Annotated in this window: 52 protein-coding genes and 2 tRNA genes (2 of these 54 running past the window's edge); 19 read left to right on the top strand and 35 right to left on the bottom strand. The window is 34.2% G+C overall.

Annotation, left to right across the window (positions count from 1 at the left end; translation table 11 throughout):
* Positions 1 to 244 carry the 5' end (the start) of an endonuclease III gene (gene nth / locus ABJF08_RS08865; RefSeq protein WP_348115789.1) on the bottom strand. 416 nt of this gene lie to the left of the window's left edge, so only the first 244 of its 660 coding nucleotides appear in the window; its start codon is at positions 242 to 244; the stop codon falls past the left edge of the window.
* A 37-nt stretch (positions 245 to 281) separates the two neighbouring features.
* Here nth and bcp point away from each other — a divergent pair, with 37 nt between their 5' ends.
* The gene (gene bcp, locus ABJF08_RS08860; protein ID WP_348115787.1) at positions 282 to 731 is read left to right on the top strand and encodes a thioredoxin-dependent thiol peroxidase; all 450 of its coding nucleotides are present in this window, start codon (positions 282 to 284) and stop codon (positions 729 to 731) included.
* 98 nt (positions 732 to 829) lie between these two features.
* On the opposite strand, the gene ABJF08_RS08855 is transcribed toward bcp, so the two are convergent.
* The gene (locus tag ABJF08_RS08855; protein ID WP_348115786.1) at positions 830 to 2,314 is read right to left on the bottom strand and encodes a TonB-dependent receptor; all 1,485 of its coding nucleotides are present in this window, start codon (positions 2,312 to 2,314) and stop codon (positions 830 to 832) included.
* An 81-nt stretch (positions 2,315 to 2,395) separates the two neighbouring features.
* Between ABJF08_RS08855 and ABJF08_RS08850 the strand changes: the two genes are divergently transcribed.
* Complete coding sequence (locus tag ABJF08_RS08850) at positions 2,396 to 3,166, top strand: MBL fold metallo-hydrolase (protein ID WP_348115784.1); 771 nt, start codon at positions 2,396 to 2,398, stop codon at positions 3,164 to 3,166.
* The gene (locus tag ABJF08_RS08845) at positions 3,163 to 3,678 is read left to right on the top strand and encodes a hypothetical protein (RefSeq protein ID WP_348115783.1); all 516 of its coding nucleotides are present in this window, start codon (positions 3,163 to 3,165) and stop codon (positions 3,676 to 3,678) included. Before ABJF08_RS08850 ends, ABJF08_RS08845 begins: the two co-directional genes overlap by 4 nt.
* Before the next feature lie 261 nt (positions 3,679 to 3,939).
* On the opposite strand, the gene ABJF08_RS08840 is transcribed toward ABJF08_RS08845, so the two are convergent.
* The 9 genes from ABJF08_RS08840 to ABJF08_RS08800 form a co-directional block, all read right to left on the bottom strand.
* Positions 3,940 to 5,265: a DEAD/DEAH box helicase gene (locus ABJF08_RS08840; RefSeq protein WP_348115782.1), complete on the bottom strand. Its 1,326-nt coding sequence runs from the start codon at positions 5,263 to 5,265 to the stop codon at positions 3,940 to 3,942.
* 31 nt (positions 5,266 to 5,296) lie between these two features.
* Positions 5,297 to 5,971: an alpha/beta hydrolase-fold protein gene (locus ABJF08_RS08835; RefSeq protein ID WP_348115781.1), complete on the bottom strand. Its 675-nt coding sequence runs from the start codon at positions 5,969 to 5,971 to the stop codon at positions 5,297 to 5,299.
* Between the two features lie 5 nt (positions 5,972 to 5,976).
* A complete protein-coding gene (locus ABJF08_RS08830; protein ID WP_348115780.1) occupies positions 5,977 to 6,339 on the bottom strand; it encodes a hypothetical protein in 363 nt (120 codons plus the stop codon).
* The gene (locus tag ABJF08_RS08825; RefSeq protein WP_348115779.1) at positions 6,332 to 7,582 is read right to left on the bottom strand and encodes a dihydroorotase; all 1,251 of its coding nucleotides are present in this window, start codon (positions 7,580 to 7,582) and stop codon (positions 6,332 to 6,334) included. The genes ABJF08_RS08830 and ABJF08_RS08825 overlap by 8 nt, the downstream gene beginning before the upstream one ends.
* On the bottom strand, positions 7,579 to 9,480 hold the full coding sequence (locus tag ABJF08_RS08820; RefSeq protein WP_348115778.1) for a BatA domain-containing protein: 1,902 nt from the start codon (positions 9,478 to 9,480) through the stop codon (positions 7,579 to 7,581). The genes ABJF08_RS08825 and ABJF08_RS08820 overlap by 4 nt, the downstream gene beginning before the upstream one ends.
* A 48-nt stretch (positions 9,481 to 9,528) precedes the next feature.
* A complete protein-coding gene (locus ABJF08_RS08815; RefSeq protein WP_348115777.1) occupies positions 9,529 to 10,731 on the bottom strand; it encodes a GAF domain-containing sensor histidine kinase in 1,203 nt (400 codons plus the stop codon).
* A gap of 73 nt (positions 10,732 to 10,804) precedes the next feature.
* The gene (locus tag ABJF08_RS08810) at positions 10,805 to 11,572 is read right to left on the bottom strand and encodes a TIGR02757 family protein (protein ID WP_348115776.1); all 768 of its coding nucleotides are present in this window, start codon (positions 11,570 to 11,572) and stop codon (positions 10,805 to 10,807) included.
* Entirely contained in the window at positions 11,573 to 12,232 is a 660-nt protein-coding gene (locus tag ABJF08_RS08805) for an ABC transporter ATP-binding protein (RefSeq protein ID WP_348115775.1), read from the bottom strand.
* Between the two features lie 20 nt (positions 12,233 to 12,252).
* Positions 12,253 to 14,706 carry a DUF5916 domain-containing protein gene (locus ABJF08_RS08800; RefSeq protein ID WP_348115774.1) on the bottom strand — a complete coding sequence of 818 codons (2,454 nt, stop codon included), beginning with the start codon at positions 14,704 to 14,706 and terminating at the stop codon, positions 12,253 to 12,255.
* Positions 14,707 to 14,819: 113 nt separating this feature from the next.
* Between ABJF08_RS08800 and msrA the strand changes: the two genes are divergently transcribed.
* A complete protein-coding gene (msrA, locus tag ABJF08_RS08795) occupies positions 14,820 to 15,347 on the top strand; it encodes a peptide-methionine (S)-S-oxide reductase MsrA (RefSeq protein WP_348115773.1) in 528 nt (175 codons plus the stop codon).
* Positions 15,348 to 15,377: 30 nt separating this feature from the next.
* Here msrA and ABJF08_RS08790 read toward each other — a convergent pair whose 3' ends face one another.
* From ABJF08_RS08790 to ABJF08_RS08780, 3 genes are all read right to left on the bottom strand, one after another.
* Positions 15,378 to 15,623 (bottom strand): hypothetical protein, encoded by a 246-nt coding sequence (locus tag ABJF08_RS08790; RefSeq protein ID WP_348115772.1) that lies wholly within the window; start codon positions 15,621 to 15,623, stop codon positions 15,378 to 15,380.
* Between the two features lie 109 nt (positions 15,624 to 15,732).
* A complete protein-coding gene (folE, locus tag ABJF08_RS08785) occupies positions 15,733 to 16,332 on the bottom strand; it encodes a GTP cyclohydrolase I FolE (RefSeq protein ID WP_104514974.1) in 600 nt (199 codons plus the stop codon).
* Between the two features lie 65 nt (positions 16,333 to 16,397).
* Entirely contained in the window at positions 16,398 to 17,285 is an 888-nt protein-coding gene (locus ABJF08_RS08780; RefSeq protein ID WP_348115771.1) for a phosphatase PAP2 family protein, read from the bottom strand.
* A 131-nt stretch (positions 17,286 to 17,416) separates the two neighbouring features.
* On the opposite strand from ABJF08_RS08780, the gene ABJF08_RS08775 reads away from it, so the two are divergent.
* Positions 17,417 to 17,490 (top strand) — tRNA-Arg (locus tag ABJF08_RS08775).
* Positions 17,491 to 17,628: 138 nt separating this feature from the next.
* Here ABJF08_RS08775 and ABJF08_RS08770 read toward each other — a convergent pair.
* The 3 genes from ABJF08_RS08770 to ABJF08_RS08760 form a co-directional block, all read right to left on the bottom strand.
* Positions 17,629 to 18,408 (bottom strand): chorismate synthase, encoded by a 780-nt coding sequence (locus ABJF08_RS08770; RefSeq protein WP_348115769.1) that lies wholly within the window; start codon positions 18,406 to 18,408, stop codon positions 17,629 to 17,631.
* 2 nt (positions 18,409 to 18,410) lie between these two features.
* Positions 18,411 to 18,875 (bottom strand): energy transducer TonB, encoded by a 465-nt coding sequence (locus ABJF08_RS08765; RefSeq protein ID WP_348115768.1) that lies wholly within the window; start codon positions 18,873 to 18,875, stop codon positions 18,411 to 18,413.
* 111 nt (positions 18,876 to 18,986) lie between these two features.
* Positions 18,987 to 19,757: a hypothetical protein gene (locus ABJF08_RS08760; RefSeq protein ID WP_348115767.1), complete on the bottom strand. Its 771-nt coding sequence runs from the start codon at positions 19,755 to 19,757 to the stop codon at positions 18,987 to 18,989.
* A 71-nt stretch (positions 19,758 to 19,828) separates the two neighbouring features.
* Between ABJF08_RS08760 and aroC the strand changes: the two genes are divergently transcribed.
* The 6 genes from aroC to ABJF08_RS08730 all read left to right on the top strand — a co-directional run bounded on the left by aroC (position 19,829) and on the right by ABJF08_RS08730 (position 26,447).
* Positions 19,829 to 20,893 (top strand): chorismate synthase, encoded by a 1,065-nt coding sequence (gene aroC / locus ABJF08_RS08755; RefSeq protein WP_348115766.1) that lies wholly within the window; start codon positions 19,829 to 19,831, stop codon positions 20,891 to 20,893.
* Position 20,894: 1 nt separating this feature from the next.
* Positions 20,895 to 21,407, top strand: a complete 513-nt coding sequence (locus ABJF08_RS08750) for a hypothetical protein (protein ID WP_348115765.1) — start codon at positions 20,895 to 20,897, stop codon at positions 21,405 to 21,407.
* A gap of 90 nt (positions 21,408 to 21,497) precedes the next feature.
* A complete protein-coding gene (locus ABJF08_RS08745; protein WP_348115764.1) occupies positions 21,498 to 22,826 on the top strand; it encodes a dicarboxylate/amino acid:cation symporter in 1,329 nt (442 codons plus the stop codon).
* Between the two features lie 103 nt (positions 22,827 to 22,929).
* Positions 22,930 to 24,465 carry a hypothetical protein gene (locus ABJF08_RS08740; RefSeq protein WP_348115763.1) on the top strand — a complete coding sequence of 512 codons (1,536 nt, stop codon included), beginning with the start codon at positions 22,930 to 22,932 and terminating at the stop codon, positions 24,463 to 24,465.
* 3 nt (positions 24,466 to 24,468) lie between these two features.
* The gene (locus ABJF08_RS08735) at positions 24,469 to 25,398 is read left to right on the top strand and encodes a hypothetical protein (RefSeq protein ID WP_348115762.1); all 930 of its coding nucleotides are present in this window, start codon (positions 24,469 to 24,471) and stop codon (positions 25,396 to 25,398) included.
* A 215-nt stretch (positions 25,399 to 25,613) separates the two neighbouring features.
* Entirely contained in the window at positions 25,614 to 26,447 is an 834-nt protein-coding gene (locus tag ABJF08_RS08730; protein ID WP_348115761.1) for an N-formylglutamate amidohydrolase, read from the top strand.
* An 84-nt stretch (positions 26,448 to 26,531) separates the two neighbouring features.
* Here the strand turns inward: ABJF08_RS08730 and ABJF08_RS08725 are convergent, their stop codons facing one another.
* A complete protein-coding gene (locus ABJF08_RS08725; protein WP_348115760.1) occupies positions 26,532 to 27,728 on the bottom strand; it encodes a hypothetical protein in 1,197 nt (398 codons plus the stop codon).
* 232 nt (positions 27,729 to 27,960) lie between these two features.
* On the opposite strand from ABJF08_RS08725, the gene ABJF08_RS08720 reads away from it, so the two are divergent.
* Complete coding sequence (locus tag ABJF08_RS08720) at positions 27,961 to 28,563, top strand: PhnA domain-containing protein (protein WP_348115759.1); 603 nt, start codon at positions 27,961 to 27,963, stop codon at positions 28,561 to 28,563.
* A gap of 4 nt (positions 28,564 to 28,567) precedes the next feature.
* Here ABJF08_RS08720 and ABJF08_RS08715 read toward each other — a convergent pair whose 3' ends face one another.
* Positions 28,568 to 29,101, bottom strand: coding sequence for a methylated-DNA--[protein]-cysteine S-methyltransferase (locus ABJF08_RS08715; RefSeq protein WP_348115758.1), 534 nt, complete (start codon positions 29,099 to 29,101; stop codon positions 28,568 to 28,570).
* Positions 29,094 to 30,335: an ABC transporter permease gene (locus ABJF08_RS08710; RefSeq protein WP_348115756.1), complete on the bottom strand. Its 1,242-nt coding sequence runs from the start codon at positions 30,333 to 30,335 to the stop codon at positions 29,094 to 29,096. Before ABJF08_RS08710 ends, ABJF08_RS08715 begins: the two co-directional genes overlap by 8 nt.
* A 123-nt stretch (positions 30,336 to 30,458) precedes the next feature.
* On the opposite strand from ABJF08_RS08710, the gene hisS reads away from it, so the two are divergent.
* Positions 30,459 to 31,829: a histidine--tRNA ligase gene (gene hisS, locus ABJF08_RS08705; RefSeq protein ID WP_348115755.1), complete on the top strand. Its 1,371-nt coding sequence runs from the start codon at positions 30,459 to 30,461 to the stop codon at positions 31,827 to 31,829.
* 78 nt (positions 31,830 to 31,907) lie between these two features.
* Here the strand turns inward: hisS and ABJF08_RS08700 are convergent, their stop codons facing one another.
* Positions 31,908 to 37,259 carry a LamG-like jellyroll fold domain-containing protein gene (locus ABJF08_RS08700; protein ID WP_348115754.1) on the bottom strand — a complete coding sequence of 1,784 codons (5,352 nt, stop codon included), beginning with the start codon at positions 37,257 to 37,259 and terminating at the stop codon, positions 31,908 to 31,910.
* 500 nt (positions 37,260 to 37,759) lie between these two features.
* Positions 37,760 to 37,833 (bottom strand) — tRNA-Met (locus tag ABJF08_RS08695).
* A gap of 148 nt (positions 37,834 to 37,981) precedes the next feature.
* Here ABJF08_RS08695 and ABJF08_RS08690 point away from each other — a divergent pair.
* Positions 37,982 to 38,371 (top strand): START-like domain-containing protein, encoded by a 390-nt coding sequence (locus ABJF08_RS08690; protein ID WP_348115753.1) that lies wholly within the window; start codon positions 37,982 to 37,984, stop codon positions 38,369 to 38,371.
* 49 nt (positions 38,372 to 38,420) lie between these two features.
* Positions 38,421 to 39,257, top strand: a complete 837-nt coding sequence (locus ABJF08_RS08685; protein WP_348115752.1) for an aminotransferase class IV — start codon at positions 38,421 to 38,423, stop codon at positions 39,255 to 39,257.
* Here ABJF08_RS08685 and ABJF08_RS08680 read toward each other — a convergent pair.
* From ABJF08_RS08680 to ABJF08_RS08660, 5 genes are all read right to left on the bottom strand, one after another.
* Positions 39,254 to 39,814 (bottom strand): YqgE/AlgH family protein, encoded by a 561-nt coding sequence (locus ABJF08_RS08680; protein WP_348115751.1) that lies wholly within the window; start codon positions 39,812 to 39,814, stop codon positions 39,254 to 39,256. The two genes, ABJF08_RS08685 and ABJF08_RS08680, sit on opposite strands and share 4 nt — an antisense overlap.
* A gap of 170 nt (positions 39,815 to 39,984) precedes the next feature.
* A complete protein-coding gene (locus ABJF08_RS08675) occupies positions 39,985 to 40,257 on the bottom strand; it encodes an HU family DNA-binding protein (RefSeq protein ID WP_348115750.1) in 273 nt (90 codons plus the stop codon).
* A gap of 153 nt (positions 40,258 to 40,410) precedes the next feature.
* The gene (gene fmt / locus ABJF08_RS08670) at positions 40,411 to 41,364 is read right to left on the bottom strand and encodes a methionyl-tRNA formyltransferase (protein WP_348115749.1); all 954 of its coding nucleotides are present in this window, start codon (positions 41,362 to 41,364) and stop codon (positions 40,411 to 40,413) included.
* Positions 41,357 to 43,246, bottom strand: coding sequence for an ATP-dependent DNA helicase RecQ (locus tag ABJF08_RS08665; protein WP_348115748.1), 1,890 nt, complete (start codon positions 43,244 to 43,246; stop codon positions 41,357 to 41,359). The genes fmt and ABJF08_RS08665 overlap by 8 nt, the downstream gene beginning before the upstream one ends.
* Positions 43,247 to 43,248: 2 nt before the next feature.
* A complete protein-coding gene (locus ABJF08_RS08660; RefSeq protein WP_348115747.1) occupies positions 43,249 to 43,776 on the bottom strand; it encodes an ATP-binding protein in 528 nt (175 codons plus the stop codon).
* 65 nt (positions 43,777 to 43,841) lie between these two features.
* Here ABJF08_RS08660 and ABJF08_RS08655 point away from each other — a divergent pair, with 65 nt between their 5' ends.
* Positions 43,842 to 44,132, top strand: a complete 291-nt coding sequence (locus ABJF08_RS08655) for a DUF493 family protein (RefSeq protein WP_348115746.1) — start codon at positions 43,842 to 43,844, stop codon at positions 44,130 to 44,132.
* A gap of 62 nt (positions 44,133 to 44,194) precedes the next feature.
* Positions 44,195 to 44,866 carry a DUF4290 domain-containing protein gene (locus ABJF08_RS08650; RefSeq protein ID WP_348115745.1) on the top strand — a complete coding sequence of 224 codons (672 nt, stop codon included), beginning with the start codon at positions 44,195 to 44,197 and terminating at the stop codon, positions 44,864 to 44,866.
* A 77-nt stretch (positions 44,867 to 44,943) separates the two neighbouring features.
* Here ABJF08_RS08650 and ABJF08_RS08645 read toward each other — a convergent pair whose 3' ends face one another.
* The 8 genes from ABJF08_RS08645 to ABJF08_RS08610 all read right to left on the bottom strand — a co-directional run bounded on the left by ABJF08_RS08645 (position 44,944) and on the right by ABJF08_RS08610 (position 51,783).
* On the bottom strand, positions 44,944 to 45,435 hold the full coding sequence (locus ABJF08_RS08645) for a DNA starvation/stationary phase protection protein (protein ID WP_348115744.1): 492 nt from the start codon (positions 45,433 to 45,435) through the stop codon (positions 44,944 to 44,946).
* A 245-nt stretch (positions 45,436 to 45,680) separates the two neighbouring features.
* Positions 45,681 to 46,529: a DUF1853 family protein gene (locus ABJF08_RS08640; RefSeq protein ID WP_348115743.1), complete on the bottom strand. Its 849-nt coding sequence runs from the start codon at positions 46,527 to 46,529 to the stop codon at positions 45,681 to 45,683.
* Positions 46,530 to 47,150, bottom strand: coding sequence for a WbqC family protein (locus tag ABJF08_RS08635; RefSeq protein ID WP_348115742.1), 621 nt, complete (start codon positions 47,148 to 47,150; stop codon positions 46,530 to 46,532).
* Between the two features lie 6 nt (positions 47,151 to 47,156).
* Positions 47,157 to 48,797 (bottom strand): signal peptidase I, encoded by a 1,641-nt coding sequence (gene lepB / locus ABJF08_RS08630; RefSeq protein ID WP_348115741.1) that lies wholly within the window; start codon positions 48,795 to 48,797, stop codon positions 47,157 to 47,159.
* A gap of 39 nt (positions 48,798 to 48,836) precedes the next feature.
* On the bottom strand, positions 48,837 to 49,538 hold the full coding sequence (dapB, locus tag ABJF08_RS08625) for a 4-hydroxy-tetrahydrodipicolinate reductase (RefSeq protein WP_348115740.1): 702 nt from the start codon (positions 49,536 to 49,538) through the stop codon (positions 48,837 to 48,839).
* Between the two features lies 1 nt (position 49,539).
* On the bottom strand, positions 49,540 to 50,124 hold the full coding sequence (locus ABJF08_RS08620; protein ID WP_348115739.1) for a DUF5683 domain-containing protein: 585 nt from the start codon (positions 50,122 to 50,124) through the stop codon (positions 49,540 to 49,542).
* The gene (locus ABJF08_RS08615) at positions 50,117 to 51,013 is read right to left on the bottom strand and encodes a ParB/RepB/Spo0J family partition protein (RefSeq protein WP_348115738.1); all 897 of its coding nucleotides are present in this window, start codon (positions 51,011 to 51,013) and stop codon (positions 50,117 to 50,119) included. The genes ABJF08_RS08620 and ABJF08_RS08615 overlap by 8 nt, the downstream gene beginning before the upstream one ends.
* A gap of 5 nt (positions 51,014 to 51,018) precedes the next feature.
* Positions 51,019 to 51,783 (bottom strand): AAA family ATPase, encoded by a 765-nt coding sequence (locus tag ABJF08_RS08610; protein WP_348115737.1) that lies wholly within the window; start codon positions 51,781 to 51,783, stop codon positions 51,019 to 51,021.
* Positions 51,784 to 51,983: 200 nt separating this feature from the next.
* On the opposite strand from ABJF08_RS08610, the gene ABJF08_RS08605 reads away from it, so the two are divergent.
* Both ABJF08_RS08605 and ABJF08_RS08600 read left to right on the top strand, forming a co-directional pair.
* Entirely contained in the window at positions 51,984 to 53,213 is a 1,230-nt protein-coding gene (locus ABJF08_RS08605; RefSeq protein WP_348115736.1) for a glycosyltransferase, read from the top strand.
* Between the two features lie 341 nt (positions 53,214 to 53,554).
* On the top strand, positions 53,555 to 57,671 hold the 5' portion of the coding sequence (locus ABJF08_RS08600) for a LamG-like jellyroll fold domain-containing protein (protein WP_348115734.1). The gene runs 524 nt beyond the window's last position; the window shows 4,117 of its 4,641 coding nt (coding positions 1–4,117); it begins with the start codon at positions 53,555 to 53,557; its stop codon lies beyond the right edge, outside the window.

Genomic DNA, 57,671 nt, shown 5'->3' with positions numbered 1-57,671 from the left:
GTCCTACTGGTTTTATGATCTCACGTATCTCGTCGACAGATAGTTTTACCATATCATAGGGATTATCTGCACGATCAAATAGGAGTGGAGTTATTTGGTTAACACGTACATCTGTACTTTGAGCACTCATTAAAACCGCTATCAATAAGGTGTAAGGACTGGTATGATCTAGCGGTATAGGAATCTCTGGATATAACTCTGCTAATTTATTTATGATAAATTCAACTTTTTCTGATTTGTTCATTCCTATCTTTATGCTTTAATTCATTCAAAAATACGATATGACTTCATTAAAAGTAGGAGATAAGGCTCCAGATTTTTCGGTTCTTAATCAAGATGAGCAAACGGTTTCTTTATCTGACTTCTCAGGTAAGAAATTGGTTTTATTCTTTTACCCTAAAGCAAGTACGCCTGGTTGTACTGCCGAGGCGTGTAATTTAAGGGATAACATAGATCGTTTTCGCGCAAGCGGTTATGAAATACTAGGCGCTAGTGCAGATAGTCCTAAAAGACAGAAGAATTTTCAAACTAAATATGAACTGCCATATGACCTTCTTGCAGACGAAGATCACAAGTTGTTAAATGCATTTCAAGTTTGGGGACCTAAAAAGTTTATGGGTAAAGAATACGACGGTATTCACCGCACTACATTTGTTATTGATGAAAATGGTGTAATTACCGATGTGATAGGGAAAGTAAAGACTAAGGATCATGCAGCTCAAATCTTATAAGGATATCACCTTATTAATGATGATTCATTAAAATAATAAAACCCCAAATAGTTGAGCTTTATCAACCATTTGGGGTTTATACTTTTTGTTTACTCACACTATAAAGGTGCGTCTTCTATTTGAGAGTCGGCATCTTTATGAGCAGGTAATTTATTATTACAACCAAAGAGGTTCTCTTCTTCCATTAATGCTGGTATACCTTTAGGAAGCATTTCTTTCCATCCGTCTTCATTTGCATCTATCATGCGCAATACTTCTCTAGAAAATATGTGAAGTATTTCTGGATTGTAATCTTCTAGATCTTTAAGCTTACCATTGTATTTAAAGAACTTATAAAGTTCCTTCATACGTGGGTGTACTTTTAGGTTTTCACTTGTAGTAAGTTCGCCAGTTTCTTTATCTAGCATAGGGTATAAATATACTCTCAGGTCTTTAAAGAATAGTTTTCCAAAGGCTTCTAGAATACCACCACTTAAATGAGTATAGTATTTTGTATCAAAAATCTCTACTAGATTATTCACACCCATTACCAGTCCTATACGTGCTTTTGTATAGTTGTTAAAGTATTCTACTAACTTATAGTACTCCTTAAAGTTAGATATCATAACTGTCTGTCCTAGAGAACACAACAATTCTGCTCTGTGCATGAAATCTTCTTCATCTATCTCTCCTTGAGATCTTAAGTTAGAAAGAGTAATTTCAAAAATGGTTTCTACATTTTCTTCTTTTACAGTTCCAGATTTTAAGAATCTGCGGCGTGCGGTTTCAAACATATCCATGTTCACCTTAGTCACCGGACGGAAACTACCTCGCAACGCTAGTACATTCTTTTTATAAAGAATACGTGCACTTAATATATTATTACCATCTGGGCCGAACATGACAGCCTCTGTCATACCATGTTTAAGAAGTTGTAAACTCATTAAACGGTTATCAACTTGCTTAAATCGTGGTCCAGAAAAGTTAATCATATCTATCTCAATCTTATCCTTATCGATATGATCGTATAAATATTCTAATAATTTTCTAGGGTTGTCGTGCTTGTAAAAAGCACCATATATAAGGTTAGTACCTAAAATACCCAGTGTTATTTGTTGTAAACGGGCATCGCGTTCTTTAAAACGAACGTGAAGAATAATCTCAGAATACTCTTCTTCTGGAGAGGCTTGGAATCTTATTCCTACCCATCCGTGACCTAAATAACGCTTTGCAAAATCTATAGTTGCTACCGTATTTGCATAGGTGAAGAATAATTTTTCTGGGTGTTTTTCTCTGGATAGTCTTTCTTCTATAAGATTAGATTCGTGCTGTAACATCTTCTTTAAACGAGATTCTGTCACATAACGGCCGTCATCTTGTACACCATAAATGGAGTCAGAAAAGTCCTTATCATAAGCACTCATTGCTTTTGCAATAGTACCAGAGGCACCACCAGCTCTAAAGAACTGTCGTACGGTTTCCTGTCCAGCGCCTATTTCAGCAAAGGTTCCGTAAATATTACGGTTCAGGTTAATTCTTAAAACTTTATTCTTGATAGACGGAACTGATTCAAAATCATGATCTCCTGGTAAGGTAATTCCCATTATATATCTTTTGCTGTTCTCACAAAGGTAGCAAACAGCCGTACTTAAATGAAAAAATATCAATACTTTTATAAAACAATTATGGAAGTAAAAATTACGGTTTTAGGAACAGGCACTTCACAAGGTATTCCTGTTATAGGTAGCTCACATCCAGTGTGTTTAAGTAAGGATTCTAGGGACAAGCGTCTTAGGGTAAGTGCGATGATAGAGGTAAATGATAAACGATTTATAATAGATTGCGGTCCAGATTTCCGTCAGCAAATGCTTACACAAGGTATTTCTAGCATAGATGCACTGCTTTTTACTCATGAACATGCAGACCATACCGCAGGACTGGACGATTTAAGACCTTTTTATTTTAGACAGGGAAATCTACAATGTCATATGACGGCACGCGTTCATAAAGCGTTGCAAGAGCGTTTCAGTTATATTTTTACTACGGTAAATAAATATCCAGGCGTGGCAACTCTAGATGTTCATGAATTTGAAAATGAGCCTTTTCATATAGAAGGTATACAGATAACACCGGTCCTCGCAGACCATGGATATATACCAGTTCATGGATTTAGAATAGGCGATTTTGCTTACATGACAGATGTTAAGACTATCGCTCAGGGCGAAAAAGAGAAGCTTAAAAACTTAGACGTCCTTATTCTTAATATGTTGCGAGTAGAAGCGCACGCAACACATCTTAATCTAGAAGAAGCATTAGAATTAGTAAGGGAATTACAACCTAAACGTACTTACTTTACACACATAAGTCATCACTTAGGTTTTCATGAAGAAGTTGAGAAAACACTTCCTGAAAATGTATTTTTGGCATACGATAACCTTCAAATTATATCACATTGAAAAAAAGCATCTATTTATACCTGTTCATCTTTGCATCACTTATAGCACTAGTTATCTATGTAAATGGTAGAAAATATCAAGAGAAATTAGAAGATCAAGTAAAAAGCCTAAGAACTGAGGTTTACAAAAAAGACCAGGCTAGAAAAGAAGCAGAATCTGTCCCGTATAAAGAAGATTACGAGAACTCTGTTTTTTCTCTTAAAGGAAACCCAGAGGCCGAAAACTATCTATTCAATATAGGACTTACACCTAAAGAGGTAGAGTATATAATAGGTGAAGAGCTTTTAGACCTTAATGTAAAACCTAATGGAAACCCTTTAGTACCATATGAGGGACAAGGTCGTGGTTTTAGAATTATCGACACAAAATTTATCAATCATAAATGGGTACTAGCTAACTTTACTGATAACGATCGCTGGGGTGATGTGCTCATACGCTACGACTTTGACGCAGATAAAAATGTAACTATGGAAACAGTAACTTCTGTTTTGTATGATAGAAATAGGAAGTAGGTAAGTATTTAAAATCCATTTATGAGTTACAGACTTTTACAGATACTTTTTATTCTATTCAGTTTGTATTTCTTTTAGGCTACTTATAAGGGATTGCCATCGATACTTGATAATTTCTTTCGTCTTTTTAGAATTAAAAAAAGAATCATAGCGCTAGATAGATTTCACAATGGGTTTATGGGAGTTTTCTTAATTGTATTGATCTATTACTTAGAAATAAAATTCCTAAGTAATAATTAAAAATTATTAGAAGTTATCTAATTATTCAATTAATCCAAGTCTGTAAATACGCACTTTACGCTTCTTAATCCTAGAGTTATTGAGGTCCTGACATAGTTGGTATGCTTTTTCAAATGGCACTGCGACAAAAGCACAGTCTTGTTTCAACTCGATATTACCCAACTCATTTTTACCTAGATTACCTTGTTTAAAGAATAAACCTGCAATATCTCCTTTTGAGATTTTATCTTTTCTACCACCAGATATAAATAGAGTTTCCCATTTCTGTTCTTGGTCTACTTTTAAGCGTTCAGAATATTCTAATGGAGTGCTATTTTCTATATAATCTGGTAATTTGTGTTTCTTATTGTGTAAGATGTAAGCGGTACCGTCTGCATGCATTCTAGCAGTACGACCGTTTCTATGGGTAAACTCTTCTTTGTGAAAAGGCAATTCAAAATGAATAATAAAATCCAATTCTGGCACATCGATACCACGAGCAGCAAGATCTGTAGCAAGTAATAGCTGGTGCGTACCATTTCTAAATTTTATCAAGGCACGTTCTCTATCTCTTTGTTCTAGACCACCATAAAATACGGAGTGCGATATGTTTTTATCGTTTAGAAACTCACTTACTTCCTCGATAGAATCCTTAAAATTACAGAATATAATACCATTACCTTTATTAGTACGAGCAATGATTTGTTCTAGATTTAAGAATCTATTTTTAGAATCAGATGCTAGTGTTTTAATTTGTAAAATACTATCTGTTTTCTTTTCAAATTTTAAGAGCTGTGGATCTTGTAAACCAACAAATGCAGGCACCTCAGCTTTAAAAGTTGCAGACGTTAATATATTACGACCTACATGAGGTAGTGCGTAAACTATTTCTTTCATCTCTTTTTCAAAACCGGTCTCAAGAGATTTATCAAATTCGTCTAGAATCAACGTTTTAATAAAAGAAGGGTCAAAGGTCTCACGTCGTAAATGGTCGGCTATTCTACCAGGAGTTCCTACTAGAATGGTAGGAGTATGTGATAGATCTTCTCTGTCCTTTGCTCCAGCACGGCCACCATAAATGGCATTTGCTTTATAACCAGTTCCCATTTCTCTTATAACTTGCTCTATTTGTATAGCAAGTTCACGAGAAGGTACCAGAATTAATGCCTGTACTTCTGTAATCGATGGGTTTAATAATTCTATAACAGGCAGTAAAAATGCTAGAGTTTTTCCAGTACCAGTAGGAGAGATGATCACCGTATCTCTATGGTTTGTAATAGCGCTATGCGCCTGTTGCTGCATATCGTTAAGTGATACAATTCCTAATTTATCTAGAATTTGCTGACGTGATTTTATGGAATTGTTCATGGGTGATTTTTTAATCAATGGGAACTTACTATTATAAGCCTAAAACTCTTTTTTCCAGCCACTCTTTCATGTCATAGAAATTTTCTCTAGAAACGCCGTGACCGATTGGGTAATTTTTAAATACATAATCAGCATGGATTTCGTCCATAAGCTGTGGTGCCTTTTTTGCCCATTCATATGGTACAACCTGATCTACGGTTCCATGTGATATGAAATAGTTGGTTTTGATCTCGCTTTCGCGAAAGCGTGCCTCTAATCCATCTCTACCTGCAATAATATCTTCATTAATATAACCACTCATTGCTACTACATTACGGAATAAGCCCGGTTGAGAAAGGCTAAGTCCATAAGAAAGTATCGCGCCCTGACTGAAGCCTAATACATTCATGTTGTTAGGGTCGATAGAGTACGTTGCTTTTAATTCTTCTAGAAAGGTGTTGATTTTCATCATGCTCTCTCTAGCCTGGTCGTTATCGCTAAATTTACCACCAGCAGCGTCAAAATTAATGGCATACCACGCTGCACCTTGCGGTTGCATGTCATATGGAGCACGTGCAGATACTATAAAAATATCTTCACTTATCTCTGGAGCAAATGAGAATAGATCTTCTTCATTACTACCATAACCGTGAAGCAATAGGAGTAAAGGAGCGTTTTCTTTGCGTGCTGGACGCGTTATATGTTGTAAAGTAAGAGAAGTATTCACTGTTTTTATTTAATAAAGTTGAACCATTTTTGGAAGTGTTTTCCTATGTATGGTAATAAATCTTGTTGATTGCGCAATGCGCTTACTAGACCTAATAGAGCTAGTAAAACCATCATGGTTATGATTATTAACGGCAGCAATAGCTGGTCTTCTGGTATGGTTCCAGAAAATACAGAAATGATTACTGCAATAATTCCTATACCGAACATTTGTCTAATATGAAAGCTGGCAAATTTGTTTCCTTTATTGTAATTAAGAATAACGGCAATTCCAAAAACGGCAACGAAAACTATAAAATGAATGTATAGAAATATGGCGCTAGCATAAGCTAGTATCGCTAGATTTTTTGCTGGTGGGTTTTTACTCATTCCAGAGTGCTTTTTTATTATTGATAATTCCTATTACTTTTCCTTTCATAGTTTTACCTAAAAAGGCTGAATTTTTTGATGTAGACACAATGTCGCTTTTTTCAAAAGTATAACTCGTGTCTGGCTCAAAAATGGTAAGGTTTGCTACCTGACCTTCTTCTATTTGTGGTCTGTCTTGATTAAAAACAGTGTAACCATTAGTTAATAATTCAACAGCTTTATCGGTAGCGATTAAGTTATTTAAGGAGCCAAAAGCACTTTCCATTCCTATGGTTCCTGCGGTTGCTCTATCAAATTCTAGATCTTTATGTTCTATAGTTAGCGGCATGTGGTCGCTGGTGACTACATCTATCACGTCAGAATTAAGGAATTTCTGAAGTTGTTTTACTTCTTTATCATCTCTAAGTGGTGGTTGTAATTTAAAGTTAGCATCAAAGCTTTCTAATTCATTACTAGATAGTGCAAGGTGATGTATGGAAACACTACAACTTACATTTTGAGAGGACTTTTTGTATTCTTTGATTAGTTTTAAACCTTCGGCAGTACTTACAGTAGGAATGTGTAATCTACCTTTTGTATAGGCTGCTATTCTTAAATCTCTAGCTATTTGCAGCTCTTCGGCTAGGCTAGGCATAGATTTGAGTCCTAGGTTAGTACTTACTATATCTTCATTTACCATTCCTTTTCCAGCAATGTCTTTATTTTGAGGATACGACTGTACGACACCGTTAAAAGAAGAAGTGTATTGTAATCCTACTTTAAGAAGATTTGCATTAGTTACTTCATGTTTAAAGTCATAGAATGAAACAGCTCCTGCTTTTTGCATATCATACAATTCTGCAAGGTGTTCTCCATCTTGATCAAGAGTAAAAGATCCTACAGGTAAAATACTCACCGCTTGGTTAGCAGTTACATTTTTTAAATACATGACACCAGATTGATCTTGTGGATTAGGCTGGTTATTTGGGTTAAGCATGATAGTTGTAAAACCACCTGCAGCGGCAGCCTTAATACCATTTTTGAGTGTCTGTCTTTCTTCAAATCCAGGTTCTCCTAAACTTACACTAGTATCCATCCACCCTATAGAAAGATGTAGGTTGTCTTTTTGAATTATTTTTGCGTCACTATTTTCTATAGATGATGCTATTTTTTCAATCTTACCATTTTTGATAAGTATATCTCGCTTTTTACCATTTAGGGAAGAAGTAGCGTCTATAATTGTAGCGTTCTTTAGTAATATCATTTTACAAACTTTAAAATCAATAGTTCACAAATAAGGAAGAATAATGCTCCCAAAACAAAGTATTTCCACAAGGAAAGAATATTCTCTTCTTGATTAAGCTTATACAGTAAATCGTCAATAGATTCTGATAGGTTGTTACCTAAATCTGCATTAGAGTAATATTTCAGTTGATTTTCTGTCCTAGTAGCGTTAAAGCTTAAGGTAGAAATGTCTTGATCTTTAACTGTCACATTATAATTACCAGATAGTGATATCTCTTTACCAGCGGTAAGTAAAACATAATTATCAAATGCTTGCTGTCTAGGTATAATTTGAGTAGACTCATTAGAGAGACTCAAAATATCGTCTTGATTAACAGCAGTGTTTATGGCTATCTCATTATTGTTATCCAATTCATAGTACAGCTGTGGTACTGGTAAGGCATTAACAGCCATGTTATAAAAAACGGGAACGATAAGCGGCGAGTTTTGAAAGTTGCTATTCTCTATATTTAAGCTAGTCGTAAATACATAGTTATTTTGATTCTTGTATAAAAAGCTACTGCCATCTTCATACTTTAAAATAGGATCTAATGCGTTAGTATTTTTGAGAATACTATTTACAATAGGATATTGAAAGTTAGAGATACGTTTGTTAAACACACCTTTAAATAATGGATGGTTAAAGTTAATGGTTGTGATTTTTTTTGAAATCTCATTAAACTCTATACCAGGTAGGCCTATAGAATTATAACTAGCAGCTGCCTTGTCCGAGGGTATAAGTACTAGATAGCCACCTTTGTTAGTTAATGAGTTGATCTCTTTACTTAGACTAGTTGGTACATTAACTACTTCATTAAGAATTACGATGTTCTGTTCTTTAATTAAATTATAGTTGACATCTCTTTCTTTTACACTTATGTAATCAAACTGCTCATCATTATAAAGTCTGTCTAAGAAATTAGAGTCGGCACCATTAATGCTTAAAACTTTGATTTTCTTTTTAGATCCTGTGCTTATAAAAAGCTCGTTATCAAATGTAAGACCTTGATCTTCTAAGTATATTCTTCCTTTAATAGGTTCGTTAGCTTCAATTTCAAAGATGACCGTCCCTTTATTATTTTCTAATACGGTAGATGTTTTTGCTAATAGAATGTTATTGTTATCTAGAGAAACTGTAACTGGTTGCTCTGTTTTAAAATTAGATCTAAGGTCTACTTGTATTTTAATACTGTTACTAGCCTGGCTAACTATAAAAGCAGTGTCTATTGAAATGTTATTGATTTCTTGAGGCTCTAATTTAACCAGTTCTCTCTTTACATTTTTGAGCGTATCAGGAAAGTCGGATGCTGTGCTGTTTTGAAAATCAGATATGAGTATGATTTCTTTAGCAGCATTTTTATCGTCTAATAAAGAAGCCGCTTTAAGCTGAATCTGATCAAATGAAAGTACAGTACTAGTATAGTTGTTACTAAGTAACTCGTTTGTAATTTGCTGTCTGTTAGTATGTGCAAATACTTTGTCATTAGTAAAAAGAGTAAATACTTTGTCTGCAGGTAATTTTTCTAATAGCTGACTGGTAGCATTTTTATATAACTCTCCGTTTTTTCCATTTAATTGCATGGAGTAGGAGTTATCTAAATAGATAGCGGTTTGCTTTTCTTGAGTCGCGCTTTTACTACCAGGTAAAAAAGGCTGGGCAAACGCGATAACAATACAAGCAACAGCGGCGCATCTAGCTATTAAAGTAAGCCATTTTTTAAGTTGACGACTTTTTCTAGTCTGAGAGATAAGCGGTTTAAGAAAAGCAACATTAGTAAAGGATACTTTACTGAATTTTCTCAGTTGAAAAAGATGAACAATAATAGGAACTATTAAAAAAAATAGGCCGTAAAGAATTATTGGATTTTTAAATAACATCTATAGTAATTGCAATATCAAAGATACTGCCTTTGCTTAAAAAAGCATCTATTTTCTTACGGTAAATGTAAAGGTAGTTCCTGAGTTAATTAGAGAATCACATTTTATAACACCTCCTAGTTTATCTACAAGTATTTTAACCGTAGAAAGCCCTATACCATTACCTTTTTTACCACTACGGTCTGTTTTATTAAGGGTAGTGAATAGCTTAAATATGTCTTTTTGTTTATCCTTAGGAATACCGATACCGTTATCTTTTACAGCTATACGATAATATTTAGGCGTTTCTGTAGCGAGTATTTGAATTTTTATAAGATCACTTTCATTGTATTTAATACTGTTACCTATAAGATTGAGCAATATTTGTTCAATAGCTGCGCTGTTGCTATTTACAAGTAGATTATCTTCAGGAAAAACTAGTTGAATATCATCTTTGCGACCTATTAATTCTTCTACCTTTTCTATAATAGAATAAATATCAAATTGATCTTTTTCTTCAATTGCTAGTTGATCACTTTCATAATGGCTCAGTATATTATCTACATAATGACTCATTGAAAAAGCAGAGTCTTTTATGGCTCTTAAATATCGTTGACCATCTTCATTTAATACAGTGTTATATTTTTTTGACATAACATCGCTAGTAAGTATCATATTTGCTAGTGGCATTTTCATGTCATGGGACACCACGTGAGCAAAATTTCTAAGCATCTCGTTATTCTCTTCTAATAACCGTGTCTTTTCAGATAGATCTGCATTGCGTTTATTCAGTTCTAGCTGTCTCATGACCAGATCTGCGATCATGATTAAGGACTGTTTCTGTTCATTATCTAGTTTATGAGGTTTATCATCTAGAACGCAAATAGTACCTAGTGGCAGGTTATTACTATCCTTGAGTTGTACACCTGCATAAAATTTAACTCCATTCTCTGCATTAACATATGGATGGTCTTTAAAATCTTTATGCTGGCTAGCATCTTCTATATAAAAAAAGTTGTCCTCATCCCAACTTGTGGCATGAGAGCAAAAACTTAATTCTCTAGGTGAAGGGTCTAGTTGTAGTCCTTTCTGAGATTTAAACCACACTTCGTCTTTATCTACTATGGAGATAAGACTTTTAGGTACTTTAGTAAGTTTACAGGCTAGTTCTGTTAATTCATCAAGGACTTTTTCTCGGTCTGTTTCTATACGAAAAGACTCCAAGTATGCAATACGCTCATCCTCTTCAGGATGTAAAGGAGCAATTCTCATAGGATTGATTTTAACAGATCACATCAAAGTTAGTCTATTAATTAAATATAATAATAAAATAGGATCATTTTTCCTACAATTCTTTAAAAGCCCCTAGGCCGAATAATGCAAAATCATATTTTATAGGATCTACTGGATCAAACTTGCGCAATACTTTATCTAACTCTGCTACAGCTTTTGCATCGTTTTGTTTGCGTTTTAATAATTTGAGTTTTCTAGCTACATTACCAGTGTGTACATCCAGAGGTAATGAAAGTGCACTCATAGGTATAGAGTCCCAAATTCCAAAATCTACACCAGCATTATCCTTTCTCACCATCCATCTCAGGTACATGTTTATTCTCTTAGCACTGCTGTTTTTCATTGGGTCGCTCACGTGTTTTTGTGTGCGTTGCAAATGATCTACCTCAAAGAAGATGGTTTTAAATTGTGATATGGCTTCTTGTAAATTGTTTTGTTCTAGATACGCTTTCGCGAAAGCGTGCTCTAAACCATCATATGTTTTTTCTATATACTGTAAAGAACGCATAAAAGTCTTACAGTCTTCACTATTAAAGGTACGGTGTACAAAACCATCAAATCTATCCAGATCATTTTCTTCATGATTTTTAATAAAATCTGCTGGAGAATGGTCCATTAAATCCATTAATTTATTAGAATTGTTGATAATAGATTTACGATTTCCCCATGCGATGGTAGCAACTAAAAAGCCAGCTATTTCTATATCTTTTTTATCCGTAAAAAGATGAGGGATTTGAATAGGGTCGTGGGGTATAAAATCTGGCGTGTTGTATTGTTCTACTTTGGCATCCAGAAATTCTTTGAGCTCTTTACGATTCATTTATAAAAATTTACCGTCGCTCATGACTAGTTTACGATCTGCAAGGTTTGCAAGTTCATCGTTATGTGTTACGATGACAAAAGTCTGATTAAATTCTTCTCTTAATTGAAAAATGAGTTGGTGAAGATCATTTGCAGTTGTGCTGTCTAGGTTACCTGTAGGCTCGTCTGCAAAAATCACCTTAGGATTATTGATCAAAGCTCTAGCTACTGCCACTCGTTGTTGTTCACCACCAGAAAGAGCTCCAGGTTTATGATTAAATCTATCAGATAGTTTTAAATAGGAGAGAAGTTCTTTTGCTCTCTTCTCTGCTGCAGCCTTATCGGTATTTGCAATGTATGCTGGAATACATACGTTTTCTAATGCTGTAAACTCTGGTAATAATTGATGAAACTGGAATATAAAGCCTAGAGAATTGTTTCTAAATTTACTGAGTTGTTTTCCTTTTAATTTTATAATGTCAGTGCCATCTATTTCTAGGCTACTACCTGGTTTAAAATCTGGTTGTTCTAGTGTACCTAGTATATGAAGTAATGTTGTTTTACCAGCTCCAGAGCTACCTACAACACTGGCTATTTCTCCTTTCTTTATTTCTAGATCTACACCTTTTAATACTTGTAAATCTCCAAAACTTTTATAAATCTGTGTTGCTTTAATCATAGGTACAAAGTAATGGATTTTTATGCTTTAAACCATTTTTTTGCATTATTAAAGTCTAAGAAATACGTAACTCTCAACGATACATTATTTCTACTAGGTTGCTTTAATAAATCGTCTAGACTTTCTTGATAAGAAATGGTTCCTTGATCGTTTTGATTAAAGATGCTATTGCGGTATAGTAATGTGGCTTCACTACCTGGTGCAAATCTCCAAGAGTAGGATAGATCTAGATTCCAGATATTAAAATTTGCATCTGGATTCACACCTTCCTCTAGTGCATAATCACTTTCTTCACTCGTACCGTCTGATTGTAGTTCTAGAAAATCACGATCAAATCTCGCCTTAGACCAGAAGTTTCTAAAAGAAAGACTCAAGGCCTGTTTATTATTAAAATTATAAGTACCAGAAACTCTATTTTCTACAGAGTGTGTATTTCTTCTACTCATTATGGCCTGATCGTTATCTATGGTTACATAGCTTAACCTATTATCGCTCTTATCCCAATTAAAATTATAGATAAGTAAAAATTTGTCAGAGAATCTATACCTAGGACTTAGATCAAAATCATAGCTGTGTTCTAGATCGTTAAACCTTTTAAACCTAGATATACTCATGTCTAGTGCGAGTTTCTTACGATAATCTGTAGAGATAAAACCGCTTGTGTAGTAAGAAGAATTATAGCGCACAATTTGATCTGGAATTCTAGATTCAAATTGATTTAAATTTCTAGTGGTAACATCAAAGGTAGCACCGAAAGCAAGACGCTCACGTGTGAAAAAGAAAGGATTAAAGGTAAGCTGACTGTTTAAATGTAAATCTGGACTAGCCTGTCTGCGGTGTCTAACTCTTGTTCTTAATTCATACCTGTTAAAAATACCTTGTGGTGTAAATTGGACGTAATCGAGATCTCCTGCAAATATGCTAGAGTTAGTTTCAAAGTTGATACCTAGATCGTTAGGATTCCAGTTTTTACCGGTATAATAATAACCTAAGAAGGGTCTCCATTTACCAGTAGTACGGTTCCAGGTAGCTTCGGCTTGGTAACCACTTTCTGTTCCAGTAGGAGTGAATCTATTGCTCATTTTAAGCTCCGTACCATAATTGTTTGCCGCTTTTTTATCGTTATGATTTAACACAATAGCAGTTACGTTTGCATCTGTAAAACCTCCATTTCTTATGGTGCTCGCATTAGCTATAGATACCGAACTATTTGCGTTGAACTGTTGGTCCAGTACTAGCATGTTATAATTAGTAAGCGCCTCTGTTACCACCGTACGAGTAGTACCGTCGATATCATTACTTACTATGGCTTCAGTTCTTTCGGTAATCGCATTCAGAAAACCTACACCTAATCTGCCTTTAGTTCTTCCAGTAATTTTAATAGCGTTAAGCAATTGTGCTTTACTAGGGTTTTCAACCACAGACTCGTCTTCTTGTAAATTTAAGTTACCAGATCCGCTAGGTCTATTTCCTATTCTACGTGAAAAGAATATGCCTCCTTTATTAAAAAGATCTGTACCTTCATTAAAAAAGGCTCTGTTTTCACCAAATGCTTGTTCAAATGGTCCTAAATTAAGCCTTACCTGATCAAAAGCAACCTGTCCAAAGTCAGGGATAAGTGTCGCATCTAGAGTAAATGCATCATTTATACCGTATTTAAGATCCATTCCTGCGCTGTATTCTGTGGTAGAATTACCATCAAAATTATCGTGAATAATAGAAGCATAAGGATACAAGTTTAACCTTAAAGGCGGATCAATATTTTCTACACCAGTAAGTAAAGCATCATACTGTGTACCTACACCTTTTGTTATATCTAGAAAGTTAAAGGTATATTCTTCATTAATAGAACGTATTTTTCTGAAAATTTGAAAACTCCAGTTTTGTTTTTCTACCTCTGGAAAACGTAGTGTACGGTAGGGTATTTTCATTTCTACATACCATCCACGTTCATTAATACTCGTTTCTGATTGAAAAACGACGTTGTAACTAAAATCCTCACGATCTCCCTCGGCAATAGCATCACCTAGAGCATTTGCACTAGTAGCATAAAATCGAGTCTGGTTAATCTGATTGTTATAGGTATTTATAAAAAATCCAAAAAGATCTGCTTGCGCGTTTACATCATCTCTTTGAGAAAACTGTCTTGCAATATTTTGAGCGTCATTATCATATAAAAAGCCAGCAACATATAAGGCGTTATCATCGTAGGCTATTTTAAATTCTGTTTTGTGAGTTTCCCTTTCCTTTAAACCATTAGTAGGTTCTGTCATTATAAAATTATTTCCTACAGGAATAGGGTCCCAAAAACTTTCAAATGGATTCCCATCAATGACAGGTGTAGTTGTAACTCTTGTGGCATGGTACTTTTTTCTCTTAACTACTAGAGAGTCTGAGGTTGCAGGTGATGATTGCGCTTTCGCGAAAGCGGAACAAAAAAGGATTGAAAAGAAGAAATAATGGATTTTACTCATAAAATTTAAACAAAAAAACAAATCTAAGGACTACAAAAAATGAATTCATTAAAGACTTGTTAATTAAAGTGAAAATTGAGCTCTCGGTTGTAAATTGTAAATAAAAAAAGATGATGGAAAAAGCAATTTTAGCTGGTGGATGCTTTTGGTGTACTGAAGCTGTTTTTCAAAGAGTAAAAGGAGTGGAGCAGGTGCGATCTGGTTTTTGTGGTGGTTTTATCAAAAACCCACCATATAGAGAGGTGATGCAAGGGAGAACAGGTCATGCTGAAGCTATTGAAATAATTTATGATAATGATGTAGTTTCCTTTAAAGAGTTATTACAAGTTTTTATGGCTACTCATGACCCTACTACTTTAAATAGACAACAATATGATGTGGGAACACAGTATAGAAGTGCTATTCTGTATGTTAATGAGGAACAAGAGAAAATAGCTAAAGAGCTAGTTAAGGAACTCGATGCTTCTTCTACATTTGACGACCCTATTGTGACTGAAATAGCCCCAGCGACAGAGTTTTATCTGGCTGAAGAAGGTCATAATGATTATTATAATAATAATCGTGATCAACGATACTGTCAGGTAATTATAGATCCAAAGATTAGGAAATTAATGGACGGCTTTAAAGAGCTCGCAGTGTAAAATAAAAAAAGCTCCTTTATGGAGCTTTTTTTATGTGTGATCTACATCTATAACATTTTCTTCTTTTTCTACTCTTGAATTAATCAGATAGGTATAACACCACATTATCGTAAATGATGGAATAACATCCATACCTGGCATTAATTCTTCAATGGTGGTAAGTACCCCAGCTGTTACACCAGATTTGCCTGGATATAATTTGGTCATTAAATAACCTGCGATGGGCGCCCAACCTAAATCAAGTATTTCAGTAAATCCTAATGGTACAGATGCCATACCAATTAGGTCTAATACAATACTAGCAATTAATTTTGAACGTTTTGATTGAAACATATATTTGAATTTAATACTAGTGTATATTCAAATAACGTTCCAAAAAGAGATTTTAGTGTAATTTAGAGCTAATTAGGTTCATGAATTCACTACGTGTTTCTACTTTTTCAAATTGACCTCTGAAACCACTAGTGGTAGTAACGCTGTTTTGTTTTTGTACGCCACGCATCATCATACACATGTGCGATGCTTCTATAACTACAGCAACACCTTGTGGTTTTAATGTTTTATCAATGCATTCTAATATGTCGTGAGTAAGTCTCTCCTGTACTTGTAATCTACGTGCAAACACATCTACTATACGAGGTATTTTAGAGAGTCCTACTATATGTCCATTAGGTATATAAGCAATGTGTGCTTTACCAAAGAAAGGCAGCATGTGATGCTCACATAAAGAATATAGTTCTATGTCTTTAATGATTACCATGTCGTTGTAATCCTCGGCAAACATAGCTCCTTTGAGAATTTCAGCTGGATCGATATCATAACCAGATGTTAGAAATTGCATGGCTTTTGCAGCTCTTTCAGGGGTTTTAACTAGCCCTTCTCGAGTTACATCTTCTCCTATTTCTTTAATAACGTCACGGTACTTATCTTGGATCTCTTCTGTGATCTTAATATTGTACTCTTCAAAAACTCTATAAGGCGCCATAGTAATTATATATAATTCAAAGTTAATTTAAAATCGTTTAACTAAATGATTGAGATGTTAAACGTTTAAAAATTTAAAGTTACACCTAAAGTGTTTGTAGTGGCTGTTATGTTAAACACCATTTTTTTAGGGTTCTGACCAGTTTTACCTGTACCGTACCTTTTCTCACCATAACCATTTCTAGTGTCTAGGTATCGGTCTACAGCTTCTACGGTAGCGATAGTAATAGCCATACTAAGAACTACGTCTGTTAAAAAGTGTGCACCTGCCCATAATCTAGATACTGGCGATATGAGACCTACCGTATAAATACCAGCTTTTACAAATGGATTGTCAAAATGTTTTGCTAGGGCATAGGCTGTGGTAAATGCAAGAACTGTATGTCCAGAAGGAAATGATCTAAAACCAGACTCTCCTGAAAATGGTCTAAATTCATTTCTGCCTAGATCAGTTTCTGGTCTAGCTCTTCCTGTTAATGTCTTTAATATTTGTTGTAAAAGTCCACCAGCTGTAGCACTAGAAATCATTAAGACACCGGTACGTCTCCATTCAGGATCTTTAGCTATTAGTCCATAGGCATAAATTCCTGCGGTAACACCATAATTGTTTTGCGGACTACCGAAATACCATCCAAAGTCTTTTATTAATTCTGGTACATCCTTTTCTTGTCTTCTAAAATAATCGCTGGATTCATTATCAAATGTATAAAGACCACCTACTAATAATCCTGTAGCCCCAGCTCTATAGAAGTCATTTTTTTGCCAATTAAAAGGTCTCAAATAGGAGTAACCAACACCATTAAGTGCATTAAGTCCATCATATTTAAGTAATTGCCAGGTATTCATTTCTTCTACATCTACAGCAGTATAAGAATCTGGCTTAAAGTTTTGCGAATAAAGACTAGAAACAGCCAATAATAGCGCTATCGTAAAAATATTTTTCAAAAATTTCATGGTTGCAAAATTAAGAAATTCAAGTAGTTATTGAGCTATGTGAATTAAGTCCTTTTTATTTTTCAAATTTATTGTTGCACTTTGCAAAATAGTATTATATTTGCAACCGCTTAGAGATAATTTGAGCATTAGGGCTCGTAGCTCAGCTGGATAGAGCACCTCCCTTCTAAGGAGGCGGTCATAGGTTCGAATCCTATCGGGCTCACAAAAACGTTCTTACTTAATTGTAAGGACGTTTTTTGCTTTTTATATATTTCTAACTTATTTCGTTTTTATAAAACATAGAAAAGTCCTTTTGTCTTCAATTGACAAAAGGACTTTTTTTTAAAAATTTAGTACTTAATTAAAGAACGGTATACGTAACTAAGTTTTGAGTAGTAAGGATACTAGCACTTTGTGGAACTGGTAACGTGAAACCAAAGGATGAAAAATCACTCAATTGATAATTTAATTGATTATCTGATTTTATTAAACCAATATCTCTAGACCAGTAATTATTTATAACTATTACGTCTTGTGGTGTTAATAAAGCTATTTGTTGAGTAAGAATATCAGTTGTCACAGTTGCATTAATAATGAGTTGTGAGTGTATTATATCGCTATACGTTATACCTTCTACAACCATTTGAGCTATATCTTCCTGTTGTACAGTTCTCACTTCATAAGTAATGTCTAGATCATAACCATCCACTGTTTGTGAAGTAGTGCCAGTTGTTGAAAATAATTCAGCGTTGATATTTGCATTTTGATCATATAACGTACCGTTTTCAATAGCCACATTAAAATTATTAAGACCTTGTAGACCAAAATCAATGTTACCGTTACCTATTAAAGCGCCGTTTTCTGACTTTAATGCTCCACCGCTTAAAATGCGCGTCATGAAACCTGTAGGAGCAATAGGATCTGATATAAGTGTGAATTCTGTACCAGATACTGTTTCTACAGTGAGAGATTCATTAGAAGGGGTATCCGTACCTGTTGTTATTTCAAAATCCCATGTATTTGTAACAGACAGTGGAAAATAATTAAAGTCTGTGTTAGTCATGTTGCCATCATTATCATCGTTAGAATCACATGATATAAGAGCTACGATGCAAAAAGCATAAAGGATTTTGTTTAACATAATTAGTTGTTTTGAACTTTATTAGGATTAGGAGCTGATATAGGTAAATCTAGTTTTGAAGCAAACTCTACAGGTACACTATAGCTCACTTTTACTGCTTTACCATTTTTCATTGCTGGCTTTAATAAAGGTAACATATTTAAAACACGACTCATTTCTTTTTTTAATATTTCTTGATTAGAAACAGAAGAAATACCTTCTATGCGACCTTCTTCATTTATTGAAAATTGAGATACTACACGCTGCTTACCTAAAAGATTACTTTGTTTAGCAAGATCTTTATTGATGTTTTTATTGATAAAACTAGTAATACTAGAAGTAAAACACGTTTTAGAATCTTCTATTTTACAATTATCAAACAATGGTGCTTGATCTACATTTTCAATTGATAAAGTCTTTAAAGAAGTGCTTTGAGCATAACCTATTGTACCTACTAGAAGTAAAGCACCTAAGAATATTTTTTTCATTTTCTATTATTTTTATTCAAATATATTGGATTTTGAGACCATAAACTTAAAAGTAATTGATGCTTTTATTTCATGTGATTTTTATCCCTTTTATCTAACTGTTTATCTTGATTAATAGGGTGCATAGGTCACTGGCAAACTATATGGTACTTCTACAGGCTCTCCTTGTTGATATCCAGGTATCATTTTAGGAATACTATAAACCACTCTTTTTGCTTCTAGTGCTAAGAATTTATTAGCACCTCTAGTTCTTAAGTTGATTATTATTCCTTCTTTGTTAATTGAATAAAAAACATAAGTTCTGGTCTTAGAGTGTACGCCGAACTGTTCTCCTATGGAACTATCATAATTTCTACTGATGTGTTTTTGGATTTTACGATTAGTACATTGCTGGATTTCTGCATTTGTTGTGTCAGGGCAACTTTCAAAACGAGGTTGTTTTTCTATTACCTCAAATTTTTCCATATCAAGAGTTTCTTCAGTATTTGTGTTCTCTTTTTTATCTTTTTGCTTCATTAAGTTTTCATAAGCCTCTTCTTCGTAAGTGAGCTGTATTAAAATCTGTGCTTTTTTAGAATATGACGAATAAGAGTTATTCAGGTCCAAAACTTTTTGATAGTACTCTCTAGAGTCTTGAGTTTTTCCATTAGCTTGTAAAATAAATCCTTTTAGGTAATACAGTTCTTCTAATTCTGTTGGGTTATTTTCATTAATAGCTTTTTCTATTAAATCCATACCTAGATCAATTTCTCCAGAGGATAGTGCAGTTTTTGCCTTTGAATAGTTAGAAATAGCAACTTCATTAACCGCTACTACCTTTTTAGATTTACAAGATGATAATAATAGTAAAGTAGTAATAAATAGAAACAGAAACTTTTTCATAGAGATAAATTACTTATAAAATTAAATGTTCCCTACAAAGCTAATGCTATTGATGCATTATATTTGCTCACATGGCAGGAAATACCTTTGGTAAGAACTTTACCGTTACAACATATGGAGAATCTCACGGCGCCGCAATAGGTGGTGTTATAGATGGTTGTCCAGCAGGAATAGATATAGATTTAGATGCAATTCAATACGATCTTGATAGACGTAAACCAGGACAAAGTAAAATAGTTACACAACGTAAAGAAAGCGATACGGTGCAATTTTATTCTGGGATATTTGAAGGGAAAACGACAGGTACTCCTATAGGTTTTCAAATCATAAATGAAAATCAAAAATCTAAAGATTATTCTCATATTAAAGACACTTTTAGACCTAGTCATGCAGATAAGGTTTATGAAGATAAATATGGACATCGTGATTATCGCGGTGGAGGTCGCAGTAGTGCTAGAGAAACAGCTAGTAGAGTAGTAGCAGGTGCCATCGCAAAACAAATGCTTTCACAAATTAAAGTGACTGCCTTTACTAGTAGTGTAGGTGATATTTTTATTGATAAACCCTATCAGGCACTTGATTTCTCAGAAATTGAAAACAACATCGTACGTTGTGCAGACCCAGTAACTGCAAAGGTGATGGAAGAAAGAATACTCCAAATTAGAAAAGAAGGAGATACCATAGGTGGTACCATAACTTGCGTTGTGCAAGGAGTACCAGCAGGATTAGGAGAACCAGCGTTTGATAAACTGCATGCAGATTTAGGAAAAGCCATGTTATCCATAAATGCGGTAAAAGGTTTTGAATATGGTAGCGGTTTTTGCGGTGCAAAAATGAAAGGTAGTGAGCATAACGACCTTTATAATACAGACGGTACGACCAAAACTAATTTAAGTGGTGGAATTCAAGGCGGTATTTCTAACGGTATGGACATTTACTTTAGAGTAGCTTTTAAACCTGTAGCAACTATAATGCAATCACAAGAAACCATTAATTCTAATGGAGATATAGTAGAAATGCAAGGTAAAGGAAGGCACGACCCATGTGTGGTACCTAGAGCAGTGGTTATCGTAGAAGCTATGGCAGCATTAGTTCTTGCAGATCATTTTCTGAGAGCACGCACATCAAAACTATAGTATGACGGTACGCGATTTATTTAGACTGGTATTTAAAAGTATAGGGATAGTAAGCCTATTTTATGTGTTTATCAGTTTGTTCTCATTAGTGTATCCTATTTTAGAAGGTGATCATTTGATGAGTGTTTTATTAATGGCTGCTTCATTTATGTTAGTCATTATAGCTATTTACTTCGTCTTTTTTATTTTTGTAGATCAGCTTATAACCGTTTTAAAACTAGACAAAGGTTTTGATAATTCACAGATCACACTAGGAGCTGTCAAGACCGAAAAAATTTTTGAAGTGATTCTGTTCACCTTGGGTATGATTAATATTGTTGACGTACTTCCAGATTTTATTCATTGGATGTTTAAAAAATTTCAAAGTGATGTTTCTCACAACACTAGTGATTTCCATTTAAACGACTTTTATTCAGGATCAGTCACGTATGACATTACCTATGATATTTTTTATTTACTCACAGGATTACTTATTATTTTGCTTAGAAATCAGATAATCAAACTGTTACATTAAGATAGTTTTAGTTCCGCTTTCGCGAAAGCGGAAACACCACAAAAACTTTAAGTATATTACACCACATAGAAAAAAAGAAGACGTCTTTACATGAAGAAATTAGCATTACACTGGCAGATATTAATAGGAATGATTCTCGGAATCGCGTTTGGGTTTGTAATGACCCAGTTAGATTGGGGAAAAGAGTTCGTAGGAGATTGGATAGAGCCTTTTGGTAAAATCTTTGTCAACCTTCTAAAATTAATAGCTGTACCATTAATTCTAGCATCTCTTATAAAAGGAATATCAGATCTTAAGGATATTGCAAAATTCCGTAATATGGGATTGCGCACTATAGTAATCTATATTGCGACTACGGTAATTGCTATTTCTATAGGTCTTGTATTAGTAAATGTTTTTGAGCCTGGAGAAGGGATTTCTCAGCAGACTATAGATAACCTTAGTGCTACCTACGAGGGTAATTCAAATATTCAAGGAAAATTAGCGACTGCTGCAGCTCAAAAAGATGCTGGACCATTGCAAGCGCTGGTAGATATGGTACCTAGTAATGCCGTTGCTGCGATGTCTAACAATAGTCTCATGTTGCAAGTAATTTTCTTTGCGATTTTCTTAGGTATTTCTATGTTATTAATAGGAGAGAAAAGAGCCCAACCACTAAAAGACTTTTTTGACAGTCTAAATGATGTTGTTCTTAAAATGGTAGATCTTATCATGCTTTTTGCTCCATTTGCCGTATTTGCATTATTAGCAACAGTAGTGGTAACGTCGGACGATCCAGAGGTGCTTCTTGCGTTACTATATTATGCACTTACAGTTGTAGCAGGTTTAATATCTATGATAGTGGTGTACTGTGTAATTTTTGCACTTTATGTTAAAAAATCTCCATTGTGGTTTTTAAAACAAATAGCACCAGCACAATTACTAGCTTTTTCAACCAGTTCGAGTGCAGCCACTTTACCTGTTACTATGGAACGTGTAGAAGAGCATATGGGTGTTGAGAAAGAGGTCGCTAGTTTTGTACTACCGGTAGGCGCCACTATTAATATGGATGGTACAAGCCTTTATCAGGCAGTTGCAGCTGTATTTGTGTGTCAGGCGTTAGGTATAGATCTTTCTTTGAGTGCACAATTAACTATAGTTCTTACTGCCTTACTAGCTTCTATAGGTAGTGCTGCCGTACCAGGTGCTGGAATGGTAATGTTAGTAATCGTACTAGAATCAATTGATTTCCCTAGTGATTTACTACCAGTTGCTCTTGCACTTATTTTTGCAGTAGATAGACCTCTAGACATGTTACGTACAACAGTAAATGTTACTGGTGATGCCACAGTGGCATCTGTAGTTGCAAAGTCACTCGGTAAGTTTGGTAAACCTAAGGTTAAAGACTGGGATGATCATCTAGACAACGTAACTTCATAAGAGACTTGTTAAGAGTATGTTAATTATTTATTGATAAGGTAACATACAGTTTATCTATTATTCAGTTTTAAAAGCTATATTTATAGTTCTTAAAGCGCATAGAATGAATAGATTAATACTAATTACTACATTATTACTGTCTCATTTACTATTAGCACAGGTAGGTATAGGAACTTCAACTCCAGATCCTGCTGCTGTTCTAGATATCAATTCTGAAATAGAAAGTGGTGTTTATGGTGGTTTAAAATTACCGACGATAAATGAGGCTGATAAAACTGGTATACCTACACCTATACCGGATGGTCTAATGCTTTATGTAATTGATGGAAGTAATCGATGTGTAGAGCTTTATGATGCTACCTCATCTACTTGGGTAGAGTTTTATTGTATGAATAAAGTTCCTGTAGCAAGTGGAGTTGCTATCGATAACACTGCACCGTTCATAACGGAAACTATTAATTTTGATAGTAGTGGTTTTTCTCAAACTGATGCAGAGTCGGATACGGCAGGAACAAGTTTATATCAATGGTATCGAGCAGATGATACTGCAGGATTAAACGAAGTGCCGATTTCTGGTGCTACTACAGTTTCTTATACAGTTACTACAGCAGATGATGCTAAATTTATAAGATTAGGTGTTACTCCTACAGCTACGACAGGAGCCTCTCCAGGAGCTGAAGTTTACTCTAGTTATACATCGCAAGTAGAAATTGCTCCTACTACTATAGAATTTGATCCTCAATTTAACAGTATAATAGAGAATACCACACCAGATGATGTACAATTAGTTTTTGAATTTCCTTATGTAAGTACAACTGCTGTAATGGTAACCGTTTCTAGCGACGATTACTCAAGGTTAGATGAAACAGGTCCAGTTATTATTACTATTCCTGCAAATCAAACATCTCCTTTTACAACTACCGTATTTAATATTGAGGACAATATGGTTAATGATGGCGATGCTTTATTAACTTTTACAATAACCAATGTAACAGGTGGGATGGGAACAAATAGTATAGGTGGTAACGATCAAGATTTATTAGAAATAGTGAATGACGATGGTGTTGTATTGGATCTTATTAATGAACCTTTTGAAACAGATGGAAATGGAACTCGTTATATAACGACCACTGCAGAAATGATTGGTGGATCTGGAACTAATTACTTTACAAGAACAGATGGAAGCGATATAGCAGCAACATTTTCAAATGTAGATGGCTATTACTTTGCGGCACAGGATATAGATGACGTTAGTAGTTCACAAGCACAACAATTGATTTTTAATAGTATTCCTAATAGTGGAACTAGAACATTTAATTACTCTATTGATTTAGCTGAGGATGATGATGGTTTCAATCAAGATTGGGATAGTGGTGATTATTTCAGGTTACAATATAGATTAGATGGTGCAGGTGCTTGGGTGACTATTTTAGAAGCTTCTGCATTAGCAACTAATACAGAGCCTATGATTTCTACTAACGTGGGAGGAACCTCTGTCGGTACTGCGATTACGGATTCTTTTCAAACGTTTACAGGTTCTTTTGTTACTACTTCTACTACTACAATGGAATTTAGATTAACCTTTAGTTTTAATTCAGGTGATGAAGATATTGCTGTTGATAATTTTATAGTTAACTAAAATATGAGAACTTTAATCTTAATTTGTTTATTACCTCTATTTTGTTTCCCTCAAACAGGAATCAACACTGACCTGCCTAACGATGCTGCCGCATTAGAGTTAAGCTCTTCCTTAAATTCAGGTTTCGGTGGTCTTAAATTACCTACTATCACAAATGCTCAAAAGGCAAGTATAGCAGTCACACCTGGATCTGATGGGATGATTTTATTTGTAGATTATGGAAGTTCTAGATGTTTAGAAATTTACGATGGAATAAGTGATAATTGGCAATCCATAAAATGTCTTACTGTTGGTCCAGTTATTCTCTATTCTGAAGATTTTGAAAGTTATGTCACTAACACAGGAATATCTTATGATGGTGGTTCTATGACTACTACCGATACAGGTGATTATACAACAGGAACAGGTGTGTTACAATCTGGTGTTAGTCACTGGACTCTCGACGCACCACATGTAGATAATTCTGAAGACGCTAGTTATGATAAATTTCTAGTTACTGAAAACTATGATAGTAGTACGAGATTAATGGCAAATTATGTAAACGGTGAAGCTAGTTGGTTATCAAAGTCTATTGATATTTCTGGTATGACTAATGTTAGTTTCTCCTTAGATATTACTGGTTATGGAGAGTTAGAATATCAATCTTCACAGCATGGTACGGCTACTAGAGTTAATGATTATGCAGATGTTTACTATAGAATAGATGGCGGTTCATGGATCAAAATCATTGACTATAATTCTAACGGTACAATTAACCATACCCTAACAGCGGTATATTCAACCGGTGGAGGTCGTACCAATGGTTCATTCCCTACAGAAACTGTAACAGAGTCTGGTTTATCTGGTACATCGTTAGAGCTTAAAGTTACCTTCCAAAATTGGTGGACAGAAGAATTTATCTATTTAGACAACATAGAAGTAATAGGTAATTAACCTAAATTCCTTTTTTCTAATTGTATCTTATGAGAAGGGTGTGATTACTTATCAATTATGTTAATTCCTTCTTAGATTTAATACATATTATGAAAATAAATCCTTAAAAGGGTTAATTTTACTTATATCCTTATCTATCGGTTTGTTACTTTTCTATAAAAGTGAGACCATTTATTAGATAATACATATTTAAAACCCTTATAGCATCTTATTACATGGTTAAATTATCTATTCTTGAAATTATAGAACGTATTGAAAACGAAGAAATATTCCATGCTGTAGTAGATGATTATTCTTTTTCTATAAAGATAGATGACTATGTACCCTATGCTTGTGTTGCTATTAATAACGGCCATCATTTTTCACAGGATCTATGGGAAAATTGTTTGCTCGATGATAATGAGCGTTGGTATGAAGAAGATGCTAACACAGGGCAAATGATTTCTGGATTGCCTATAACGTTAATAGCCCACGACAGCAGATTTGAATATGATTTAAACAGGCACCCACAAGAGGCGATTTATGAAACAGCCTGGGGAAAAAATGTTTGGAAAAAACCATTAAGTACCGACCTACACAATAGATCTATACGTAAGCATGATAATTTTTATAAAGTAGTGCTTACTCTTATGGTAAAGCTAGAAGAGCTCTTTTGTAGTACAGTTTTTTACGATTTACATTCTTATAATTATAAGAGATGGGATAGGGAAGTGCCTGTCTTTAATATTGGAACTAATAATGTGGATAAAGAAAAATATGGCACAGCAATAACGCAATGGCAAGATATTTTGAACGGAATGTCATTACCTATAGATCAAAAAGTAGGTTGTAAAATTAATGACGTGTTTGAAGGTAACGGTTATTTCTCAAAATATATAACTGCAAACTCTTTGGATTCATTAGTACTAACAACTCATATATCAAAAATCTATTGTAATGAAAACTCAAGGAAGATTTTTCCAGAGGTAGTTCATTCTATACAAGACCTTTTTAAATATTACATAAAAGCTCATGCCCATCGTTTCTTTGATAGACATGATGCTCAATGATTTTTAAATTATTAGAAGTAAGTTCTTTTTTCCGCTTTCGCGAAAGCGGAACAATCATAAATTAAAACATTAAGTTCTTATACCTTATCGTTTAATATACATCACTGCAGAGTCTTCAATGTATTTAGTAGGCTTAAATTGTAAGATAAAATTTTCTTTTACTAGTTTTAAATCCTCTCTTAACTCTTTGGCTCTTTTTACAAATTCTTTGGAGAAATTGTCTTCATTAGAGAATTTAACAAATAGCTTATCATACTTCTCAATATTATTGAGCATGCGGCCAGTAAGTTCTCCAAAACGTATTCTGATAGACTGAACCTGATACATGTAAGTTTCTACATTACCCATCCAGTTTTGATTATCACCGTTTTCTAATGTGTTTAATTTCAATAAAATTTTATCTCTACTATACAACTTAAAAGCATCTATGTCTGAATCTAGAGTGGCTGTCAAGAAAGTCTTGTACTTAGTTCTATCTATATTGTAAAAAGAAATTTGTTTGTCAACTAACGCTTCATATTCTGACTGTAGCTCTTTTAACTCGCTGTCTATAGTTTTCCATTCATTGTCTAGTATAGATTTCTCAGATTCAAATTGTCCAATAGAGTTTAAGAGCATTAAAACTCTCGGTGTTTTTTCTATAAGATCTTTATCTCTACCTTTTAACTGTGATAAAATTAATGTGATTCCAGAGGTTACCGATTGCGAAATAGACCCAAAAAGTGGGATATCATTAGTAGAATCACTTATCAAAGAGACGGTTCTATTAATAAAATCGAGTGTAGCGTTGTCTCCTTTTTTCTTTACATACCATTTATCATACTCAGACTTCCATGCTGTGAATTCAGAATAGCCTTGTAGGTTATCAAATTTACCTAGTTTAGTATAAAATCCGTTTGAGGATAGATATAACTTTGCCGGCTGTATATCCTTTTGAATTTTGATAAGCTCAGTAAAGGCTAGTTGTCCATTAGATTTAATCTTTACTTTGGGACTTTCTTCTAAAATTTTAATTCGGTTATCTAGTTCTTTTTGAATTTGTTCTTGTAGGTCTAATTTGCGTCCATATTGTTTACCACTTATTTGCGATAATTGATCGGTTAAATTGGTAATCTTAAATTGGTTATTATTTAATTCTTTCTGTAACTTATTTAGCTCAACATCTCTTTCTGTTTTAATCTGTTCAGAAATGGTGTCATCTTGAGCTTGTGCGGTAAATGTAATTGTACAAAATAGTAAAAGCGATAACAATTTTTGCATGATGATAAATTTGGTTTTCATTTCTTAAAACGTCTTTTAAAACTTTCTATTTGATATTTTAAAATTTAAATATATTAAAAAGGGAGCTATTTAGAAATACCTATTAAAAGGTATTTTATGTTCTAGTTTTTAAAGAAATTTTTAAAGAGCTGTAATTTCTCTCTGGGCAGATTAAAAATAAGACAATTAACCGTGCTATGACTAGTTGTACCTCTCAGAGAATATGTAATATTGCAAACATTAAAAAATAGCTATGTCAGACTTACGTAAACAATTAGAAGATCGATCAGGAAACGCTTGTGAGCTTTGTGCCGCAGTAGATACACTAGAAGTAAAGGTTAACCTCGATACTTATCAAGTACCAGATTCTCCTAAGAATGTTAAAGACACGGCTATTCTAGCTTGTGAGACGTGTAGAACGCAATTAGAAGATGAATCTCTAGTAGACGCAAATCACTGGCGCGCACTTAATGACTCTATGTGGAGCCCAGTACCTGCTGTACAAGTAGTTGTTTACCGTATGCTAGATCAATTAAGACCTCATGGATGGCCTGTAGATCTTATCGATATGATGTATCTGGAAGACAGTACTAAAGAATGGGCAGAAGATGGTATACATCGCGGTCCTAAAATCATTCACAAAGATGTAAATGGTAATATCCTGCAAAGAGGTGATAGTATAGTAATCATTAAAGATTTACCGGTTAAAGGCTCTAGTCTTATCGCAAAGCGAGGTACAGCGGTACGTAATATCTCTCTAGTACATGATAACGCAAACCAGATAGAAGGTAAGGTAGGACCTACTCAAGTGGTTTTATTAACGCAATTTGTAAAGAAAACTTCTAAAGAAGATTAGAAATTTAAAATAGGCTTTGTTGCCCATGAGATAAATCAACTCCTTCCATATGAAGGAGTTTTTTTTTGGCAGGTAGTCCACCAGCATAACCAGTTAACGATCCGTCGGCACCGATAATGCGATGGCATGGTATAATTATAGAAATAGCATTTGCTCCATTTGCACCAGCTACTGCTCGTATAGCTTTTCCATTATTCAGCTTTCGCGAAAGCGTAACATAACTACAAGTCTCTCCATAGGGAATAGTCTGTAGAGATCTCCAAACCGTTTTTTGAAAATCTGTGCCTGATAATAAAAGCGGAACATCAATTTTTTTAAGATCACCTTTAAAATAGGCATCTAACTGTGTTATCGTATGATCTAGAAGTGAGTGTTTTCCTTCTTCATAATTAGTGTTTAAACTACTTTGAATACGAGTGTCTATTAGGCGGCGTTGTTTTCTATAGCGCCAGTCTGCTAAGCACAATTGATCTTTATGGGCGCCTAAAATTAATTCGCCTACTGGAGATTTATAATACGTCGTAATGATGCTATTCATAGCGCAATGACTCGATAGGGTCAAGTCTTGCAGCTTTTATAGCAGGTATAAGACCAGATGCTATAGCTATGGCGATAGATACTATGGTTGCTGCAATAATCGCACTCCACGGTATTTCAAAAGGTATTTCAAATCCAGAAGAGACTAGAAAACCTATTAACATACCTAGTAAAATACCTAAAAAGCTACCGTACTGACTTATTAAAAAGGTTTCAATAAAAAACTGCCATGAGATCGTACTGCGTTTTGCACCTAGAGCTTTTCTAACGCCTATTTCTCTAGTACGCTCTGTAACAGAAACGAGCATGATGTTCATTAATGCGATAGAAGAACCAAAGATGGTAATGACACTTATAATAATAGCGGCAATATTCAGTATTCCTTTTAAATCGTCTAGTTGACTCATTAATTGGTCACTTTGTATAACACCAAAGTTAGTAGACTCTACAGGAGATAGACCTCTTATATTACGCATAAGAACAAGAGCCTGATCCTTTGCAGTATCCATAAGATTCTGATCAAATACCTTAACACTTAAATCATAATTAATATTAGGTGATGTATAGATACCACGGGCCACATCGATAGGTATTAATACACGTAAATCTACATTGTTACCAAAGGTAGAACCCTTTGCTTCTAGTATACCTACTACAGTAAATTTATTACCTCTTATACTTAGGGTTTTACCGATAGGGTTTAAACCTTGAAAAAGTTCTTCTTCCATATCACTACCTATGATACAGACTTTAGATTTGTTTTTAATATCTAGAGAAGAGAACATACGTCCTTCTCCTAGTTTAATCCCTGCATTTTCTGCATAATGCTCATTAACACCTGCAACGATTACGTTGGGTTTTGTTTTACGGTCTTCACTTTTAACTTCTGCAGCGCTAGTAGCCTGAAAAGAAAGTCCTACTTGTGTATAAGCTGGGTCATATAATTCTTCAAATTCCTTAACCTCTCTATAAGTAATAATAGGATTAACAATGGTACGCTCATTACCACCACGTCGTTGAAACGTTTGTGCATACCGCTGTATGTAAAACGTATTAGTCCCTATTCCAGAAAATCCATTGGAAAGAGTAGAGGATAATGCATTTACAGAACTAAGTATTCCTACCAGTGCAGTTATACCTATGGCTATAATGATAATGGTAAGTATGGTACGCAACAACTGGCCTTTAATGCTCTGTTGTGCGATGCTTATATTTTGGCGTAGTAATCCTAACATGAAAAGTAAGACTTAGAAATCGTTAGAAAGTTACAAGATCTAGGTAGAAATTATCTTTTTATTAAAATTAGTTTATGAACAAGCATGAGATAACTGTTTATATTTGCATCCTTAAATATTATTATGGCAAAGAAACCATCCATTCCTAAAGGTACAAGAGATTTTAGTCCACTAGAAGTACAGCGCAGACAGTACATCATGAATAAAATTCAGCATCATTTTGAGTTGTATGGATTCATGCCTATAGAAACACCTAGTTTTGAAAACTCTGATACCTTAATGGGTAAATATGGAGAAGAAGGTGATCGCCTTATATTTAAAATTTTAAATAGTGGTGAGTACCTCAAAAAAGCTAGTCCAGAACTATTAGAAACTGGAAAAGAAAACCAGCTGACTTCTCAAATTTCTGAGAAAGCACTGCGTTATGATCTTACGGTACCATTTGCTAGATATGTAGTACAACATCAAAACGATATCACGTTCCCATTTAAGCGTTACCAAATGCAAAATGTATGGCGTGCAGATAGACCACAGAAAGGACGTTTTAGAGAGTTTACACAATGCGATGCAGACGTAGTAGGAAGTAATTCTTTATTACAAGAAGTAGAACTGGTACAATTATATGATGCCGTTTTTACAGACCTAGATCTTAAAGCGTGCACGATTAAAATAAACAACCGTAAAGTTCTTGCTGGTATTGCCGAAGTAATGGGAGCTGAGGATAAGTTGATAGATTTTACAGTAGCCCTGGATAAACTGGATAAGATAGGTAAAGAGAAAGTACAGGAAGAGATGCTTTCTAAAGGAATAGAGCAAAAAGCGATCGATCTTTTAGATCCTGTATTCTCACTTACCGGTAACTATGCAGAGAAGATTGCCAGCATGAAAGAATTGCTTAAAGATTCTCAAATAGGACTCAAAGGTATTGAAGAATTAGAATTTATCAATTCTTCTATTACTCAAATGCCTTTAAAAAGTGCCGTTCTAGATCTAGACATTACACTTGCTCGTGGACTTAACTATTATACAGGCTGTATTTTTGAAGTTGCCGCACCAGAAGGTGTTGCGATGGGAAGTATAGGTGGTGGTGGTCGTTATGATGACCTTACCGGTATATTTGGTTTAAAAGATGTGAGTGGTGTAGGTATCAGTTTTGGACTGGATCGTATTTATTTAGTGATAGAACAATTAAATCTCTTCCCAGATTCTGTAAGAGCAGGAGTAGAGGTACTATTTATTAACTTCGGTGCGTCTGAGGCTCAATATTGTGCTGGATGGCTATCTCGCTTTCGCGAAAGCGGAATTAAAACAGAGCTCTATCCAGATAATGCAAAAATGAAGAAACAAATGAGCTATGCAGACCGTAATGCAATACCTTATGTGATTTTAGCAGGTGAGAATGAAATAAATGATGGTAAACTTAATTTAAAGAATATGGCTAGTGGTGAACAACTACAATTAACACCTGAAGAGATTATCTCTAGACTTTCTTAAAACAGTAGAACTATTATATAAGACAAAAGCCTTTGAAATTATTCAAAGGCTTTTGTCATTATTTAGTTGGCTAATTCTTTATTTGATAATTACTTTGCGAGATTGTAAACCAAAGTTAGTGTCTAGTACAACTATGTAATTACCGCTTGCTATGTTTGCTATATTAACAGATATGATACCATCCTGATCGTTAACGTCCCAAGTTTTTATTTGCTGTCCTAACATGTTAGTAAGGGTTAAAGTATTTATTAGAATCTCTTGTCCTTTCTTTACATTGAGAGTTTCTGCGTCTACAGGCGTGTAAACGATAAGATCATTCTCTTGTAATACAACATCTTCACTACCTAAAGTTACTGGATCGTTAAATACTATAGAATAACGTGTAGAGTTTATACCAGCAGAAAGGCTTGGGCTTTGGTAATCTCCATTCATTAAATCAGTATAGGTATTTAATACAGCATCTTTCAAGAATATTTTTTGCGTTGATTCTACATTTTTAATATCATCCAGTTTTATAGTAATACTTCCTGTCGCATCTAACTTTACCATAAGTGGTAATTCTACGAGAGGATCCATAGCGTTAATTCCTTGAATGGAAAGATTTTGATTTCCTAAGATAAAAGCCATGTCGTCTATTTGTTCGTCTATTTGAACACCGTCAAAAGCATTATCATAACTCATGGAAGCATTTGCATCTATGGTAAGTAATAACTGTCTGTGAATCGTACTAGGACTATCAAAGCCTAATCTTATTTTAGGTCTAGGGTCATTAATACCGTTGTAATCATCATAAGCCACGTTACCAGAACTTGCTCCAGGTGCTGCGACAAATAAACTATTACCTGAGGCTTCTGTTACAAAGTTTCTTTGATCGTTTCTAAATCTTATAGTACCGTCTGTTATACCTGTTACAAAGAAACCTTGCGCTACTGGTACAAAACGTTCTGGACGTTTAGTAGGAATACCTCCTTGGTTCACATCAGGATTAGATGTTCCTATCGTAGCATTTGCCACACCACCAGAGTAGTTGTACATCGCATAACCACCTTGGTATCTCGCTAGTATGTGTGTGTTTCCACCCCAGTGTTCCCAAAAGTATAAGGTACCATCTAGATTAGGATTATCTGATATAAACTCATGTGCATCCAGTGCGCTAGGGTAGGGATTACCTATTAAGTAATCATTACCAGCATTGATAGGAAGATCGATATCTCCATTATTAGGTTTACCTACAAATACATAATTCTGTTCTGTGGCAGATCCTGTTCCTTTCATGGTCCATCCTTCTCCTGAGTTAATAGCTCCATTAGGTCCGGCATACTGCCAGTTAGAATAAGTATTACTGGTTAAATTGCTGTATTTATATAACCATCTGCCAGATATAGTTGCTGCCGTTGTAGGGTCACCAGGAGCACCATCTCTTACACCTGTTCCTGTCCAGTTAAGATTTCTAGGGTTATTTACTAGAGTACCATCTTTAAGCACGTTATCAAGTGTATACCCATTATTGTTACTATTAACTGTTTTGATGCTTACAGGCGAACTCCAGTAGTTATAGTCGTAAGTTATACCGGTACCTTGTTGATCTCTTTCTATATAGCCAGTCGTTGAATCTAATAAGTCACTATTTGTTATTTGTACTAATTGTGATTCTCCTTTAAGGTCTATTGAACCTTGTAGGTCTAAAACATGAGTTATAGTAAGTCCATGATCATTATCCACGTTCATCTCATTACTATCTACAAATAAACCTAATAATACGACATCAGTGTTGGCAATAGTGACTTCGTCTTTCGTTCTAACGATGTTCCAATTTATTTTTTCAACTACTCCATTTATTACTCTCGTGCTACCTGGAGTGTATAGAAGAGAACCGTTTTCCCAGCTAGTAGTGTTTTCCCACTCTCCATTAGCACCACTGATATAAGGTAATGGCGCAGTTTGATTTCTTAACTCAAAGTAACTTTCATTAGCCATTCTACCATATCCTTTATTGACAGACTCATCGTTTAATGCTGTCCCTATAAAGCTGTTCATACTATAGTAAGCAGTAAGGGCATTCCAATTTAATCCAGATATATCATTTTTAGTAATCGTAGTAGGGATCGTTTTACCAGCAACAAGATTAGAATTTTCTTGTAGCTCTTGATTCATAATAAATCTAATTTGATTTTGACTTAAAGCAATGTCCCACATTCTAATTTCGTCTAATTCACCATTAAAATGATCATGTGCCGTTTCATCTTCATCTATTCTCGCTCCTATACCTAATAAGTTACCATCTGCCATAGGAGTAGAGAAGGCTTGCTGAATATCTAGAACCCCATCAATGTATATTTTTGCGGTAGTACCATCATAAGAGAAGCCTATATGTCTCCATACACCATCACTTAAAGCAGTATTAGAAACCATTTCTTGTAAAGTAATACCATTCCATCTTAGGGAAATACGGTTGTCATTTTTAAGGGATAATTGAAAACCAGTACCGTCTGCTCTTTTTGCAACGATAGTTCTCTCCGTATTTGTACTGTTAAGACCTGCGCTAAGTACCCACGCACTTGCAGAGAAGTTACTACCTAAACCTTGTGGATTATCGATGATGATATGGTCATCTACACCATCAAAAGAAACACTTCTATCGTCATACTTTACATCCGTAACACCTAATGTGAAGTATTTGATTCCGTCAAAATTATATGAAGCTCTTTCATAGGACCCATCATTGGAGAAAAATCGAGTTTCTAGGTTAGTTGTGAAATTAGCATCGTCAGCTACTATTAATACATATTCTCTATTTGCAGCTAAAGCAGGTAAACCTGAAAAATTTGAAGTTGCTACTCTCACTTCTGTTGTTGCAATATCAGTAGCTGTCTTTTCTTCTATTCTCCATATGCGATTTATTCTCGTTAAACTAGTACTTACAGAGTTAGCAATCCCTAGATCGTGATTTATAACAGTAGAGTAGGCGTTCAAGTCCTGACCATTGTGTCCCCAGAAAAGAAAATCTTTGTCATTTTCAAATACTTCTAAATTTTGAGATCCCAAATCTTCCACTTTATCTAGACCTATTGCTACTATACTTGTAGAGTTTTCACTTTTAGATTGTTTTTGAAATAATTCAGATTTATCGTCACGAGCTATGGCAGCGACATCATAATTGAATTGTGTGTTGGAACTATAATCCCATATAACATTATCATCAGAATCTAGGTAATCCCAGTCAGCTCTATGATCATCTAGTGTACTAGTCGGTCGGTGCAACGAAACTCCATTTTTAATAGCTAGGTAAGAGTATATTCTTTGTTGTACTAACTCTGACTTTCTATCTCGATAACTGAAAACTTCTGTAATCTCACCGTTGAGGTGTGTTTCAAATGGTAAACCGTTTAATTGATATCTACCAGCAGCTATATAGAAGGGTCTATTTGTAAAACCACTAAAATTTAATGTCTGCCTCGTTACTTGTGTCACACCGGTCTGATTATCGATTTTACGACCGTTTAAATAAATTTCAGTTTGGTTATTTGCAGGGTTATTTTTTACATTCAGGATATGCACATCGTCAAAAGTTCCTGAAGCATCAGCTAGTGCTCTTCCATAGCTACCATCTGCTGGATCATTTTCAGATACGGTTCCCACACTATGAGCAATTACCTCGTCATCATAACGTGCAGATACAGGTCCCCAACCTAATCCAGAAGGATCTTTTGCAGGATTAATGGGAGCATATTTTGCACCTAATAACATAGTCTCACCAGCTAGTGCTCCTGTCATGTCTATGGTACTTCTAACCACTATCCAGTAATCATTTGAGTTAAAACCTCCTTTACCTCTTAAATGTTGTTGTTGAGATCTATCAAATGCGACAGTAGAGTTAAAGTTAATATTATTAGTTACATTATTAGCGAAAACAGGTGCGCTGGCTGGGACTTCAAATGCATCGTTATCTAGAGCTTGATCTTCCCATAATGGTAATAGAGTACCGTCGGTAGATGCAATATCTTGTGATCTTAACCATAAAGTAAGGTTATCATTTACGTCAGCTGGGCCGTCAGGAGCAGTGTCTGTAATAATTTTGCGTCCTGTAATGATAATATTGTCAAAAAGAACCCCATCATCTGTATTAGAGCCATCACTTGCAAATGCTATTCTAAATCTCAAATTAGGATTATTAGCAGCAATAGTAGGTAAATCGTGACTTGCTTCTTCAAACCTGCTTAGTGAGGTATCTAAAGTTGAATTATCACCAGTCCAGGCGTCAGCATTATTTGCAAAACCATCTACATCTCCAGAGTTATACCAGTTTTCACCAGAAGTATTTGTACCTAAAGTATTCCAGGTAACACCACCATTACTGCTATATTGTACACGCATACCGTCATCAGCATCGTTGGTATTAGTTCTGAAATCTATCCAGAATTTTAAATCTGTATAGCCTAATGTGGATATTATAGGACTAGTAACGGTTGCATCAGCATTAGAAGGGAAATTGTTCCAGTTATCTGTATACCAATAATCACCTTCTCCTTTTTCATTAAAGACAGTTCCAAGACTAAATTTAAATCCGCCTGTAGTTGTAGAAGTCCATCCACCAGCGCCTGCATCAAAGTTCTCATAATAAAGAGTAGATGCTGGTCCAGCAGAGCTAGCTGTGATGCTAAAATTGTATAGACTTTCATCAGCATCATTAGAATTTAATTCTATGGTCGCGTTACTTAATCCAGAAACGCTACGCAAAAATTCAATGGTAAAATCACTAGAAGATCCTGCAGGAATACTGTTTATAGGTTGTGAGGTTATTGTAAAGTCTCCAGCATTAACACCACTGATTGTTACAGGAGCTCCTGATAAGGTAAGTGGTCCAGTTCCAGTATTTTCAATAGTAAATGTTTTTGATAAGGAAGCTGATCCATCTGCAGTACCGAAGTCGGTCGAGTCTGCAGTATCTGGAGTGCTATCATTATTAGAAATACTTAATCCGTTACCTATGATATCTATTTCTGGAGTAGGTGCACCACAACCACCACCAGAAACGTTGAAGAAAAAGGACGAGCCACTTTGACCACCAGTTATGGTAGAAGTTAGAATAGGACTTCCTCCAGAATTTACAGTAACAGAGCTGGTTCCCCATCCGTTATTGAATCTATCAAAAAGTCTAACTCTATAATTGTTTGCGTCAGGAAGACACCCAAAATCAATAGTAGTTGAGTATGATATATTGGCTCCGTTATAACAGTTAGTAGGATTACAGTATCTACCTAATTCAGTTCCAGCTGGATTATACACCAGCACGTAATTTTGACCAGAATTTGTGGGCCAATTGATATCCAGAGTGACTCTACTAGTTTGTGCTATGCTAGTAACGCTTATTAGAAAGAATAAAATAAATACAAGAGAATAGTTGTGTTCAGGTTGGGTAATTTTTTTCATGTATACTTAAAATTGAATTCAGGGTATACGAATCTAATTGTCATTAATCGTTATAAAATGTATTTAATCAATAAAATCGTTGAATTACCCAAATATTTTACCATTCATCGGATATTATCAGTACGGCTGTCTCGATAAATTGTTGTTTAATCGGCTTAAAAGTGATAATCAGCAAAATAATGTGGAGGTAAATAGAAATTATGATAAAATTTTGATTTTTATTAGGAGATTATCAGGTGTAAATAGATATTGACTTGAACTGAAGTGATGATGAGGTATGAATTGAATAGAAGTGGCTAAATTTTAATTAAAGACGATATTTATTACCATATTTAAGTAGTTAGCTAATTTTATCAAGGAGTAAATGTTGTGTTGTTCAACTTTAAAATTCTTTTTTTCATTGTAAGAAGTCTAAAATCTAATATAGTTGCTGGTAAAATTAAGTAGGAGAGAAGTGTATGAAAATAAAAAAATCCCTCACTAAAATAGTGAGGGATTTGTAGCGTGGGGCGGGCACGATCCGCCGACCTCAGCATTATGAGTGCTGCGCTCTAACCAACTGAGCTACCACGCCATTTAACTTAATTACGTTACCGTTTTTAAGCGGCTGCAAATATACATTAATTAATTTTTGAAATCCAAATGTTATTCATTAAAAATTTAGATTAATTTGTTTTTTAATGACACAAATTAAGCCTTATATTGCCACAAAAGTTTATTAAATGCAAGAACCAATCAAATTTGACCTAGAGTTTCCTATACAAGCTTCACCTACTTTATTATATCAACACGTTGCAACTCCGTCAGGAATGTCTGAGTGGTTTGCCGATAATGTAAATAGTCGTGGAGAATATTTCAAATTTATTTGGGACGGACAAGAGGAGGTAGCAAAAATAATTAAAAGAGTAGCTGGTGAAAGAGCTCGTTTTCAATGGGATTATGATGAAGATACTGAAAAGTATTTTGAACTTAGAATCCAAGTTGACGAGATTACTAAAGATGTATCTTTAATGATTACAGATTTTGGTGATGATGATGATGAGGTAGAAGAGCAAAAAATGTTCTGGGAAAACCAAATTAGTGCCTTAAAAAAGGTCATAGGATCCAGATAATAGATAATTAAGAATTAATTTTGAGCCCTGAAATACAGGGCTTTTTTTTATGGTAATAGTTAATCAAGAATTTTTAGAAGAACAAACAGCATTAATCCCTTTTGATAATAGGGGTACGTTTTATGGTGATGGTGTTTTTGAAACATTAAGATGCTATAATGGTGTAGCATTACTGTTTGAAGATCATTATTTTAGATTAATGTCTAGCATGCGTATTTTGCGTATGGACATTCCAGATTTCTTCACACCAGAGTTTTTAGAGGAAAGTATTTTAGAGCTTTTAACTAAAAAGGGTTTAGAGAAAAATCACTCTAGAGTTAGAATTACGATTTGGAGAAAATCTGGTGGTTTTTATACGCCACAAGATCTTGCCGTTAATTATTCTATTTCATGTTCTCCATTAGAACATGAATTCATTAATATCGGTAAAAAAGAAGTAGATTTATTTAAAGATCACTTAGTATATGCATCTATGCTAAGCAATTTGAAATCGACTAATAAAGCTATCAATATATTAGCTGGTATTTTTGCCAAAGAAAATAGCTATGATGATTTGTTGCTACTCAATCAAAATAAAATGATTGTAGAGGCTATATCTGGAAATGTATTTTTACGTAAGGGTGATGTAATTAAAACTCCACCTATTTCTGATGGTTGTTTAACAGGAATAATGAGAGCACAAATAATGAAGCAACTCAAAAAAATGCTTAATTATCAATTTGTAGAAGAAACTATCACACCTTTTGAATTACAGAGAGCAGATGAGATATTTGTAACTAATATGATCCAAGGTGTTCAAAGCATTACTAAATACCGTAAAAAAGAATATACGCTAGATACAGCAAATGAATTAACAGAATTGCTTAACGATACCTTCTTCCATTAATTGTAAGAAGGGTTTTCTGGCGCGTTAGACCACAATTCATACGCACCACCTAAATTTTTCATTTTTTTCTTCCAGATATCATGCATGTTATCGGATAATAGGTGTTTACTATCTGTATTTTCTACAACAACCCAAGAATGGGAGTCTAGTTCATTTTCTAATTGAGAACGCTCCCAACCAGAATAACCTAAAAAGAATTTAATTTCTTCACCAGTAATAACTCCTTGTTTTAATAAGTCACTTACTGCATGAAAATCACCACCCCAGTATATACCATCTTCTATTAAATGTGATTCTGGTATCAGATCGGGAATATTATGTAAGAAATATAAATTGTCCGTTTCTACCGGTCCACCTTGGTAGACTTCTAGTTTTAATGAGATATCAGGTATTAATTGATCAAGGGTACAATCTAATGGTTTATTCAGGATAAAACCGACTACACCTTCTGTATTGAACTCAGTTAACAATATAACCGACCTTGAGAATGAATCGTCTCCTATAACGGACGGTTCTGAAACCAAGAGGTTTCCTTTTTCTGGAATTACATTTTTCATAGAGTCTAGTTAGTTAAAATAAACTTAATAAAAATTTACCAATATTCCACTAATTTTATCAATTTAGAATGGTAGTATCTATAATCGGTAAAAAAAATATGAGTTAAAAGAAAAGTCCCGAGCTTAAACTAGTTAAGTCGGGACTTTTAAATGTTTAAACTAATTTAAAATTAGTTTACAGCTTTTTGTAAATCACTACCTGCTTTGAATTTTACAACTTTCTTTGCAGCGATCTTGATAGTTTTACCAGTTTGTGGGTTTCTACCTTCACGTGCAGCTCTTTTAGAAACTGAATAAGAACCAAATCCTACTAGAGATACTCTATCTCCTTTTTTAAGAGATTGTTCTACATTTCCTAAAAATGATTCTAATGCTTTTTTTGCTGCTGCTTTTGAAATTCCAGCATCTTCTGCCATTCCTTCGATTAAATCTGTCTTGTTCATAATTGAAATTAAATTAATGTTGGTTAAACTAAAACGTGAAACAAATTTATACGTAATATGCGACCACACAAGGATTAGAGCGTAAAACTGAGTGATTTGTTCATAAAACCGACTGATTGTTAATAACTATATGCTTTTAGAACGGAAATGCGCTTAAGCCACGTCAAATCTAGCATCAGGATCAAATGTATATCCATTGAGCAGATCTTTTACTTTCATACGTTTTTTATTAGGTATTTGTATCTCATCTATCTCAATCATGTTTTTACCACATGCTATGATCATTTTTCCTTCTTCTATGACAAAACTACCAGGTGTCATTTTATGATCTTTTTCTACCACTGTAGATTTATGAATCTTAACTACCATTGCTTCCTTATTAATTAAGGTTGCCTTTGCTACTGGATATGGATATAAACCTCTTATAAGTGCATCTACAGTATCAGCAGATTGTTTAAAATCTATTAAGGTGTTTCTGTTATTTAATTTAGGTGCATCTTTTAAATCTTGGGAGTCTTTTTGTATAGTGGTCGTGATTTTTCCTGCAGCTATATCATTTACTGTTTTTAAACTCAATGAGGCACCCATAGCCATTAAACGATTATATAAAGAGCCTACATCTTCACGTGGTTCTATGTCTGTTTCTTGATTTGCTATTATAGCGCCGGTATCTATCTTCTCGTCTATAAAGAAAGTGGTAACTCCAGTTTTCTTTTCCTTATTTATGATGGCCCAATTAATAGGTGCAGCACCTCTGTATTGCGGTAATAAACTAGCATGTAAATTAAAAGTACCTAATTCGGGCATTTTCCACACGGCCTGTGGTAACATTCTAAATGCAACTATAACTTGAAGATCTGCTTTGTATGATGCTAGCTCTTTTAAAAAATCTTCTGACTTTAAATTAGTAGGTTGTAAAACAGGAAGGTCGTTTTCTACGGCATACTTTTTTACGTCACTTTGATTTATTTTTCTACCTCTACCGGCAGGTTTATCAGGCGCAGTCACTACAGCTACTATATTATGGTGTGATTTATTTAAAGTATCTAATACTCCTGTTGCAAATTCTGGAGTACCAAAAAATACTATTCTCAAAGATTTATCCATTTAATAGGTATTTATTATCACTAGTCACGGTTACTCTACCGCTTTCTAATAATGATTTTATTTCTGTTATTATTATTGATTTGGGCTGTTTAATAATCCGTTCTATCTCTATGATATCTAGAGGTTCCTTTTGTAAAGCAGTCCATACTTTTTGCGTTATAGACGAGAGTGATTTATCTCTTAAACAATTGCTACATTTACCACAGTTAGAGGTAGGTTTTTCTCCAAAATAAGCTAGTAACATACTGTTAATACAGGTGTCTGTATTAGTTATTAATCTAACTAGCGCCTTTAATTTATCTAGTCGCAATTCATTCTGTCGTTCTAGTTCTTTAGAAAAACTGTTAATGACACGCTCGTCGTCTCTCGGTATTAAATAGGTTATTTGTAGATCTGTATTAGTAATAGTTGCTTCTATTAATTCTTGATCATGTAATAATTGTAAAGTCTCGTAAACTTCGTTCTCACTAGTATTACTTCTCGTTGCAATTAATGCTGCATTGATTTGTAACACTTGGTTTGCGCTACTGCCATAGGTGCGCAATATAGACTGTATGATGGCATTAACGACAGGTCTGTTTTGAGCAAAGTAGATGATTTGTTTTCCGCTTTCGCGAAAGCGGACACTAGACCGTCTATGATAACCTTGAGAAAGACTGATGACACTAAATCGCTCTAATGCGGTTAGTGCACTGTAGGCTTGCATACCATTTAATTGATAGGTACTACAAAATTTTGAAAATGATAAAGGATGTGTTTCTTGTTCACCTTCACCCAGTGCGATTCTTAAATAATTAGATAATTTACGGTATATAAATTTGAGATAAGTAGGAGTAGGCTGTGATTTAATAAATTGATTATACGCATGCTCGAGGTCATTACGGTTATAAATACTATAGGCTATACTAGGTAATCCATCTCTACCAGCTCTACCTGTTTCTTGATAGTAGCTTTCTATACTATCTGGTAGTTGCATATGGACTACAGTGCGCACATCTGGTTTATCTATTCCCATACCGAAGGCGTTAGTCGCTACCATCACTTGCAACTTATTATGAAGCCATTGATCTGATGTTTTTGCTCGTAACTTATTGTTTAAACCGCCGTGGTAAAAACCTGCTGTAATGCCATTGTGTAATAGTTGCTGCGTGTATTCTACTGCATTTTTTCTACTTCTAACATAAGTAATACTACTACTACCAGGATGAGTCGCGTAAAAACTATTAAGAGAGCTTCTTTTATCACCGGTCTTATGGATATGATAGTCTATATTACTTCTTTCATAACTAGATTTAAAAATTTTATAATCATCAAATTCTAGTGTTTCTATAATGTCTTTTTCTACGGTAGGAGTAGCCGTTGCTGTAACGGCTATCACTGGCACTCTAGGATGCAATTCTTTTAAAATATGAATTTCACGATATGCAGGTCTAAAATCATGTCCCCATTCACTTATACAATGCGCCTCATCTACAGCGATAAGGTTCACATTCATTTTAAGTATGCGTTCTTTTACTAGAGATTGCTGTAAACGTTCTGGACTTAAATATAAGAAGTCATAATTACCGTAAATACAATTATCTAATACATTATCAAGGTCTTGATAGGAAATACCACCTGTTATACCTACCGCTTTTATATGACGTTTTTTAAGCTGGTCTACCTGATCTTTTATTAATGCAACTAGTGGAGATATAACTATACATATACCATCTAATTGTATACCTGGAATTTGATAACAAATGGATTTACCACCAGCCGTAGGTAACAAAGCTAGTGTATCCTTGCCGTCTAATACGTTAGAGATAATATCCCTTTGTAAAGGTTTAAAGTTCTCATAACCGTAAACAGTGTTTAATATGTCTAACGATTTTTTAATCAATATTATAAATGATTCATTATAAAGTTATACCTACTTTCTATATCTAGTTTAGGTACTTCTATGGGAGAATAGTCTAATTTAGTATAGAAACGTTTAAGAATATCACCTAGAACGACTGCTTCGTCATAACTTTCATAACGCTCTGCATCGCTCTCGTAGATCTCTTCCCAAGGTGGTAGAAAAAATACTTGATCATATCTATGTTCCTTACACGCAGTCATGTATTCATCAGGGATATCATCACCGGTAAATACATGATAAGAAGGAACATCTGGAATCCCTCTATCATAGAAATTAATTTCATTAACTGCTTCATTAAATTGAATGATGCGACCAGCAAGAAGTTGATTACTAAAAGCAAATGGATCTGTTAAAAATAACTGATCTATACCTTCTTCTTGAGCCTTTGCGGTTACCTCTCTAGATATTTCATGGTGCACTTTAAAACCATTAAGTTCTATAGTTTTTAGGACACTAGTTTTACCAGATCCAGGACCGCCTATAATTAAGATTCTTTTCAACTTTTCCATAAACTACAAAATAACTAAATCTATGCTTAGTAATCGAGTCTATCATGAATTATATTTGCATCTATATGAAGGAAGGAAAAAAATCTGAAGAATTTTACGCACAGTTAAAAGAACAACTAGCTGATACTAGTTCATGGCCCGCAAAATATCTATATAAATTTATAGTTCCTTCTAATGGAACACAAATTAAAGGAATAGAAGATATTTTTGATGATACAGGCGCTGTGATTAATACCAAAGAATCTAGTAAGGGTACTTATACTAGTGTTTCTATACTAGTAAAGTTAAAAGACCCTGATGCGGTAATAGAAAAATATAAAGAGGTAGGAGCTATAGAAGGTGTTATATCACTTTAAGTAGATTATTTACAACTTTTTGTGTATTTTGCAACCCTTCACAATAAGTAATACATTTCAATTTGATATCATCACTAGAATATAATACAGAGCGTAACCAGCTTGTTATACCTGAATATGGAAGACATATTCAAAAACTAGTTGAGCACTGTAGAGCGCTAGAAACTAAGGAAGAACGCAACCGTATGGCAACTGCCATCATAGGTGTGATGGGAAATCTGAATCCACATTTGAGAGATGTAGCAGATTTTCAACACAAACTGTGGGATCAATTATTTGTAATTGCAAATTTTGATCTAGACGTAGAATCTCCTTATCCTATTCCTGATAAAGAAGTTCTTGCGGCGAGACCAGCAAGAATGTCTTATCCTCAAAAAAGACCTCGTTATAGGTTTTATGGAAATAATATCCAGAGCATGATTAATATCGCTTTAGGATGGGAAAAGGGAGAAAAAAGAGAAGCTCTAAGTTATATAATAGCAAATCACATGAAAAAGTCTTTCCTTAACTGGAATAAGGACTCTGTCGATGATGCTGTTATTTTTAAACACTTGTTTGAGTTAAGTAATGGAGAGATTAATCTAGCTGCCAAAGAAGAAGACCTTTTAGAATCTAAATCTTTGATCTATCGCAATACGAGTAGTAATCGTGTAAGTAATAAAAACCATCGCAATCATAAAAAAGGCGGTCGTAGTAATAACAATAACAACAATAATAGAAGAAGAAGAAATTAATTTCTTTATTTCCTAAACGTAAAAAAGTCCCTTTTTTTTTAAAAGGGACTTTTTTTATTTATTAATTCTTCTAGAAATTACACTGCTTTTCTAGTACTTTCTGTGTTCATTCTCCATGCATCTAACATCCATGTGGTAGTTTCTAATTCTCTAATGTAAGCGCCTATTAAATCAATTGTTCCCTCATCATCACACTCTCCAGCGGTTTCCACTACTTTTGCCATTTGTGTGAGAATACTTCCATGATCATCGATTAGGTTGTTTACCATTTCTATATCAGTAAGCTCTGACTTAGTTTCTTTTATGTTAGAGAGCTTTAAATAATCACTATAATTAGAAGTAGGTTGGTACCTTAAGGTCAAAATACGCTCTGCAACTTCATCAATTTTTAGAATTGCATCATTGTACATTTCCTCAAATTTTATATGAAGATCAAAAAATGAACGACCGACTATATTCCAGTGGTAGTTTCTTAATTTCTGATAATAAAGGTGATAATCTGCAAGCAAGATATTAAGTTCTTTACTAACATTCTTTGCTTTTTCTAAATCAAAATTTAAATAATTCATGTCTTGGTTATTTTAGTTTTTTTTAAATTATATAGCTGTCGTCTAATAGAGACGCTATTTTTACCATTATCGATTTTAATTCTATAATTTATTGAAAATCTAGAAGACTATTTTAATGGTTTAATGATGATATAAAGGTAGTTAGACATCACAACTCATGTTTTGAATATTGAGTTAAAATGTGTTTATGAAATCACAAATAGGTGTGAGTGATTAAAATATAGTACAACTCTATATAACGAGATTTACTTAATTACAAAGAAACGCTCAAAGGTGTTGTCTTCTAATTGCATCCAGATTAACGGTGCAAATCCACGTGATAAACTGGCTGTTGTTAGTTCTAAAATTTGAAGAAATGTAAAAGACTCCTCTAATTCTTGAGGTTTCATTTTCCATTCATACTTTTTGGGTAAGAAATAGATGTTTGATGTTTCCGCTTTCGCGAAAGCGGAATGCCTAAAGTAATACCCCACTATACTAGCTTTATTTATGTGCTTAAAAGTGTGATTCCATAGCTGTTGAGGAATAAATACATGCGCTATAAAACATACCTCCTGACGTATTTTATGAACGTCTAGGTCGTATTGATCTAATATATCTTGTGTATGCTCGTTGTAAAGTAAAGGTAACTGGTGGTTTTTAAGATGGTCGATTTTACGAACTAAATTATCTTTTCCATTAGGGCCTTGATATTTACTTAGCTCTTGTCTTATTGGGTCTTTATCATTGATGACTTTATCCATGTCATAGATATAAAATTTATAAACTAATTCTACATGAATAATTTGTTTACTTCGTTGTTCTTGAACGATGTAATCTAATTCACCGATGGTTATTTTACCCTTAAAAACCTGTTGATTAGATACTAGTAATTTATAGTTACTAGACTGCTCTATACAAAATTGAAAAAAATATTCTGCTCTTTTACCTAATACCGTTCTGGGAGGTATAACAGGTAATTCTATATGATCTATACCTTTTAAATGATCGAATTTAAGACTGGAGAAATGAAACTGATCTAGGCCTAATAATGTTCCTGACCATAGGGTAGCAGTGCTATAAAAGTTTTTAAATCTCTCTAGACTGTTATCCATTTATAATTTATGGTATTGTTTTTTCAGATAGCTACCAGATGCAGGTCCTAGATTAAATAATAGATCTAAGCCACTTAATGGCTGTGTAAAACCATGCTTTTCTTGAAATACCTGAATGTATGGGTCGAGCTGAAAAAGAGCATCACCTTTGGCAGTAATTAGTCTTTTAGCTAGTGCATTATCGTGATAATTTATTGCGCTTTTAATGGTACGATCTATTTGAAGGTGTTCCATCAAAAAATGAAGCGTTTTCATATTCCACTCTATTAAGGAAGATGGTATTTCCTTAAATAATTGTTCTAAGTCATCTTGATAATATTCAAAGTAAGGACTACTATAATAAGCGCTTTTAATACTTTTTAAATGAGTAGTTGCCCAAGATTGTGAATTATCTATCTCTATCGAACTGTATAGTACAGAATGTCCTTTTTTTTGATGAACTATAGGTATGTTAAGTGCTAGTTTACCATTCGCTGCAGCAATATAGCATCTGTTTCTATAAGTTTGTTTTACATAACTATCTTGTTGCTCGAGAATAATATTCTGAGCATGATGAATATGAATGAGTGTAATCACATCCACAAAGTAGGAGGGATGAATAATCAAATCATTAATAGCCATGGATTATTAAGAGTTTTCTTTATTCTTTTTCTTGTTACTCATGATTTTCTTAACCACAAAATAACCAGCTAATACCACTAAGAAATAAACTAAATAGGAGGTAGGTTGCCCAGATCCATTTACGGTAGTGAACATTCTTTCAAACCTAAATGCAGATGTGAATGACTTATTACCATCATAACTCATCCATACAAATACTGGTTTACCTACTACATGATTAAAAGGTACATAACCCCAGAATCTACTATCTAGACTATTATCACGATTATCACCCATGAGCCAGTAATAATCTTGCTTAAATGTATAAGAGGCTAGTGGTTGACCATTTAATAATACTTTGTTTCCTTTAAGTGTAATATCATTAAAGATATTCATCTCACTACCTTCATAAACTTCAATGATTCTCTCAAAGTAAGAGATGTTTTTATAATCTATATTTACGGTCATTCCTTTAGCAGGAATTAAAAATGGATCACGGTCATCATTATTATTTGATAATCTACCATCATAAGGAAAAGCATTAGGCTTATTATAAATAGTAGACATGTCGTTGCGATCCCTTAGATCTTTACGATAAGGTGTTGCTAGCTCTTGATTTCGCATTTCGGCAGATGTGATGATACCATCCTTAGTAAGCTGCTCTATCGCTTTATCTGTTGCTGTTAATTGTAGTTTGTTAGGATTAACATCTCTATCTGGCTGATATATATTTTCAGTTATATCATATTTCTCTATCATATAAGCTTGATCTGCCATAAGATCTAACCTAGTTGTAATAACAGTATAAATATGCTGTGGTCTAGCACGTTCTGGTAAAATAAGTTCTTCACCATTGATGTAAATCACACCATCTTTCATAGACATGGTATCGCCAGCTATAGCAACACATCTCTTTACATAATTAGATTTCTTATCTATTGGTTTGTAATGATATTTACCATCGTCGTTAGGATAAGAATTAATGGTATCTGTAGGGTAGTTAAATACCACTATATCATTGCGCTCTATTTTTTGAAAACCAGGGATTCTTGCATATGGCAATTGTGGTCTAGCTAAATAACTTTTTACTCCTAAAACAGGAATAGTATCATGAACCATAGGAGCGGCGATAGGTGTCATAGGTAATCTTGCACCGTAATGAAATTTACTTACAAAAAGAAAGTCCCCTGTGAGTAAGGTTTTTTCTAAAGAAGAAGTAGGAATAATAAACGGTTGCATTACATAAGTATGGACTATAGTAGCTGCTATGACCGCAAATAAAATGGAATTAGTCCATTCTCCAGCACTAGTTCTAGGGTCTAAACTTCTTTCTTCGATATAATTAAGTGGTTGCGTGTAGTTGACATAATAAATATAAAAACCAAAAGTCACAACTCCTAGAGTCGTATCTATCGCTTTATTGTAACCAAATGATCTCAAAGTATCTACCCATATCACTACAAACATTAAAAGGTTTACTACCGGTAAGAAAAGTAGAATAGTCCACCACCATGGTCTATTCATTATTTTCATTAATGTAACCGCATTAAATACAGGTACAAATGCTTGCCATGCTTTAAAACCAGCGGCGACATACATTTTCCAAGTTCCTAATCCGTGAATTAACTGGATTAAGATAAATACGATTAACCATTCTGTCCAATTCATATTGTTATATTGTAGTATGAGAGATAGTTATAGAGATTATTATAATCCTAAAACATCTTTCATGGTGTAAATTCCTTTTTTATTAATAATCCACTCGGCAGCGATAACACTACCTAGAGCAAAACCATCTCTGGTTTGTGCCGTATGAGTTATTTCTATACTATCTATTTCGTTTTGATAGGTAACACTATGTGTACCTTTAACATCTTCTTCTCTCAAAGCTTCAATAGAAACCGAATCTTCTTTAAGATCTGTTCCTAAATGCCAGTTTTCTTTACTTACGCTTTTTGCTAATCCTTCAAATAAAGTTATAGCCGTACCACTAGGTGCGTCTTTCTTTTCTGTATGGTGAATTTCTTGCATTTTAACGTCATACTCCTTAAACTGGCTCATCATTGCGGCGAGCTTTTTATTAAGTTCAAAGAAGATATTAACTCCTAGACTAAAGTTAGACGCATAAACCATACTCGAGTCATGCTCTTTAACCATATCTGATACCTCGCCTAAATTTTCATTCCACCCAGTTGTACCACAAATAACAGGTATTTGTGTAGGGATAAGATATTTGAGGTTATTCATTACGCTTTCTGGACTGGTAAACTCTATAATAACATCTGCCTTTGTGATGTCTTCCATAGAGTCATTACGACCTATTCTAGTAACCACAGTATGTCCTCTTTCTAGAGCTATTTTTTCAATGGTTTTACCCATTTTACCATATCCTAATAATGCAATTTTCATATTAAAAATTATAGGTGAGATTAAAACCGTAAGTATTACCTATGGCTAGTGTGTTGTAATCCATGTAGGGTAGAAAAGTTAAATTACGGTCTACACTAAACTGGCTCAAATGCCCGTCTACGTTTGCATCGATAATTTGTAAAACATAAAGACCAGCTGTAATTAATAGGCTCAACTCTTTATTACGTTGTGAGGTTCTTTGTGCTCTTTCTAGTCCTTCAGTGGTTATTATGGGTGTTCCGTCAGCGTTAGAGAACTCATCATTTGTACCACCAGCTAGACGTATTCTAAAAGCATCTCTTAAACGATTGTATTCTTTATCATTAACTGTGTATACATAAACAGGAATACCTACTGCTGCTAATGCTAGAGGTACTTTCCAATACTTTTTATTATATACCTGACCTAAACCTGGAACAATAGCACTATAAAAAGCAGCTTTTGCAGGTCGGTTTGCGTCATATACCGTGGCAACGCTATCTTGTGCAACAAGTAATGGACCGAAATTAGGATTAGGGTCTGGCTTTGTTTGTGCAAATCCAACAACACCCATAAAAAGTAATATGTAAACTATGGATTTACTCATTGATTAACTTTACAATGCGTTCAAAGTCTGCTTTAGAAGCATAGTTAATAGTAATTTTTCCTTTACCACTACTTGACATAGTCGTAGTAACTTTCGTGTCTAGTAAAGAATTAAGCTCAGATGTTTTTTGAGAGATGTTTTCTGGCAGGGACTTCGTTTTAGTCTGCTTTCGCGGAAGCGAGTCCATTTTAGACTCCTTAACTATTTTTTCAGTTTCTCTTACAGAAAGTCCATCACTCAATACCTTTTGATAAATATCTAACTGTTGGTCCAGACTGTCTATAGTAATTAAAGCACGTCCATGTCCCATAGAGATAAAACCATCTCTCATTCCTGTTTGAATGATAGGATCTAGTTTTAAAAGACGCAAGTAGTTTGCAATAGCACTTCTAGACTTTCCTACACGTTCACTCATTTGCTCTTGTGTAAGATCTATTTCTTCAATTAATCTTTGATAAGAAAGAGCTATTTCTATAGGATCTAAGTCCTGACGCTGGATATTTTCTACCAGTGCCATTTCTAGCGATTCTTGATCATTTGCTAGACGCACATAGGCTGGGACAGTTTCAAGTCCTAATAATTTAGAAGCACGACATCTACGTTCTCCAGAAACGAGTTCATATTTACCGAAACCTTTCTTACGTACTGTAATAGGTTGTATAACACCTAGTTCTTTAATAGAAGAAGCCAGCTCTTTAAGTTGCTCTTCATTAAAACTAGTTCTAGGTTGAAAAGGGTTCATGTCGATATCCTTCAATGGAAGATCGATCACGTTACCTACTATCTTATCTGCATTTTTATCTGCAGTAGATTTAATATCGTTACTAGGGTCTTTTAAAAGAGCAGATAATCCTCTTCCTAGCGCTTGTTTTTTAGTTGCTTTGGCCATTTTGCTTAAGCGTTTTTCTGTATAAGTTCATTTGCAAGGCTCAGGTAATTCTCAGATCCTTTACTCGATGCATCATAATTAATAATGCTCTCACCATATGAAGGCGCTTCACTTAAACGCACATTACGTTGAATGATTGTCTTAAAAGTTAATCCTTCAAAATGTTGATTTACTTCTTCTACTACCTGATTAGAAAGTCTCAATCTACTGTCGTACATAGTAAGTAATAAACCTTCTATATCTAGATTAGTGTTATGGATTTTCTGCACACTTTTTACTGTATTCAATAATTTACCTAGACCTTCTAGTGCAAAATACTCACATTGAATAGGGATAAGAACAGAATTACTAGAAGTGAGGGCGTTTAAAGTTAATAAACCTAAAGAAGGAGCACAGTCTATAATAATGTAGTCATAATTATCTTTAATATTTTCTAAAGCAGTGCGCATCATGTATTCACGATTCTCTTTATCAACAAGTTCTATTTCTATAGCAACTAGATCTATATGAGCAGGAATGATATCTACATTAGGAGATTCTGTTTGTAAGACTAGATCTGCAGCAGGGACAGAGTTTTCTATGAGCTGGTATGTACCTTGCTCTATTTCTTCAACATCCAGGCCTAGACCAGAAGTAGCATTAGCCTGCGGATCTGCATCTATTAATAATACCTTCTTTTCTAATACACCTAGACACGCTGCAAGATTAACTGCTGTAGTTGTTTTACCTACGCCACCTTTTTGATTTGCTATAGCAATTATTTTACCCATGGAATCTTTATGATTTTAAAACGCTAAAGTAAATATTTTACAGCGGATTTTTATCAATAATCTTCTTTTAGGTAGCTTGCTTTTCAACAATAAAGAATAGAAATAGTTATTTCATTGATTTTGAGCTCTAGAATTCATTTTTGTGAATATTCAATTTAACTTTTATCTGACTAGTTCTTCCTAAGAACTAACTTTGTATTATGAAAAAGCTATTAGTAATAGGTAAAAACTGGCCAGAACCGCAAACCACTGCTGCAGGATATAGAATGCTGCAATTACTAGAGATTTTTCAAGAAGATGGTTATCAGGTTATATTTACTTGCGCTGGATTTAAATCGGCATATTCTGTAGATTTAAGATTGTTAAACATTATTGAAAAAGAAATCCTGCTCAATGATTCTAGTTTTGATCAATACATTAAGGAGTTACGGCCAGATATTGTGCTTTACGATCGCTTCATGACCGAAGAGCAATACAGCTGGCGAGTAAAAGATAATAGTCCAGATACGTTACACATTCTCGATACAGAAGATTTACATTTTTTAAGAAAGGCTAGGGAAGTGGCTCTGAAAAAAGGGACTGACGTAGATTTTTATAACGATGCAGCCGTTAGAGAAATTGCGGCGATTTATCGCTGTGACCTTAATATTATTATATCAAAAGTAGAACATGGGCTATTGATAGATAGTTTTAATATTCCTGAAGATAAACTAGTTTACATTCCTTTTTTATATAAGAATGATAAATTAAAAACCTCACTTTTACCCAAATCTTTTGACGAGAGATCTAATTTTGTAATGATCGGTAACTCTCTTCATCAACCTAATTATGATTCTATTTTGTATCTTAAAAATGAGATATGGCCACAAATTAGAAACCAATTACCAGATGTAGAAGTACATATTTATGGAGCTTATCAAAATCAAAGCATAGAACAATTACACAATGTTAAACAAGGTTTTATAATTAAAGGTTTTGCAGAAAATTCCATTGAAACACTACAAGAATATCGATTATTATTAGCTCCATTACGATTCGGTGCAGGGTTGAAGGGTAAGGTTTTTGATGCTTTGCATGCTGCTACACCAGTAGCAATGTCGCAAATTGCTGCCGAAGGGATGTTTAATGCTAAACAGGAGTTTGGTTTTATTGAGAATGATGTAGATGCTTATGTGAGTAAAGTGATAAGCTTGTATCAAAATCCTGAAAAATGGCAAGAGTTAAGCGATAGTTCTTTAAGTATTTTAGAAAATAATTATTCCTATTCCGCTTTCGCGAAAGCGTTATTATTTAAAATACCTAACCTAACAAATTTTAAGAATACTTCACTAAGTAAGGAAGACTTTTTTATAAAAATGCTGAATTTTCATTCCAATTCTCGTTACAAATACCTCTCTAAGTGGATCGGTTTAAAGAATAATTCTGATTAATCATAGGGTTATATTTATAATCTATTAATTGCTATGTGTTTCATCGATAATTATAAAGTTATGTCGTTCATTTAGCGTTTTGAAGGTCATACGTTCTGTTTATTAACTGAAATAGGGAAGAATAATACTAGATTTTACTATCTAAAAGCTTAACTAATATTCATTTTATCGACAAAAAACGTATTTTAATCTGATTTTTTTAAATTTTGTTTAATTTATATATCTGTGGTACAGTAGATTATGAAACATAGTTAATTATTATGTATGCATAGCATAACGAAAAACTTTTTTGTAGTTCAACGATTATTTATACTTGTTGTCGTATTTTAAAGTATAGGGGAATGATTAAAAAACTACTTCATAACAAGAATATTTTTCTACTGGTACTGCTAGTAATTCTTGCAATACCTGCATATGCACAGGTTACCATTTTTGATGCAAATTTTACTACTGGAATAGGTGATAGCGCATGGAGTTATCAAACCACTTCAGGTTTAGCTTTTCAAAGAGGTACAACTACCTCACATCCAGGTGGTGGTCTTGGGTATCAATTTACAGGAATGAATTCTGGTAGTTACGAGAACAATACAAATATTTCTACCACATCACCTAGTATTGATTTAACAGGTTACGAAAGATTGATTTTATCGTTAGACATAAGTATTAATACATTTACTAACGATGGAATGGAAATAGAGTATACCAATGATAATGGTGTAAACTGGCATAAATTAGGCAAAATAAATGATGAGGCTATTAATTGGTATAATACTTCGAGGTCTTTTAATGTTTCAGGTTCAACTGTTAATCGTAGTGTGTGGCAAGGTAATAGTGGTGGGTGGTTTACTGCATCAATTGATTTGCCTTCTCAAGCCTTTGATAATCAATCTGCGATTCAATTTCGTGTCAATTTTGATAGTAATGGTAATTTTCGAAATGTAGGTGTAGCTTTTGATGATTTTAAAATTACTGGTTACCCTCAATTAAATCATAATTATTCTGCTTGTGGTTCTGGAATTCAAGAAGGTTTAGAATTATGGTTAAATGCAGAAACGTTAACTAGTCTGTCTGATGGTGACTTAGTTAGCGAGTGGACTAATAGCGCTACACTAGTCCCTGCTTCTAATATTAGTGCAGAGTGGACTAACGCAAAGGCTGCTATAGGTAGCGAACCTACTTACCACGATAATGTTGCTAATAATACAAATTTTAATCCTGTGGTTTCTTTTGATGGATCAAAATCTATGTTTGGGAAATCAGGCTTTTTTAATAAAGACATATATATAGTTATAAATCCTACAGCTACTATAAGTGCCTCTAGATCTACTGAAGATGTGTTTTTAGGAGATGATTATACTTCAGACGATCAAAATCAAGATATTACAGGAATTTCAATTAATGATACTTCTGCTAGATATGGTGCGTCTAAAGACATAGTAGCTTACAATCAAGGCGCACAAGGTGAATATGGTAAAGCCATAATTCATCCTACTTTAGTGTACGATCGTCCTGTTATTTTTAATGCTCGTTTAAATGCAGCTGGTGACGCTATGGATTTATATCTAGATGGTGTAGACCTGGGAGCAACTCTAGATCCATCTCTCTCTGAAGAAGTAAATCTAGCAACTTTTAATGAAATTTTAAATTCTAGATACTGGCTAGGTAGGTCAGAATTTTTTGGACCTAGTTTTACAGGAGATATTCTTGAGGTAATGTCATTTTCTGAACGTAAGTCAGATGTAGACCGTAAGCGTATAGAATCCTATCTAGCTATTAAATTCGGCATAACGTTAGGTTTGTTTCCTGATGTAAGTATAGGTTTACCACATGTTCCTGGCTCTTATGTCGATTCTGATGGTAATGATTTATGGAATAGCACAATACATCCAGGATATACGTATAACGTGACAGGAATAGGTCGTGATGATTGTACGCAATTAAATCAAAAACAAGCTAAGAGTATAGATCCTAATACATTTATAACCATTGGATTAGGGGAGATAGCATCCACTAATAATGAAAACTTAAATAGTTTTGAAGATGATGGTGACTTTTTAATGTGGGGTAGTACAATATCCACTTTATCTACTTTACCTTCTCCTATAGAAGTAGATTTAGGACCTAGTCTGGTAACAACTTTTACTGATGTAACCGAACGTACTTGGAAATTTGTAGAAGTGTCCCAAAATGGTAATGATATTCCTGAGGTAGAGTTGTCAGTTTCTACTACAGGACTGTCTGCATTACCGGCTATTTCTGGTAACGATGCTTATGTGATGATTGTTGCAGATGATGATTCTTTTACAACTAATGTAGAAACAGTTTTCTTAAAAACGGATGGAACAAATCAGGTAGGTAACTATGATTTTGACAACACACGATATGTCAAATTCGGTGTAGCACATGAAGTAATTGAGTCCAGAGATATCCTTTTTGACGGTTCTAATGATTACGTAGCGATGGATGACGAGGTAGAATTTACTGGTAATTATTCTATATCTGCTTGGGTCAATACTAATGGATCTAATGATAGTAATAGTAATAAAACAATTGTTTCTAAAAGAGCAAGTGGTGTGGATGGATATCATTTCTATCTTACAGATGATAATTATGTGGTTATGGCACATAATGGGGTTTCCACAATTACTTCAAATACTGCTTTATCTAATAATGTCTGGAGATATGTTACGTTTACATATGCAGGTAATAGTGCAAAGCTATATATTGATGGTGTTTTAGATATTACACAAGATATTTTGAATCCTATTAATAATGATTCAAAATTTTGTATCGGATCGAGATACGTAGATAAAAATACTATCATAGATAACTTTTCAGGTAGTCTAGATGAAATTAGAATCTTTTCTAGCAGTTTATCGCAAAAGGAAATTCGTTTTATGATGAATCAAGAAATAGAGAAAAGTGGAACAGGTATTAAAGGAGCTGTTATTCCAGAAACGGTCACTAAAAATGATATTTCTGGTATGTTATGGAGTAACCTTGAAGCTTATTTTAATATGAATACGTATATAGGTACTCATTTAAACGACGCATCTGGTAATGGACATAGGGGTAGTTTAATACAGCCTGATAGTTTTAGTATTAATGAACAAACAGCACCTTTACCTTATATAACTGAGAATGATGGTAATTGGAATGTAGATAATAATTGGATTAATGGTAATGTGAATTTTATACCAGGTTCTATAAGAGTAATAAATGGCGTTAATAAAGCCATTACTTGGAATATAGCGGTCGTACATCATGATATGGTTGTGACTAATAAAAATTATAAATTTCTTGGCTTAGAAGTAAGTAACACAGGGAAGTTAGCTATGACTAATGACAAAGGGTTGAACATTTCCCATATATTAACCTTAAATGGATTTATAGATCTTCAAGGAGAATCCCAGCTAGTCCAAGGTAATAATAGTGATTTGATACCTTCTACTACAGGTAAAATAGAGATAGATCAACAAGGTACTTCTAATACGTATGACTATAATTATTGGACATCACCAGTAAGTATTATTAACAATGGAGTTAATAATAACGGATTCGATATTGCAAGCGTTCTTAAAGATGGAACTTTAATTAATAACCCTAGAGATATTACATTTACTGGTACCGGAGTTAGAGATGGTGCGCCAGGTACAGCATCTGTTGCTGCAACTATTTCAGGGAGATGGTTGTATAAATATGGTAACACTACTAGTAATACCTATGCAAACTGGGAATATGCAGGTCCTACAGGAAATCAGCTTGCAGGAGAAGGATGGACTATGAAAGGAACTGGAGCCACTGGACCTACACAAAATTATATTTTTGTGGGTAAACCTAATAATGGAAATATAGATCTAGACATAGATAACGGTAACGATTATCTTATTGGTAACCCATATCCTAGTGCTTTGGATGCTCACGATTTTATTTCGGATAATCCAGATACTGATGGTACAGTTTATTTTTGGGAGCATTGGGGTGGTAATACACATATCCTAGCTAGTTATCAAGGTGGTTATGCTACTTATAATTATTCTGGTGGAGTAGGTAATGCTACTTTAGGAACCTCTAATCCTGATGTAAACCAAGGTGGAATACCGACTAAATTACCGCAACGATACATTCCCGTGGGACAAGGTTTCTTTGTAACAGGTATTAATGATGGTGGACAAATTAGATTTAGAAACACACAGAGAGAGTTTCAAAAAGAATCTAATGGGCAGAGTATTTTTGTAGCGGCACCAGGTAGCACACCTGTTGTTAGTGAAGATGGGATCAATACACCTTGGGATACTAGATTAAAGATTAGGTTAGGTTTTGATTCTTCTAACTTAATCCATAGACAACTTTTGTTGACGGTAGATTCAAGTTCAACATATCAATTTGATAGAGGTTATGACGGTAGATTGTTAGATGAGCAAATAGATGATATGTCTTGGCAGATAAATACAGATA

The sequence above is a fragment of the Nonlabens sp. genome, from assembly GCF_039941875.1.
In the GTDB taxonomy this organism is placed as follows: domain Bacteria; phylum Bacteroidota; class Bacteroidia; order Flavobacteriales; family Flavobacteriaceae; genus Nonlabens.
The sequence above is the reverse complement of the archived record's forward strand: the minus strand, read 5'-3'. Positions and strand labels throughout refer to the sequence as shown.

Coding starts and splice junctions, on each gene's coding strand:
- bcp (WP_348115787.1), top strand. CDS start 282: ATGACTTCATTAAAAGTAGGAGATAAGGCTCCAGATTTTTCGGTTCTT.
- ABJF08_RS08855 (WP_348115786.1), bottom strand. CDS start 2,314: ATGGGAATTACCTTACCAGGAGATCATGATTTTGAATCAGTTCCGTCT.
- ABJF08_RS08850 (WP_348115784.1), top strand. CDS start 2,396: ATGGAAGTAAAAATTACGGTTTTAGGAACAGGCACTTCACAAGGTATT.
- ABJF08_RS08840 (WP_348115782.1), bottom strand. CDS start 5,265: ATGAACAATTCCATAAAATCACGTCAGCAAATTCTAGATAAATTAGGA.
- ABJF08_RS08830 (WP_348115780.1), bottom strand. CDS start 6,339: ATGAGTAAAAACCCACCAGCAAAAAATCTAGCGATACTAGCTTATGCT.
- ABJF08_RS08825 (WP_348115779.1), bottom strand. CDS start 7,582: ATGATATTACTAAAGAACGCTACAATTATAGACGCTACTTCTTCCCTA.
- ABJF08_RS08820 (WP_348115778.1), bottom strand. CDS start 9,480: ATGTTATTTAAAAATCCAATAATTCTTTACGGCCTATTTTTTTTAATA.
- ABJF08_RS08815 (WP_348115777.1), bottom strand. CDS start 10,731: ATGAGAATTGCTCCTTTACATCCTGAAGAGGATGAGCGTATTGCATAC.
- ABJF08_RS08810 (WP_348115776.1), bottom strand. CDS start 11,572: ATGAATCGTAAAGAGCTCAAAGAATTTCTGGATGCCAAAGTAGAACAA.
- ABJF08_RS08805 (WP_348115775.1), bottom strand. CDS start 12,232: ATGATTAAAGCAACACAGATTTATAAAAGTTTTGGAGATTTACAAGTA.
- ABJF08_RS08800 (WP_348115774.1), bottom strand. CDS start 14,706: ATGAGTAAAATCCATTATTTCTTCTTTTCAATCCTTTTTTGTTCCGCT.
- msrA (WP_348115773.1), top strand. CDS start 14,820: ATGGAAAAAGCAATTTTAGCTGGTGGATGCTTTTGGTGTACTGAAGCT.
- ABJF08_RS08790 (WP_348115772.1), bottom strand. CDS start 15,623: ATGGCATCTGTACCATTAGGATTTACTGAAATACTTGATTTAGGTTGG.
- folE (WP_104514974.1), bottom strand. CDS start 16,332: ATGGCGCCTTATAGAGTTTTTGAAGAGTACAATATTAAGATCACAGAA.
- ABJF08_RS08780 (WP_348115771.1), bottom strand. CDS start 17,285: ATGAAATTTTTGAAAAATATTTTTACGATAGCGCTATTATTGGCTGTT.
- ABJF08_RS08770 (WP_348115769.1), bottom strand. CDS start 18,408: ATGTTAAACAAAATCCTTTATGCTTTTTGCATCGTAGCTCTTATATCA.
- ABJF08_RS08765 (WP_348115768.1), bottom strand. CDS start 18,875: ATGAAAAAAATATTCTTAGGTGCTTTACTTCTAGTAGGTACAATAGGT.
- ABJF08_RS08760 (WP_348115767.1), bottom strand. CDS start 19,757: ATGAAAAAGTTTCTGTTTCTATTTATTACTACTTTACTATTATTATCA.
- aroC (WP_348115766.1), top strand. CDS start 19,829: ATGGCAGGAAATACCTTTGGTAAGAACTTTACCGTTACAACATATGGA.
- ABJF08_RS08750 (WP_348115765.1), top strand. CDS start 20,895: ATGACGGTACGCGATTTATTTAGACTGGTATTTAAAAGTATAGGGATA.
- ABJF08_RS08745 (WP_348115764.1), top strand. CDS start 21,498: ATGAAGAAATTAGCATTACACTGGCAGATATTAATAGGAATGATTCTC.
- ABJF08_RS08740 (WP_348115763.1), top strand. CDS start 22,930: ATGAATAGATTAATACTAATTACTACATTATTACTGTCTCATTTACTA.
- ABJF08_RS08735 (WP_348115762.1), top strand. CDS start 24,469: ATGAGAACTTTAATCTTAATTTGTTTATTACCTCTATTTTGTTTCCCT.
- ABJF08_RS08730 (WP_348115761.1), top strand. CDS start 25,614: ATGGTTAAATTATCTATTCTTGAAATTATAGAACGTATTGAAAACGAA.
- ABJF08_RS08725 (WP_348115760.1), bottom strand. CDS start 27,728: ATGAAAACCAAATTTATCATCATGCAAAAATTGTTATCGCTTTTACTA.
- ABJF08_RS08720 (WP_348115759.1), top strand. CDS start 27,961: ATGTCAGACTTACGTAAACAATTAGAAGATCGATCAGGAAACGCTTGT.
- ABJF08_RS08715 (WP_348115758.1), bottom strand. CDS start 29,101: ATGAATAGCATCATTACGACGTATTATAAATCTCCAGTAGGCGAATTA.
- ABJF08_RS08710 (WP_348115756.1), bottom strand. CDS start 30,335: ATGTTAGGATTACTACGCCAAAATATAAGCATCGCACAACAGAGCATT.
- hisS (WP_348115755.1), top strand. CDS start 30,459: ATGGCAAAGAAACCATCCATTCCTAAAGGTACAAGAGATTTTAGTCCA.
- ABJF08_RS08700 (WP_348115754.1), bottom strand. CDS start 37,259: ATGAAAAAAATTACCCAACCTGAACACAACTATTCTCTTGTATTTATT.
- ABJF08_RS08690 (WP_348115753.1), top strand. CDS start 37,982: ATGCAAGAACCAATCAAATTTGACCTAGAGTTTCCTATACAAGCTTCA.
- ABJF08_RS08685 (WP_348115752.1), top strand. CDS start 38,421: ATGGTAATAGTTAATCAAGAATTTTTAGAAGAACAAACAGCATTAATC.
- ABJF08_RS08680 (WP_348115751.1), bottom strand. CDS start 39,814: ATGAAAAATGTAATTCCAGAAAAAGGAAACCTCTTGGTTTCAGAACCG.
- ABJF08_RS08675 (WP_348115750.1), bottom strand. CDS start 40,257: ATGAACAAGACAGATTTAATCGAAGGAATGGCAGAAGATGCTGGAATT.
- fmt (WP_348115749.1), bottom strand. CDS start 41,364: ATGGATAAATCTTTGAGAATAGTATTTTTTGGTACTCCAGAATTTGCA.
- ABJF08_RS08660 (WP_348115747.1), bottom strand. CDS start 43,776: ATGGAAAAGTTGAAAAGAATCTTAATTATAGGCGGTCCTGGATCTGGT.
- ABJF08_RS08655 (WP_348115746.1), top strand. CDS start 43,842: ATGAAGGAAGGAAAAAAATCTGAAGAATTTTACGCACAGTTAAAAGAA.
- ABJF08_RS08645 (WP_348115744.1), bottom strand. CDS start 45,435: ATGAATTATTTAAATTTTGATTTAGAAAAAGCAAAGAATGTTAGTAAA.
- ABJF08_RS08640 (WP_348115743.1), bottom strand. CDS start 46,529: ATGGATAACAGTCTAGAGAGATTTAAAAACTTTTATAGCACTGCTACC.
- ABJF08_RS08635 (WP_348115742.1), bottom strand. CDS start 47,150: ATGGCTATTAATGATTTGATTATTCATCCCTCCTACTTTGTGGATGTG.
- lepB (WP_348115741.1), bottom strand. CDS start 48,797: ATGAATTGGACAGAATGGTTAATCGTATTTATCTTAATCCAGTTAATT.
- dapB (WP_348115740.1), bottom strand. CDS start 49,538: ATGAAAATTGCATTATTAGGATATGGTAAAATGGGTAAAACCATTGAA.
- ABJF08_RS08620 (WP_348115739.1), bottom strand. CDS start 50,124: ATGAGTAAATCCATAGTTTACATATTACTTTTTATGGGTGTTGTTGGA.
- ABJF08_RS08615 (WP_348115738.1), bottom strand. CDS start 51,013: ATGGCCAAAGCAACTAAAAAACAAGCGCTAGGAAGAGGATTATCTGCT.
- ABJF08_RS08610 (WP_348115737.1), bottom strand. CDS start 51,783: ATGGGTAAAATAATTGCTATAGCAAATCAAAAAGGTGGCGTAGGTAAA.
- ABJF08_RS08605 (WP_348115736.1), top strand. CDS start 51,984: ATGAAAAAGCTATTAGTAATAGGTAAAAACTGGCCAGAACCGCAAACC.